The organism is Acinetobacter silvestris, assembly GCF_002135235.1.
In the GTDB taxonomy this organism is placed as follows: Bacteria; Pseudomonadota; Gammaproteobacteria; order Pseudomonadales; family Moraxellaceae; genus Acinetobacter; species Acinetobacter silvestris.
Genome location: NZ_NEGB01000003.1, coordinates 113,242 through 170,912 on the forward strand (window position 1 = coordinate 113,242; position 57,671 = coordinate 170,912).

At 37.5% G+C, this 57,671-nt stretch carries 62 protein-coding genes, 1 tRNA gene and 1 pseudogene (1 of these 64 running past the window's edge); 23 read left to right on the forward strand and 41 right to left on the reverse strand.

Annotation, left to right across the window (positions count from 1 at the left end):
- Positions 1–11 precede the first annotated feature (11 nt).
- The 4 genes from B9T28_RS06675 to B9T28_RS06690 all read right to left on the reverse strand — a co-directional run bounded on the left by B9T28_RS06675 (position 12) and on the right by B9T28_RS06690 (position 2,893).
- The gene (locus B9T28_RS06675; protein ID WP_086203220.1) at positions 12–554 is read right to left on the reverse strand and encodes a gamma carbonic anhydrase family protein; all 543 of its coding nucleotides are present in this window, start codon (positions 552–554) and stop codon (positions 12–14) included.
- A 104-nt stretch (positions 555–658) separates the two neighbouring features.
- On the reverse strand, positions 659–1,807 hold the full coding sequence (gene dacC, locus B9T28_RS06680; protein WP_086203221.1) for a D-alanyl-D-alanine carboxypeptidase PBP5/6: 1,149 nt from the start codon (positions 1,805–1,807) through the stop codon (positions 659–661).
- Positions 1,808–1,923: 116 nt separating this feature from the next.
- Positions 1,924–2,286: an MCR_0457 family protein gene (locus B9T28_RS06685; RefSeq protein WP_252053535.1), complete on the reverse strand. Its 363-nt coding sequence runs from the start codon at positions 2,284–2,286 to the stop codon at positions 1,924–1,926.
- 238 nt (positions 2,287–2,524) lie between these two features.
- Positions 2,525–2,893, reverse strand: a complete 369-nt coding sequence (locus B9T28_RS06690) for an MCR_0457 family protein (RefSeq protein WP_086203223.1) — start codon at positions 2,891–2,893, stop codon at positions 2,525–2,527.
- A 109-nt stretch (positions 2,894–3,002) separates the two neighbouring features.
- Between B9T28_RS06690 and surE the strand changes: the two genes are divergently transcribed.
- From surE to B9T28_RS06705, 3 genes are all read left to right on the forward strand, one after another.
- Positions 3,003–3,782 (forward strand): 5'/3'-nucleotidase SurE, encoded by a 780-nt coding sequence (gene surE / locus B9T28_RS06695; RefSeq protein WP_086203224.1) that lies wholly within the window; start codon positions 3,003–3,005, stop codon positions 3,780–3,782.
- Positions 3,783–3,897: 115 nt separating this feature from the next.
- A complete protein-coding gene (locus tag B9T28_RS06700) occupies positions 3,898–4,716 on the forward strand; it encodes a peptidoglycan DD-metalloendopeptidase family protein (protein WP_086203225.1) in 819 nt (272 codons plus the stop codon).
- 96 nt (positions 4,717–4,812) lie between these two features.
- Positions 4,813–5,745, forward strand: coding sequence for a LysR family transcriptional regulator (locus tag B9T28_RS06705; RefSeq protein ID WP_086203226.1), 933 nt, complete (start codon positions 4,813–4,815; stop codon positions 5,743–5,745).
- Positions 5,746–5,817: 72 nt separating this feature from the next.
- On the opposite strand, the gene B9T28_RS06710 is transcribed toward B9T28_RS06705, so the two are convergent.
- Positions 5,818–7,032, reverse strand: a complete 1,215-nt coding sequence (locus B9T28_RS06710) for an aspartate aminotransferase family protein (protein ID WP_086203227.1) — start codon at positions 7,030–7,032, stop codon at positions 5,818–5,820.
- Positions 7,033–7,192: 160 nt separating this feature from the next.
- Here B9T28_RS06710 and grxD point away from each other — a divergent pair, with 160 nt between their 5' ends.
- Positions 7,193–7,534, forward strand: a complete 342-nt coding sequence (gene grxD, locus B9T28_RS06715) for a Grx4 family monothiol glutaredoxin (protein ID WP_086203228.1) — start codon at positions 7,193–7,195, stop codon at positions 7,532–7,534.
- Between the two features lie 67 nt (positions 7,535–7,601).
- Here the strand turns inward: grxD and B9T28_RS06720 are convergent, their stop codons facing one another.
- On the reverse strand, positions 7,602–10,247 hold the full coding sequence (locus B9T28_RS06720) for an ATP-binding protein (protein WP_086203229.1): 2,646 nt from the start codon (positions 10,245–10,247) through the stop codon (positions 7,602–7,604).
- A gap of 182 nt (positions 10,248–10,429) precedes the next feature.
- Here B9T28_RS06720 and B9T28_RS06725 point away from each other — a divergent pair, with 182 nt between their 5' ends.
- The 5 genes from B9T28_RS06725 (at position 10,430) to rpmE (ending at position 15,034) form a co-directional block, all read left to right on the forward strand.
- The gene (locus tag B9T28_RS06725; RefSeq protein WP_086203230.1) at positions 10,430–12,601 is read left to right on the forward strand and encodes an AmpG family muropeptide MFS transporter; all 2,172 of its coding nucleotides are present in this window, start codon (positions 10,430–10,432) and stop codon (positions 12,599–12,601) included.
- Position 12,602: 1 nt separating this feature from the next.
- On the forward strand, positions 12,603–13,004 hold the full coding sequence (gene gloA, locus B9T28_RS06730) for a lactoylglutathione lyase (RefSeq protein ID WP_086203231.1): 402 nt from the start codon (positions 12,603–12,605) through the stop codon (positions 13,002–13,004).
- 186 nt (positions 13,005–13,190) lie between these two features.
- On the forward strand, positions 13,191–14,168 hold the full coding sequence (locus B9T28_RS06735; protein WP_086203232.1) for a bile acid:sodium symporter family protein: 978 nt from the start codon (positions 13,191–13,193) through the stop codon (positions 14,166–14,168).
- Between the two features lie 117 nt (positions 14,169–14,285).
- The gene (locus tag B9T28_RS06740) at positions 14,286–14,513 is read left to right on the forward strand and encodes a hypothetical protein (RefSeq protein ID WP_086203233.1); all 228 of its coding nucleotides are present in this window, start codon (positions 14,286–14,288) and stop codon (positions 14,511–14,513) included.
- A gap of 293 nt (positions 14,514–14,806) precedes the next feature.
- Positions 14,807–15,034 (forward strand): 50S ribosomal protein L31, encoded by a 228-nt coding sequence (gene rpmE / locus B9T28_RS06745; protein ID WP_086203234.1) that lies wholly within the window; start codon positions 14,807–14,809, stop codon positions 15,032–15,034.
- A gap of 75 nt (positions 15,035–15,109) precedes the next feature.
- Here rpmE and B9T28_RS06750 read toward each other — a convergent pair whose 3' ends face one another.
- From B9T28_RS06750 to epmB, 3 genes are read right to left on the reverse strand one after another with little or no spacing between them, the layout of a single operon-like run.
- Positions 15,110–17,356 (reverse strand): EAL domain-containing protein, encoded by a 2,247-nt coding sequence (locus B9T28_RS06750; RefSeq protein ID WP_086203235.1) that lies wholly within the window; start codon positions 17,354–17,356, stop codon positions 15,110–15,112.
- A complete protein-coding gene (locus B9T28_RS06755; RefSeq protein WP_086203236.1) occupies positions 17,338–19,089 on the reverse strand; it encodes a cyclic-di-GMP receptor FimW-related protein in 1,752 nt (583 codons plus the stop codon). The genes B9T28_RS06750 and B9T28_RS06755 overlap by 19 nt, the downstream gene beginning before the upstream one ends.
- A gap of 9 nt (positions 19,090–19,098) precedes the next feature.
- A complete protein-coding gene (gene epmB / locus B9T28_RS06760; RefSeq protein ID WP_086203237.1) occupies positions 19,099–20,115 on the reverse strand; it encodes an EF-P beta-lysylation protein EpmB in 1,017 nt (338 codons plus the stop codon).
- A gap of 377 nt (positions 20,116–20,492) precedes the next feature.
- On the opposite strand from epmB, the gene efp reads away from it, so the two are divergent.
- From efp to B9T28_RS06800, 8 genes are all read left to right on the forward strand, one after another.
- Positions 20,493–21,062, forward strand: a complete 570-nt coding sequence (efp, locus tag B9T28_RS06765) for an elongation factor P (protein WP_086203238.1) — start codon at positions 20,493–20,495, stop codon at positions 21,060–21,062.
- Positions 21,063–21,377: 315 nt separating this feature from the next.
- Complete coding sequence (locus B9T28_RS06770; RefSeq protein ID WP_086203239.1) at positions 21,378–23,477, forward strand: carbon starvation CstA family protein; 2,100 nt, start codon at positions 21,378–21,380, stop codon at positions 23,475–23,477.
- A 16-nt stretch (positions 23,478–23,493) separates the two neighbouring features.
- Complete coding sequence (locus B9T28_RS06775; RefSeq protein WP_086203240.1) at positions 23,494–23,796, forward strand: YbdD/YjiX family protein; 303 nt, start codon at positions 23,494–23,496, stop codon at positions 23,794–23,796.
- Between the two features lie 218 nt (positions 23,797–24,014).
- Positions 24,015–24,974 carry an AAA family ATPase gene (locus B9T28_RS06780; RefSeq protein WP_252053537.1) on the forward strand — a complete coding sequence of 320 codons (960 nt, stop codon included), beginning with the start codon at positions 24,015–24,017 and terminating at the stop codon, positions 24,972–24,974.
- 14 nt (positions 24,975–24,988) lie between these two features.
- Positions 24,989–25,900, forward strand: a complete 912-nt coding sequence (locus tag B9T28_RS06785; protein WP_086203242.1) for a DUF58 domain-containing protein — start codon at positions 24,989–24,991, stop codon at positions 25,898–25,900.
- Positions 25,901–25,904: 4 nt separating this feature from the next.
- Entirely contained in the window at positions 25,905–27,929 is a 2,025-nt protein-coding gene (locus B9T28_RS06790; protein WP_086203243.1) for a transglutaminase TgpA family protein, read from the forward strand.
- 21 nt (positions 27,930–27,950) lie between these two features.
- A tRNA-Val gene (locus B9T28_RS06795) sits at positions 27,951–28,027 on the forward strand.
- 146 nt (positions 28,028–28,173) lie between these two features.
- A complete protein-coding gene (locus B9T28_RS06800) occupies positions 28,174–29,193 on the forward strand; it encodes a tyrosine-type recombinase/integrase (RefSeq protein ID WP_086203244.1) in 1,020 nt (339 codons plus the stop codon).
- 28 nt (positions 29,194–29,221) lie between these two features.
- Here B9T28_RS06800 and B9T28_RS06805 read toward each other — a convergent pair whose 3' ends face one another.
- The 3 genes from B9T28_RS06805 to B9T28_RS06815 form a co-directional block, all read right to left on the reverse strand.
- Positions 29,222–29,503, reverse strand: a complete 282-nt coding sequence (locus tag B9T28_RS06805) for a DNA-binding protein (protein ID WP_086203245.1) — start codon at positions 29,501–29,503, stop codon at positions 29,222–29,224.
- Positions 29,504–29,566: 63 nt separating this feature from the next.
- On the reverse strand, positions 29,567–32,326 hold the full coding sequence (locus B9T28_RS06810) for a toprim domain-containing protein (RefSeq protein WP_086203246.1): 2,760 nt from the start codon (positions 32,324–32,326) through the stop codon (positions 29,567–29,569).
- Positions 32,327–32,405: 79 nt separating this feature from the next.
- Positions 32,406–32,597, reverse strand: a complete 192-nt coding sequence (locus B9T28_RS06815; protein WP_086203247.1) for a hypothetical protein — start codon at positions 32,595–32,597, stop codon at positions 32,406–32,408.
- Between the two features lie 92 nt (positions 32,598–32,689).
- Between B9T28_RS06815 and B9T28_RS06820 the strand changes: the two genes are divergently transcribed.
- Together B9T28_RS06820 and B9T28_RS06825 are read left to right on the forward strand one after the other, a co-directional pair.
- Complete coding sequence (locus B9T28_RS06820; RefSeq protein WP_086203248.1) at positions 32,690–33,031, forward strand: helix-turn-helix domain-containing protein; 342 nt, start codon at positions 32,690–32,692, stop codon at positions 33,029–33,031.
- Between the two features lie 24 nt (positions 33,032–33,055).
- Entirely contained in the window at positions 33,056–33,907 is an 852-nt protein-coding gene (locus tag B9T28_RS06825; protein ID WP_086203249.1) for a hypothetical protein, read from the forward strand.
- A 15-nt stretch (positions 33,908–33,922) separates the two neighbouring features.
- Here B9T28_RS06825 and B9T28_RS06830 read toward each other — a convergent pair whose 3' ends face one another.
- The 3 genes from B9T28_RS06830 to B9T28_RS06840 form a co-directional block, all read right to left on the reverse strand.
- Complete coding sequence (locus B9T28_RS06830; RefSeq protein WP_086203250.1) at positions 33,923–34,138, reverse strand: hypothetical protein; 216 nt, start codon at positions 34,136–34,138, stop codon at positions 33,923–33,925.
- Between the two features lie 146 nt (positions 34,139–34,284).
- Positions 34,285–35,109: a Rha family transcriptional regulator gene (locus B9T28_RS06835; protein WP_086203251.1), complete on the reverse strand. Its 825-nt coding sequence runs from the start codon at positions 35,107–35,109 to the stop codon at positions 34,285–34,287.
- A 2-nt stretch (positions 35,110–35,111) separates the two neighbouring features.
- The gene (locus B9T28_RS06840) at positions 35,112–35,312 is read right to left on the reverse strand and encodes a hypothetical protein (RefSeq protein ID WP_086203252.1); all 201 of its coding nucleotides are present in this window, start codon (positions 35,310–35,312) and stop codon (positions 35,112–35,114) included.
- 312 nt (positions 35,313–35,624) lie between these two features.
- Here B9T28_RS06840 and B9T28_RS06845 point away from each other — a divergent pair, with 312 nt between their 5' ends.
- The 3 genes from B9T28_RS06845 (at position 35,625) to B9T28_RS06855 (ending at position 37,919) form a co-directional block, all read left to right on the forward strand.
- A complete protein-coding gene (locus B9T28_RS06845) occupies positions 35,625–36,647 on the forward strand; it encodes a hypothetical protein (RefSeq protein WP_143222601.1) in 1,023 nt (340 codons plus the stop codon).
- Positions 36,648–36,711: 64 nt separating this feature from the next.
- A complete protein-coding gene (locus B9T28_RS06850; RefSeq protein WP_086203254.1) occupies positions 36,712–37,176 on the forward strand; it encodes a hypothetical protein in 465 nt (154 codons plus the stop codon).
- A 68-nt stretch (positions 37,177–37,244) separates the two neighbouring features.
- On the forward strand, positions 37,245–37,919 hold the full coding sequence (locus B9T28_RS06855; RefSeq protein ID WP_143222602.1) for a hypothetical protein: 675 nt from the start codon (positions 37,245–37,247) through the stop codon (positions 37,917–37,919).
- A gap of 13 nt (positions 37,920–37,932) precedes the next feature.
- On the opposite strand, the pseudogene B9T28_RS15005 reads toward B9T28_RS06855, so the two are convergent.
- The 26 genes and pseudogenes from B9T28_RS15005 to B9T28_RS06985 all read right to left on the reverse strand — a co-directional run bounded on the left by B9T28_RS15005 (position 37,933) and on the right by B9T28_RS06985 (position 56,349).
- A pseudogene (locus B9T28_RS15005) lies at positions 37,933–38,176 on the reverse strand (hypothetical protein).
- Positions 38,177–38,377, reverse strand: coding sequence for a TraR/DksA C4-type zinc finger protein (locus tag B9T28_RS06865; RefSeq protein WP_086203256.1), 201 nt, complete (start codon positions 38,375–38,377; stop codon positions 38,177–38,179).
- Positions 38,370–38,615, reverse strand: a complete 246-nt coding sequence (locus B9T28_RS06870) for an ogr/Delta-like zinc finger family protein (RefSeq protein ID WP_086203257.1) — start codon at positions 38,613–38,615, stop codon at positions 38,370–38,372. The genes B9T28_RS06865 and B9T28_RS06870 overlap by 8 nt, the downstream gene beginning before the upstream one ends.
- Positions 38,616–38,762: 147 nt before the next feature.
- The gene (locus tag B9T28_RS06875; protein WP_086203258.1) at positions 38,763–40,076 is read right to left on the reverse strand and encodes a contractile injection system protein, VgrG/Pvc8 family; all 1,314 of its coding nucleotides are present in this window, start codon (positions 40,074–40,076) and stop codon (positions 38,763–38,765) included.
- Entirely contained in the window at positions 40,076–40,516 is a 441-nt protein-coding gene (locus B9T28_RS06880; RefSeq protein WP_086203259.1) for a phage tail protein, read from the reverse strand. The genes B9T28_RS06875 and B9T28_RS06880 overlap by 1 nt, the downstream gene beginning before the upstream one ends.
- A gap of 6 nt (positions 40,517–40,522) precedes the next feature.
- Positions 40,523–43,111, reverse strand: coding sequence for a phage tail tape measure protein (locus B9T28_RS06885; protein ID WP_086203260.1), 2,589 nt, complete (start codon positions 43,109–43,111; stop codon positions 40,523–40,525).
- A gap of 13 nt (positions 43,112–43,124) precedes the next feature.
- The gene (locus B9T28_RS15135) at positions 43,125–43,361 is read right to left on the reverse strand and encodes a GpE family phage tail protein (RefSeq protein WP_171263479.1); all 237 of its coding nucleotides are present in this window, start codon (positions 43,359–43,361) and stop codon (positions 43,125–43,127) included.
- The gene (locus B9T28_RS06895; RefSeq protein WP_086203261.1) at positions 43,265–43,606 is read right to left on the reverse strand and encodes a phage tail assembly protein; all 342 of its coding nucleotides are present in this window, start codon (positions 43,604–43,606) and stop codon (positions 43,265–43,267) included. The genes B9T28_RS15135 and B9T28_RS06895 overlap by 97 nt, the downstream gene beginning before the upstream one ends.
- 73 nt (positions 43,607–43,679) lie before the next feature.
- Complete coding sequence (locus B9T28_RS06900; protein ID WP_086203262.1) at positions 43,680–44,195, reverse strand: phage major tail tube protein; 516 nt, start codon at positions 44,193–44,195, stop codon at positions 43,680–43,682.
- An 11-nt stretch (positions 44,196–44,206) separates the two neighbouring features.
- Complete coding sequence (locus B9T28_RS06905; protein WP_086203263.1) at positions 44,207–45,379, reverse strand: phage tail sheath protein; 1,173 nt, start codon at positions 45,377–45,379, stop codon at positions 44,207–44,209.
- A gap of 92 nt (positions 45,380–45,471) precedes the next feature.
- Positions 45,472–46,095, reverse strand: coding sequence for a hypothetical protein (locus B9T28_RS06910; protein ID WP_086203264.1), 624 nt, complete (start codon positions 46,093–46,095; stop codon positions 45,472–45,474).
- 3 nt (positions 46,096–46,098) lie between these two features.
- Positions 46,099–48,048 carry a phage tail-collar fiber domain-containing protein gene (locus tag B9T28_RS06915; protein ID WP_086203265.1) on the reverse strand — a complete coding sequence of 650 codons (1,950 nt, stop codon included), beginning with the start codon at positions 48,046–48,048 and terminating at the stop codon, positions 46,099–46,101.
- 2 nt (positions 48,049–48,050) lie between these two features.
- Positions 48,051–48,581 carry a phage tail protein I gene (locus tag B9T28_RS06920; protein WP_086203266.1) on the reverse strand — a complete coding sequence of 177 codons (531 nt, stop codon included), beginning with the start codon at positions 48,579–48,581 and terminating at the stop codon, positions 48,051–48,053.
- Positions 48,578–49,495, reverse strand: coding sequence for a baseplate assembly protein (locus tag B9T28_RS06925; RefSeq protein ID WP_086203267.1), 918 nt, complete (start codon positions 49,493–49,495; stop codon positions 48,578–48,580). The genes B9T28_RS06920 and B9T28_RS06925 overlap by 4 nt, the downstream gene beginning before the upstream one ends.
- A complete protein-coding gene (locus B9T28_RS06930) occupies positions 49,492–49,842 on the reverse strand; it encodes a GPW/gp25 family protein (protein WP_086203268.1) in 351 nt (116 codons plus the stop codon). Before B9T28_RS06930 ends, B9T28_RS06925 begins: the two co-directional genes overlap by 4 nt.
- Positions 49,839–50,393, reverse strand: coding sequence for a phage baseplate assembly protein V (locus tag B9T28_RS06935; protein WP_086203269.1), 555 nt, complete (start codon positions 50,391–50,393; stop codon positions 49,839–49,841). The genes B9T28_RS06930 and B9T28_RS06935 overlap by 4 nt, the downstream gene beginning before the upstream one ends.
- Positions 50,394–50,470: 77 nt before the next feature.
- A complete protein-coding gene (locus B9T28_RS06940) occupies positions 50,471–50,920 on the reverse strand; it encodes a phage virion morphogenesis protein (RefSeq protein ID WP_086203270.1) in 450 nt (149 codons plus the stop codon).
- The gene (locus B9T28_RS06945) at positions 50,917–51,444 is read right to left on the reverse strand and encodes a phage tail protein (protein ID WP_086203271.1); all 528 of its coding nucleotides are present in this window, start codon (positions 51,442–51,444) and stop codon (positions 50,917–50,919) included. Before B9T28_RS06945 ends, B9T28_RS06940 begins: the two co-directional genes overlap by 4 nt.
- A complete protein-coding gene (locus B9T28_RS06950; RefSeq protein ID WP_086203272.1) occupies positions 51,441–52,298 on the reverse strand; it encodes an N-acetylmuramidase domain-containing protein in 858 nt (285 codons plus the stop codon). The genes B9T28_RS06945 and B9T28_RS06950 overlap by 4 nt, the downstream gene beginning before the upstream one ends.
- Complete coding sequence (locus B9T28_RS06955) at positions 52,295–52,588, reverse strand: phage holin family protein (protein ID WP_086203273.1); 294 nt, start codon at positions 52,586–52,588, stop codon at positions 52,295–52,297. Before B9T28_RS06955 ends, B9T28_RS06950 begins: the two co-directional genes overlap by 4 nt.
- Complete coding sequence (locus B9T28_RS06960; protein ID WP_086203274.1) at positions 52,585–52,980, reverse strand: putative holin; 396 nt, start codon at positions 52,978–52,980, stop codon at positions 52,585–52,587. Before B9T28_RS06960 ends, B9T28_RS06955 begins: the two co-directional genes overlap by 4 nt.
- 11 nt (positions 52,981–52,991) lie before the next feature.
- Complete coding sequence (locus B9T28_RS06965; RefSeq protein ID WP_086203275.1) at positions 52,992–53,201, reverse strand: tail protein X; 210 nt, start codon at positions 53,199–53,201, stop codon at positions 52,992–52,994.
- Complete coding sequence (locus B9T28_RS06970; RefSeq protein WP_086203434.1) at positions 53,202–53,666, reverse strand: head completion/stabilization protein; 465 nt, start codon at positions 53,664–53,666, stop codon at positions 53,202–53,204.
- 102 nt (positions 53,667–53,768) lie between these two features.
- Entirely contained in the window at positions 53,769–54,515 is a 747-nt protein-coding gene (gene gpM, locus B9T28_RS06975; protein WP_086203276.1) for a phage terminase small subunit, read from the reverse strand.
- A gap of 11 nt (positions 54,516–54,526) precedes the next feature.
- Positions 54,527–55,516 carry a phage major capsid protein, P2 family gene (locus B9T28_RS06980; RefSeq protein ID WP_086203277.1) on the reverse strand — a complete coding sequence of 330 codons (990 nt, stop codon included), beginning with the start codon at positions 55,514–55,516 and terminating at the stop codon, positions 54,527–54,529.
- A 14-nt stretch (positions 55,517–55,530) separates the two neighbouring features.
- The gene (locus B9T28_RS06985; protein WP_086203278.1) at positions 55,531–56,349 is read right to left on the reverse strand and encodes a GPO family capsid scaffolding protein; all 819 of its coding nucleotides are present in this window, start codon (positions 56,347–56,349) and stop codon (positions 55,531–55,533) included.
- Positions 56,350–56,504: 155 nt separating this feature from the next.
- On the opposite strand from B9T28_RS06985, the gene B9T28_RS06990 reads away from it, so the two are divergent.
- On the forward strand, positions 56,505–57,671 hold the 5' portion of the coding sequence (locus tag B9T28_RS06990; protein WP_086203279.1) for a terminase large subunit domain-containing protein. 621 nt of this gene lie beyond the right edge of the window; only the first 1,167 of its 1,788 coding nucleotides appear in the window; the start codon lies at positions 56,505–56,507; its stop codon lies off the right edge, out of view.

Here is a 57,671-nt window from a genome sequence, read left to right on the forward strand (position 1 = left end):
ATTCATAATGATCAGTTAGTAGAATTGATATAATTATTTGCCACTTTTACATAATGTCTTGCCGAATAAGGCAAAAATTCTTTTTCTTTATCTGTTAAAGGGCGGATTTTCTGTACAGGACTACCGACATATAAATATCCACTTTCTAAACGCTTACGCGGTGGAACTAAACTGCCAGCACCAATCATCACATCATCTTCAATAATTACATCATCCAAAACAATCGTATTGATGCCAATTAAAACGCGATTGCCAATGGTACAACCATGTAAGGTTACATGATGACCGATGGTAACATCTTCACCAATAATTAATGGCGACCCATTTGGTTTAGCATCATTTTTATGACTCACATGTAGCATACAGTGATCTTGAACATTTGAATTTTGCCCAATTCGAATATGATTAACATCGCCACGAATCACAGCAAATGGCCAGACTGAAACATTTTCAGCCAAAGAAACTTCACCAATAAGGACTGAGAGATCATCAATATAACAAGTGGAGTCAATTTTAGGATGATGGTCTAAATAAGGACGAATATTCTTTTTCATTGACGTATTCCATGTCTAAATATCTACAGTTGAAACGATTATAAAAGAAAAAGCACCCAAATCTAAGAGATGGATGCTTTCGTCTAATGTTTAGAACGTATTAATTAAAATAAGTTGCTAAAAAACATTTTAATATGGTCAATCATACGAGAGAGGAAACCAGCTTCTTCAACTGCTTTTAATGCTACAAGTGGTTTTTCAGCAATCACTTTACCATCTAAAGTTGCAGTTAATTTACCAACCACTTGACCTTGTTGAAGAGGGGCATTTAAGTTGGGTTGAACTGTGATTTGCGTTTTAATAGCATCTGCCTGACCTTTAGGCATAGTCACATTGAAGTTCTCAGCTAAGCCAATTTGTACTTCATTGGTTTTACCAAAATATACTTTGGCTTTGGCAAGCGCTTGATTTGCAGGTTTTACGCTTACGGTTTCAAAGTTTGAATAGCCCCAAGCCAATAAAGAACGTGTTTGATTGGCACGTTCGTTCATTGATGGTGCCCCAAAAATCACAGAAATTAAACGTAATGGACCACGTTTAGCCGATGTTGTTAAACAGTAGCCAGCTTCATCCGTATGACCTGTTTTTAAACCATCGACACTTGGATCTGTATATAAAAGTGCGTTGCGATTACCTTGCTTAATACCATTAAAGCTAAATTCTTTTTCAGAATAAATTGGATAATATTTTGAACTGTCATGAATAATGTGTTTTGCAAGTGTTGCCATATCTTTTGCAGTTGAATAATGGCCTTCTGCTGGCATACCTGTCGCATTAATAAAATGCGTATTGGACATTCCAATTTTTTTAGCTTCTTGGTTCATCTCATAAGCGAATGAACCTTCATTTCCAGAAATATGCTCAGCCATCGCTTTAGAGGCATCATTTCCAGATTGAATAATAATTCCGCGTAGCATTTCAAGAACAGTTGCAGTGCCATTCAAAGGGACGTACATACATGATTCAGTACTGCTGCCTCTACACCATGCTGACTCATTCATGCGAACTTTTTCATTCTCGGTGAGTTCGCCTTTTAATAGTTTTTGTTCAATGATGAAGCTAGTCATCATTTTAGTCATAGACGCAGGGGCTAATTTTTCATTTTCATTTTTTGCTGCGAGGACTTGCCCTGTTTCATAATCCATCAAAACGTAAGATTTATTATTTAGTTCTGGTGGAGTAGATAAGACAGTTGCTGCATAGGAAAATGAAGGTAGGACTAATAATGCAGCAATGGCGCTTTTTCGGGTCATTCTAGGTAGTTCCAATCTTATGTAAGCACTAAAATAGCTTTGCATTTTAGGGTAAAGCCAAGCCGACTTCTATACATGAAACCGGCTTATTGCTGACTTATTGTAACTAATTCATTTTAAGCGTTGTAATTTAAGACATCTTTACAAACTTCAGTATTTTCAGCATTGCCTGCTTTTTTCGCATCTTCACGTGCTTCGGTTAATGCTTTTTGAAAATTGGCCTGTTTGCTTAGGTTGGTTATTGCGGCGGCTGGGTTTTTTTCTTGAGGTAGATACTCTTTGAGTAAATTAGCATAACCCTCATCAAATTCTTGATTTTTTTCAATTAAAGCTGGGCAAATTTCAGAGAGAACAAAGATTGCGGCAAGTTCTTCTGCACTGACTTGTTGTTGTGTTACTTCAATATTTTCCGCATGTTCTTCAGTTTTTTGTTCTGTTGCATAAGCGTGCGGTAATAGAGTGAATGAAGCCGCTATCATTCCTAAAGCACACAATTTTGATGATATCTTGAATAGTTTGGAAAACATGAAAAACCTAAAAGAAGTAACTTTATGATTTGTGTAGATTAAACAATTTTGATGCAAAAAAAATAGCAAAAATGTATTGAAGATGTTGGTTTGTTACGATGCTATGGATATTTGCCCTATACAATTTATTTTAAATTGTTAAATTTAAGCATAGGGCAATGTCTTGAAAATAAATAAAATACTTGGAAAATTAGTCGTTAATTTCTAAGATTTCACCACATACAGATTTTTGTTCATCTTGATCTACTTCAGCAGCATCGGCAAATGCTGCTGCTAAAATAGCTTGATATTCAGAATCTTGAGCTAATTGAGCAAGGGTCGTGCTTTTGACTGACATATTTTTCAAATAAGACTCACTTAATTGCTGCATTTTTTTTTCTAAAATAGCATTTTTTCCCAAAATTTTTGGGCAAACTGTGGCTAAAACTTGTGCTGATGCAATATCTTCTTTAACCAGTGAGTCAGATTCTGCTGTCGTTAAGCTTTCTGCAAAAGCAGAATGAGCGGATAAAATAAAGAGACTTAAACATAAAATGCGATTAAGTGAACGAGTAGACATGATTTCCCCACAAATTTGGTATAAATTTAGCGAGCTAACTATATATAATTATTCAATAACTTAAAATAAAATAACTCACTAGTCATTTTATTGCTTATCGAGAATTAATGTGAATATTTTAATTGCCAATGATGATGGTGTATTTGCACCAGGTCTCCAAGCACTCGCCAAGGCATTGCGTCCTTTGGGTCGTGTTGTCATTGTTGCGCCCGAAAGTGAACGGAGTGGTTTTTCGAGTGCTTTAACTTTAGACCGACCACTTCGCCCGATTCAAGTCGCACCTGATATGTGGGCTGTAAATGGAACACCTGCGGATTGTGTTTATTTGTCGATGAATGGGCTATTTGATATTGAATTTGATTTGGTCGTTAGCGGGATTAATAATGGTGCAAATTTAGGCGATGATGTGCTGTATTCAGGTACAGTTGGGGCTGCATTTGAGGGGCGTTTGATGAAACAAGCGGCTATCGCTGTATCCTTAGCAGGAACGAATGTGCGCTCTTATGAACGCCCTGAAGAATATGCACAAGCGGCCCAATGGGTGCATGATTTTATTGCGAAGGGTATTCCGCAATTACCGCCTCGTCATATTTTAAATATTAATATTCCTGATGTGGCTGAAATTCAAGGTGCACAAATTACCTATCAAGGACGAAGAGTTCAATCTAAACCGATCAGTAGCCATGTTGATCCGCGTGGTCGTCAAGTATATTGGATTGGTCTTGCTGGAGAGGCAATCACCGATCCGAAAAAGAACTTAATGCCTGTTCAGTCCGATTTTTTTGCTATCGCAAATGGTTTTGTAAGTATCACACCAATTCAAATGGATGCCACTAATTATGGAATATTGGCAAGTTTGCAAACGCAAATGCTGCAAAATACGAAATAATTGCGACAAAATGTTATAAGTTTGTGAAAAAGTAGAATTTCACAGGGAATCTCCATACTTTTTTGATAGTCTTGAGTTAATTTGAAGATTAATTTTAAATGTGAGAGGGAAATCAATGCTTTTGGCTCAACCACAGTACGTTAAAAAAATGTCTAAAGTATGGGTAAACATTGCTTTAATGGCTGTCGCAATGACTTCAACTTTGGTATTCACAGGCTGTGCATCGAAACCACAAATTCATAATACTGTGCGTTATGCCAATGCACCAGAGTATTATACGGTTCGTTCTGGTGATACTTTAAGTGGAATTGCGACTCGATATGGTTTGAGCTACACCAGTGTTGCTGAAATGAATGACATTGCTGAACCCTATCGGATTTATGTTAATCAGTCACTTCGATTAAAAAAATCTGGAAGTATGCAAAATAATCGTTCGACGACACAAGCATTGAGTAATAATGAACCGAAGATTCAAAAACAAAGTATTAATCTTCCAACCAGTCAAACGAATGCTATAGCTCCTGTCGTTAAACCTACTATTCCAGTAACAGCGGTACAATCGACAAAATTACGCTGGGTTAAGCCGTCGAATGGTGCTGTGATTGATAATTATAATTTAGCAAATAATATCAAAGGGATACATTTTGGTGGGAATCAAGGCGATCCGATTTTTGCCGCTGCTGATGGTCAAGTGGTTTATGCAGCAGATGGTTTGAAAGAATATGGAAACTTGGTTTTAGTCAAACATATTGGTGGTTACATTACCGCGTATGCACATAACAGCAAGATGTTGGTTAAAAGTGGTGAAAATGTCAGTGCAGGGCAGAAGATTGCAGAGATGGGATCATCAGGTGCAAACCGTGTGATGCTTGAATTTCAAGTACGCTTAGAGGGTAAACCGATTAATCCAGCCAGTATTTTACCAACTAATTAAATATTTTTAATGCAAAATGTAAATTTCTTCGTATAATACAAAGAGTTGCTTTTATTAAAAAACAGAGAAGTAGCTCATAATTTCAGAGGGAAATTTATGTTAGATCAACTTCGAGCAATGGGTGTTTTTGCTTGTGTTGTTGAAAAAAGCTCGTTTAGTGGTGCCGCACGGGATTTGGGCATCACTACCAGTGCAGTAAGTCAACAAGTTCGTTCATTAGAAAACGAAATGGAAGTTACGCTTCTGCATCGTTCAACACGAAAATTGAGTTTGACTGAAGCTGGACAAGCTTTTTTCCACAGCTGTCAAGAAATGCTTGCCGCGGCAGAGCGTGGCAAAATCCGTATTAATGAGTTGAGAGATGATTTAGTCGGTGAATTACGTATTGCAACCACCCCAGAGTTAGGTGCAACACATGTTGTTCCTGCTTTATCACATTGGATGTCTGCGCATCGAGGTTTGACAGTACATTTTGAAGCAGATAATCAGTTTATTGATTTAATTCAAGAACGTATTGATATTGCAATTCGAATGTGCGCAAAAATTGAAGATTCAAATCACTTAAGCTCAATGCCACTTGCTCGTGTCGAGCAAGTTTTAGTGGCTTCGCCAAGTTATTTAAATCAGACTTCACCCATTTCACGTCCTGAAGACTTAATGCATCATGATTTAGTCCCAGTGAATATCATGAAAAATTATCAACACTTCAGTTTTCAGCATGGTGCGACGGGCGAAATTGTTCATTTAGAAATGAAAAATCGTTTGCAAACCAATAATGTATTTGTTGCAAAATCACTCTGCCAAAATGGACATGGTATCGCACGTATTCTTTACTTAGATGTACAAAAAGAATTGATGAATGGTTCTTTAGTTGAAGTATTACCTGAGTGGAAATTACCGGCCTTTACTTTGAACGCAATGACATTAAAACGTGAACAACAACCGATGAAAATTCATCGTTGTTTAGATGCTTTGAAACTGTATTTTAGTCAGTTACCTGGTGGACGAGTTTATCAAGAAGCTTCTTAAGCTCTCTTTCATTAGCCAATTAAAATGCAATTAAAAAAGCCGCTGAATCAGCGGCTTTTTTATGGTTTTTATTTATACAGCAAGAAAGTTTTTAATGGCTGGTACTAAACGTTTGAGTAAATCATCTGCTTGTTCATGGGTCATATTTAAAGTAGGCAATAAACGTACGACATTGCCTGCAGTTACATTAATAATGAGATGATATTCATCACGTGCGATCTCAACCAATTCGGAACATGCTTTGGGTAATTCAATCCCAATCATCATTCCAAAACCACGAACAATGACATTTTGATCAGCAAGTTGAGTACGGAGTTGATCGACTAAATAACTGCCAATCTCAGCTGCATTGGCTACAATATTTTCTTTTTGCATTAAATCAATAACGGTATAAACCACACGAGAACCTAAAGCAGTTCCACTATAAGTAGAACCATGGTTGCCTGCGGTTAACACGCCTACGCCACGCCCTTGAGTCATAACTGCACCAATGGGGAAGCCATTGCCTAGGCCTTTGGCTGTGGTTAATACATCGGGAATAATGTTGGTATGTTGATACGCAAAGTATTTACCAGTACGACCATTACCGGTTTGGACTTCATCTAACATCATTAACCAATTGTGTTGATTGCAAATCTGACGAATTTCTTCTAGGTAGCTAAAGCCTTGAGGTGCTGTATTGACACCACCTTCACCTTGAATGGGTTCAACTAAAATAGCGACGATGTCTGGATGATGAATAGCTGCTTCTTCAATTGCTTCAATATCACCAAAAGGAACACGAATAAATCCTTCAACTAAAGGACCAAAACCTTCTTGAATTTTTTTATTACCAGTCGCTGCAAGTGTTGCCATGGTGCGGCCGTGGAAAGAACGATCTGCGACAATAATTTTCGGATGAGCAATGCCTTGTAAGAAACCAAATTTACGTGCAATTTTAATGGCACCTTCATTTGACTCTGCACCACTATTGGAGAAGAAAATTTCTTCCATGCCTGAAACTTCAGCAAGTTTTTGTGCAGCAGCAGTTTGCCAAGGAACTTCATAAATATTACTAGTATGAATAAGTGTTGCAGCTTGTTCTGCAATCGCTTCTGCAATGACAGGATGTGCATGACCTAAACCACAAACAGCAATACCTGTGAGTGCATCTAAATATTCAGTACCATCTTCAGTATAAAGATAAGAGCCTCGACCACGAACAAAGCTGATCGGTTGACGACCAAATACAGGCATCAAATGAGAGGGTTGATCAGGTTGTACCGGAGCGAGGGTGATGTTATTCATAACTAACTCTTATCTGCTAGGTGGAAAATAAAAGTTTATATAAGCAAAATCTATCAGATATTTAAAGCCTTAATACAAATTAAATTGGAAATAATTTTCAACAAGTATTCTTTATTGTGGTTTTAGGTATAATGCAGGCAGATGAGTTGAGGATTTATCAATGACTGAACAAGTGCGCGATACAGAAGCGTTAATTCGCGATCAAATTGCTAAACATGCTGTACTTCTTTACATGAAGGGTACTCCACAATTTCCACAATGTGGTTTTTCTGCTCGTGCAGTTGAAGCACTTAGCCAAATTGGTCGTCCATTTGCTTATGTCAATATTTTGGAAAACCAAGATATTCGTGCTACTTTGCCACAAATTGCAAATTGGCCGACATTTCCGCAATTGTGGATCAATGGTGAATTGATCGGTGGTAGCGACATTATGTCTGAAATGTTCCAAAATGGTGAGTTAAAACCATTAGTAGAACAATATAGTCCTGCACCAGAAGCTTAATTTAAAGCTGAAGATATTAAAAAAGCACCTAATTAGGTGCTTTTTTATGTTTAAGGATCAGCTACGATTATTTAGTTGAGGATTTTAGATGAACTGGAGCATCTTGTAATAGTGCATCTTCAATTTTTTCCTCAGCAAGTGGTACAGCTAATTTTTCAGCTTTTTTAGATTTTTTCTTCTTTTTTTTCTTTTTCTTTGGTTTTTCCGTTAGGTCAGCACCATCTTCAATCGCTTGCCAATATTCAAGTTGTTCCATCACCGCTTCATAAATGGAGCCTTTGCTATAGCGACCTTTTTTATTCAAGGTGCCTACAGGGCGAGCCATGAGAATTTCTAATGCTTGGTCAATAGTATCAATAGCATGAATATGGAATTGGCCATTTGCAACGGCATCCATCACATCCTGTCGAATCATTAAGTGCTGCATATTTTGACGTGGAATGATTGCCCCTTGTTTACCAGTTAAACCTTGTAATTTACAGGCATCGAAGAAACCTTCAATTTTCGCATTCACGCCACCAATCGGCTGTACTTGACCAAGTTGGTTCATCGAACCGGTAATGGCCCAAGACTGATCAATTGGAATCTGACAAATGGCTGAAATTAATGCGGATAGCTCGGCAACCGTAGCACTGTCACCATCTACTTGACCATAGCTTTGTTCAAAAGCTAGCGCCGCAGAAAAATGTAGAATCTGTTCACGGCCAAAATGTGCTTTTAAGAAGCTGGACATCAATAGCACACCTTTGGCATGTAAAGATCCACCCAATTCAACACTGCGTTCAATATCGAGAATATCGCCGCCACCTTGATAGACAGATGCAGTTAAGCGAGAAGGTAAACCAAATTCCACGTCAGCGTATTGAATGACTGAAAGTGCATTGATTTGTCCTAAGCGATGGCCGCGAGTTTCAATTAATTGAGTGCCACGAGACAGATCTTGCCAGTATAACTCGCGTAAATAGCCTAGGCGATATTGGCGATGTTTAAGTGCAGTATTGATATGGAATGCAGTCACCATTTTTTCGCCTGACTGAGCAGCGTGATGATGTGATTCACGAATTAAATCGCCGAGGGTGAGTGCATGGAGTGACAATGAACTTTGATCTTCAGCTTGACGACTAGAGTCGGTGAGTAGCGCAGACAGAGCAGAGCGATCAAAAGGCAGTAATTTGTCTTGTTGCACATAATCGGCAATCAACTGCATGTACGCTTGTTCATTTTCGTCATTACGTTGTAATGTGTCGGTAAAATCGGCACGAATTTTAAAAACACTGCCCAACTCAGGTTCAACTTCTAAAATTTGATAATAAATTTCAGGTTCAGCCAATAACACGACTTTCAAATTCAATGGAATAGAGGCCGGTTCAATGGAGATACTACCCGTCAAGGTTAACATGTGCTCTAAAGAAGAGAGTTTTAATTGACCTGATTTCAATGCACGTTTTAAACCTTGCCAAGCATAAGGTTGCTCAAGCAATTGTTCTGCTTCTAAGATTAAGAAACCACCATTGGCTTGATGCAAAGAACCCGGACGAATTAAGGTAAAATCCGTGGTAATGGTACCATTCTGTGTCAGCTGTTCGACATGCCCCAACAAGTTATAATGGGTAGGAAAATCTTCAAAAATAACCGGTGCACCCGTATTCGGCTTATTATGAATCACTACATTGGCTTGATAACGTGAGGGTATACGATCAAAAAAGGCAGGAGAGAACTCATCTCCTTCCTGGTCAAGAATCGTTTCTACATTATTAATGATGTCCTCAGCATACAACTTTAGATAGTGCTCAAGTCCTCGTACAGTTTCAAATTTATTTAAAATAATTTCAAAACGTGGAAGTACCACTTGTTTAGCAATATCACGATTTAACTCAGAGACTTGATCTCGAGCTTCATCTTCTAAGTCTCCCAATTGTAAGCCTAGGCGCTGGAGCTTTTTATCCATATAGCGAATATTGGCTGTAATTTCAGCACGCTCTTTGCTGCTGAGCGCGTTTATTTGCTGCTGAGTCAGTTCCTGAATTTTATCATCTTTGAAATAAACGGGAATAAAGCAATGTTCGTCATCACGATTAATCAGTTTAAGATCAAGTTCAGCGCCTTCTTTGGTCAGTTCAACTAAGACGTGTTGCTGTTCATCCCCAGTTGCTTGACGGATTCGCTCAATCCGATTGTGGTAGGTTTCAGCACTAAAACGTCGTTCAAGCTGTTTTAAAATGGTTTGCCAAGTTTGATGGAGGAGTGTTTCAAATTTACTACCTTGCCCAGCAGGAAACTCTAGCGCGATCGGCTGACGTGCATGCTGAAAATTATTGACATAGACCCAATCATTCGGGGTAGGTATATTTTTGGCATGTTGCATTAGCAAACGTTTAATCATCGTACGTTTGCCTAAGCCAGCAGTACCAACAGCAAAGATGTTGTAGCCAGAATAAGGTAAAGCAATTCCTGCTTCAACTGAAGCTTTGGCACGATCTTGGCCCAAAAAATTATTTAATGGTTTAATTTTTTTGGTTGAAATGGGCATAGATGCCGTGTCAGGGACATGTGAGAGCTGCTCAGGTTTAAGTGCAGTCTGAACCAAGGTCTCTTGGATATCAGGTTGTTCAAATACCGATGGGAATGGTTTTCTAATTTTTTCAAAATTCGTTGTTGTCGTCGTTGTATCCGATAATGTGTTTGGTGCAGTTTGATCGTGTTTTTGGGTCACAGGTGAAATCCGAAACTAAAGTGCGGTAGAAAGTTTAAAGGTATACAGGTTTACATGAAAATATCAAGCTGACTTGGATGAAATATCTGCAAATTGCGATAATGATTTCATAATAAACATTGAATCCTCTTGCATTAAGCGGTTGAATAGCACTATTTAATTTTGCAGAAAATAATAACGCAATGACAACGCAAACATCTGGTTGGAAATCAGCCTTTCAGGCATTTCTAGACCGTCGTGCCTTAATTATGCTGTTTTTGGGTTTTTCCGCAGGCATTCCAATCCTTTTAATCTTTTCGAGCTTGTCTTTATGGCTTGGTGAAGCTGGAATTGACAAAAGTGCTGTGACTTTTTTTAGTTGGGCAGCCTTAGGATATTCATTTAAATTTGTATGGGCACCGCTCATAGATGAATTACCTGTCCCATTTTTGACCAAAACTTTAGGTCGACGTCGTGCATGGCTACTCATTGCACAAATGCTGATCATTTGTGCCATCTGTATTATGGCATTTTCAGATCCTGCTTTAGGTCAAAGTTATCTGTATCAAATGGCAGGTGGAGCCGTATTACTTGGTTTTTCAGCCGCCACACAAGATATTGTGATTGATGCTTATCGTATTGAGCTAGCAGAAACTGAAATGCAAACAGTTTTGGCATCGACCTATAATGCAGGTTATCGTATTGGGATGATCATTGCTGGAGCAGGTGCGTTATTTCTTGCAGCATCTTTAGGTACGGCGAAAGGCAATTATATTTATGAAGCCTGGAAATATACCTATTTAGCCATGGCTGCAGTCATGCTCGTCGGAATTATTACAACTTTAAGTATTCGCGAACCATTTGTTAATCGTATAGATAAACATTATAAAAAGACCGATTATTATCGTTTAGTCTTTGTGTTTCTTATCGTGGTAGTTAGCTTTGTATGTTTCTATATTTATTCAGATTATCTTGTTCAGTATATTCAAACACAATGGAAAATTGAGGACAGTTTCCTTAAATTTTTAACTGAAACAGCACGGTTTTTAGCTTCGGGTGCAGGCGCAATTTTTATTGCAACACTTCTGATTAAAGTCGGTGTCGTCAATAAGCAGATGGCATATGAAACTTGGGTTAATCCGATTGCAGATTTCTTTAAACGCTATGGGGTGAAACTTGCTTTGGTGCTGTTGTTACTCATTGGTTTTTATCGAATTTCCGATATCATTGCTGGCGTAATTTCTAACGTTTTTTATCAAGATCTTAATTTTACTAAGCAGCAGATAGCAGAAGCAGTAAAGATTTACGGGGTTATTTTTAGTTTGGTCGGTGGTTTTTTAGGTGGCTTATTGGCACAACGTATGAACATTATGAAATTGATGTTTGTGGGTGCGATTCTGGCCAGTTCAACCAATTTGATTTTTATTGGACTGGTCAAGTCGGGTCAGCAAATTGCTGATGTGAATGTACAAGTGGGGACAAAAAACTATATTGTACAAGCCGATGAAGTTGGTTATTGGAAACTTAAAGTTCCTAGCGCTGAGTTGGCTCAAACGGACCATATTCAAGTGCAAACGCAATTTGAGCATCAACAATCTAAAGCGGTCGCTCAATTACCCTATTTAAAGCAATCTGATCAGCCTCAATTATTGGTTTTTCCTATTTCTCAGGATAATCAACTTTCTATGGATGAGTTAAAACAAAGTGTCGTGCTGAAAGGGCAATTAAATGGTGTTGATCTGAATAAACTAGATCAAGCTAACAGTATTATCTTTGTATTGGGTGGTAAACCTTATCCTGCAAAAATTGATGATCACGGTTTATTTAGTGGGGCAGTGGATGGTCAAGCACTTGCATCTGCTTCAGATAAAACTATTTCTATTCAAGTCATCGATCCACAATTAGCAGCAATCACACCGCTGAATTTAACTTATCAAGTTCAGACGAAGACACCGTCTAAAGCGGATAGTTTGAGTATTGATATTGAGCCGCTTGCTGTGGTGAATACTCAATCACAAGATATGGTCGAAATTAAAGGTAAGGTGGTCAAAGAATATAGCTCAAATTGGCTCTATTTCGCGATTATTGTGGATAATTTGGCTTCAGGTTTAGCTGGTGCGGCATTTATTGCATTCTTATCGAGTTTGACCAGTGTTTCATTTACAGCAGTACAGTATGCCATTTTTAGTTCATTGATGACTTTGACTCCTAAAATATTGGGTGGTTATTCGGGTACAATTGTGACTAATATTGGTTATCCAAAATTCTTTTTGATGACCACATTGATCGGTATTCCAATTTTAATACTTGTGGTTTGGGTGGCGAAATTACTCAAAGTACATCAAAATTCGGTTCAAATTGAAAAAGGTGAATAATATGCGCATGTTACATACCATGTTACGGGTAGGCAATTTAGAACACTCTTTAGCGTTCTATACTGAAGTGCTCGGTATGACATTACTTCGCAAACGTGATTATACAGAAGGTCGTTTCACATTAGCATTTGTGGGTTATGGTGATGAAGCTAATAATACGGTTTTAGAGTTGACTCATAACTGGGATACGTCTAGTTATGAATTAGGCAACGCTTATGGTCATATTGCGATTGGGGTCGATGATGCCTATAAAGCTTGCGCAGAAATTAAAGAGCGTGGTGGAAATGTTGTTCGTGAAGCTGGCCCAATGAAAGGTGGTGTCACGGTGATTGCTTTTGTTGAAGATCCTGATGGTTATAAAATTGAATTAATACAGCAAGATCAAGATGCACGTAATAATTAAGGTTGAATGAAATACATTCAATTGAACAATTAAGTAAATGTTTAAGTGTTTTAAATAAATAGCGAACATTTTGTTTAAACACTAGCTTAATTAATCAAGCCCAGTAAGATAAAGTTTACCTTTAGGTAAAATGATCTTATTGGGTTTTTTTATAAATTTTTATAGCAATAAAACAGGATGTTGTTAATGAAAATGTTGAAGTTATTGGCTTTAGATCGGTTTACGATTTTATTGATTGTAATGGTGATGTTAGCAATTTTTATCCCTGTACATGGCCAAGCTGCGAATGGCTTTGGTGTTGTAACCAATATAGCCATTGCGATATTGTTTTTTTTACATGGTGCTAAATTATCCCGTGAAGCGATTATTCAAGGCATATTACACTGGAAATTGCACGCTGTAGTATTCGCATTTACTTTTGCTTTGTTCCCTATATTAGGCTTACTGGCGAAACCTCTTTTGTTGCCATTATTGGGACAGCAATTGTATTGGGGTTTTCTATTTATGTGCTTCTTACCCTCTACAGTTCAGTCTTCAATTGCATTTACTTCTGTGGCAAAAGGGAGTGTTGCCGCTGCGGTATGTAGTGCGTCATTTTCAAATTTAATCGGTATGTTTATTACACCTATTTTAGTGAGTGTATTTATATTTGGGCAATCTCAACATGGCTATGATCCGACATCTTCCATTATAGAAATTACTTTATTACTGCTTGTTCCTTTTATCGCTGGGCAGTTATTACGACCGATTATATTTTCATATATGCAGAAAGCACCGAGTATTGTGAAAGCATTTGACCAAGGGACTATTCTAATGGTGGTCTATGGTGCATTTAGTGCGGCTGTAGTTGCGGGCCTATGGCATCAAGTCAGTTGGACAATATTATGCTACTTAACTATAGCGTGTTCGCTTTTATTGACCATCATTATGCTGCTAGCTTTATATATTCCACGTTGGTTTGGTTTTAATCGTGCAGATCAAATTGCAATATTCTTTTGTGGTTCGAAAAAAACCTTGGCCAGTGGTGTGCCAATGGCACAAATTCTATTTATTGGGCAGCCGATTGGAATGATTGTTCTGCCGATTATGATCTTCCATCAAATTCAGCTCATGGTCTGCGGAATTATTGCGAATTATTGGTCGAAACAGCATACAGATGAATAATTTAAAGTAAAAGACTCAAGTCTTTATGCTTGAGTTTTTTATATATCTGTATTTTGAAAAAGTGCGGCTGTTGTTGCTAAAACCAATATTAAGTTTTTGTAGGGAGGATCAGTGACAATGCGAGAGGGAATTGGGAGAGGCTTATTCAAAATTGAGAAAGTAAAGTTGGTCAATGTTGCAAAAAATGTAAAATATAATGGGATTAATCTTTTTAAAAAAACAGAGATTAATCAACAAGTTGATAGTGTTTTCAAACAAGAACTGCTGGATATCATGTCGACATCAATCCAAGAAGTTGATACTGAAAATATTATCCTGCACTTATTGATCGATTCAATAATGTAGATCAAATTGAATGTCAAGGTGCTGTAGGAATGCAATACAGTCACTCTATAGAAAATGCGATGCAGAAGAAGAACGCTTTAAGCTTAGGATGATCTATTTATTAATAAACCTATTTCAGTTATAATTACGCCCACTTGTTGTGCTTAGCTCTGACGGTATCCGTCTCGGTGGGCCAAAAGAATGGTCTGTTATGGTGTTGATCTCGCTTTTCTTTGGATAAGCTGTTCCTCTAATAATGAGAGTGATCAATTGCGATGACAGCATAAGCCTTTCTTAACTTAGGAGAATCGACCATGCGCGCCGATATTCACCCAAAATACGAAAAACTAGTTGCTACTTGTTCATGTGGTAATGTAATCGAAACTCGTTCAGCACTTGGTAAAGAAACTATTTACCTAGATGTATGTTCAGCTTGCCACCCATTCTATACTGGTAAACAAAAGAATGTGGACACTGGCGGTCGTATCGACAAGTTCAAACAACGTTTTGCTGGTATGTCACGTTCTATCAAACGCGACTAATCTTGCAAAAGAAAAAAACGGGCATTTGCCCGTTTTTTTATATCTAAAATTAATACTATTGAAAATAGTACAAGATCATTGATCTTGTACATCGGTTAAATGATCGAGTTTTTTCTGGAAATATTCACCTTGTAAGTAGCGAACATCCACATTCCATGCATTCGCAAATGCATTCATGTCATTCAGATTCTGTAATAATAATTCAACCGGTTTAATCACAAGATAGCTTTCTATCAATTCTTGTAATTTTTGCATTGTAGAATCGTTATTTAACATCTGCGTATATTTTTCATCTAAAGTCAGTAGTGAAACATCAATTTGTTTCAAGATGGCTTCACTAGAAATAGATGTGCCAAAATTACGGATTGAAATTTCTGCACCATGATCACGTAATACAGCAATTTGTTTTTGAGACTCAACAATATTTTTTGCAATATCTTCTTCATCAAATTGTAGAATTAATGGATGTGATAATTTGCTACCCACAATCGTAATCAGTTTTGCCACTAGTTCAGGGAACTGTTTATCATTAAATAAAATATGGCGATTTAAGTTTACAATCAATTTGGCTTCAGGATATTGGGTGATAAAGTTATGCAATTGTTTGCATGCTTCGACCAAGATCCAACGATCTAATTTAATTGAAAGTTCAACATCTTCATCTAATTCAATCAGGCTACTTAGCTTTTTCCATTGATTTTCATAGATCAATCCACTGGTGACTTCATAGGTGTATAAACTGCTATCTTGCTTATCATACAGCTGTTGATATTTAAGGTGAATATCGCCTTTTTCTAGATTTTTTTGGATCGTGGCTAAGAGTGGAGAGCGCTGCTGTGTAGGCTCCATTTCTAAAATAGTATGTGGGGTAGTCGGCTCAGAAAGAGGTGTCTGGGCGGTAGCTTGAACTATATCGACTGCTGTTACCGTTGGATTTGGTGTGGAAACTTCAGGATCAATCAATTCAAGGTGAGGAGTAGATATCTCATTTGGAACTAAATCGATCTTGGTATCTTGCAATGTTGCTGCAAGCTGTAAATCAGATTCAGATTCACGTTTTGGTAATGCGGTGTTATAAGCGGTTGCGAGTACTTTTTCAAAACCAGATTCATTGAAGGTGCTTAAAGTAATCGGACTAAATCCCAGCTTTAATTGCAATGGGTAGGTTAAATCGCCGATTGAAATCAGTTGTGGTTTTTCAAGTGCCAGTAAACCAGAAAGTCTAGATTCTAAAATATGTGCAGATTCAGCTTGTACTAATATTGCAAAGAGAGCGGTATCTACTTTGAACACAGTGCTGTTGGTTTGTTCTTTAATAAACCCAGCAATTTGATTAAAGTAGTCTTTTGATGTATTCCAGCTGGCATTTAAAACTGGATCAGGAATTGAAGCTAAGCGGAATAAAATCAGTGCATTTGCTTTCGCTGGTTGATTGAGTAGGGTACGACTAATTTGCTGAAAAATTGAATTTTTATTGTTCGAATTATTTGATTCAGCTTGAGATGTATTGGCAGGTACTGCAGATTGAGTTTCAATGGTAATTTGGATCGCATCATCTTCAGACGCGGGTAGGAATTCAATCTTTAAAGGATTCTCGCTTTGTGCATGGTGATTAAACGTATCGATTTCAAAGCGTGCGAGTTCAAATTGTCCTTGAGATACTTTTTTAAAACGATTTTTAAAATCAGGTAAGTTTTTAGGTTGAAGAATATCTAAAATAGGTAAACCGATTAATTCGTCTTGAGATGTTAAGCCAAAAAGTTTTAAATATTCATCATTCGCTTCTATGTGGATGCCTTCTTGAAGTAGAGCAACCGCTTTATGTCGCTCTTGTACCAAGGCTTGTGCTTGGTTTTTGGCATTTTCTAGTTCATTGAGTAAATGACGTTGGCCTTGTAAGGTTCGGCTATAAGAAAGTGCGCGTATAAGACCAATGTAAAACCGTTCTGGGTAATCTAAATTGACAACATCGTAGATGCCTTTATGGATATAGCTTGGATATTGTTCTGTTTGATAATCATCGGGTTTGAGTAATAGTACAGGGATATTAATTTGAGAAGAAGCTTGGATTAAGGTAATCGTTTGTTCGATTTTTAGATCATAAGCTCGACCAAAAATCACAATATCCCAACTGATATTTAATTGTTTTTCAAAACTATGTAGATCGTCTAATAGTGTTGCATGCACGAGATGATCTTTATTTTGAAATAATTCTAAAATTTCATTATAGCGAATCTGGTTATCATCTATGATGAGCAAACGAGTTTCTGAACGTTTTAATTTTTTAGATAATAATAAATTTCTCACTTTAATGCGTCCCATACATCTTGATTATTTAAATCAGAAGATTGTTGATGAATATATTGATCAATTAAAATTTGTTGCTCATCATTGAGTAACTCAAAATCAAACTGAATAAAGCTTTGTGTGATTAAAAGCGTTTTATTTAAGTATATTTTGATCTCTTGATCGGCTAAACGGAGATAAACAGCTTGCTGTTCTTTAAAAAATGGAATATTGGGTAAAATTATCGAATTTTTAATCTCATCTAAATGCTGATTTTTTAATAATAAGCAAGGATGATAGTTCATGGTAGAACGATCAGCTGGAACCTTGACAGAACAAGGAAAAATATCTTGTGCTAAAACTTCAATACCAACTTCATAGGTTTTATTGACTGATTGTTTGATCCAACGAATAATGGCGCCTTTCCATTTGTTCTGAGGGTTTTCATTGACAAGAATAAACTCACCTGTACGTAAGCTTTTAGGTGCTTCATTGGCCCAACGAATTCGGTAACCATTAATACTAATATCTAAAACTTGGGTCTGATAAATGTGCTTTGCTTCTCGATCCAGAACCTTAATACTTTTAAATGTAGAGGTATCTGTAGAGCGGGTCATGTTGGACTGAACATTGGATTCAGATTGCATGCCATAGTGATTATTTAATAATAAAGTTTCATGGAAATTTTTGGCTTTCGATAAGTGAAAATGCGCACTTAATAAACCAAAACAAATTTGCAATTGTGCTGAATGTTCATAACGTTCATGTTGACGTTCACTGGTGGTGCCTAAGACATTTTGTGCATAAAACTTTAATGCGGTAGAAAGATGAATTTTTTCATTCTTAGATAAGTATTCAGTGTCTTTATGTGTCGTTGAATTAATATGTTCCAATAAGTTTTGTGTAGAAATATATAAATTGGCCTGAAAGCTATCATGCTGTTTACGATTATAGACGGGAGGATGATCTTTACTGTTATCGACAATATAACGAGATAAGGTGTTTTCTTGAGGTAAGACTTGAATGAGTTTTGACCAGTCGAAGCTACATTGATACAGGGCTTGAATTTCTGAAGGTCGAATCTGATGGGTATTAAAAATTTCTAATAGTAAAACTTGTGCATAACCTTGTTGTATCGTATTGATATTTTGATGAATACCTTGCAACTGATTAATGTTAATTAAGTGTTCTTGATTTTTTTCGGCAAGATCATATAAGTAATGTGTTGTTAACCATTGATTGGAAAGTGGGATGCTATAGAGCATTTGCTGTTGTACGAGTAAGAGCCCTAATTGTTCGAGCGCATAATGTGTTGCGAGCGTACGTGCAGTTTTTAAATTTCGTTTTTGAGTGAACTTTAACAAAGAAAATTTTTGCGTCAGCAGTTGTTGATTACTACGACGTACAATATCAATATAGATGTTGCTAAAATAGGTGCGTAAGCGAGTAGTTAGTTCAATAATTTGCTCATGTCGATCTGAATGGAAAAGACCTTGATTTAAAAAATGTTTTTCTAAACTCATGAGTACATTTTCAATAATCGGGTGTAGAACTTGAATTAAATCAAAACGCAAAGTTTCGCTACATTGTAATTCAGCCAATTCATAAACTGCTTTAAGCACAGATTCTGAAGTGTCACCTAGCTGCATGATAGACAGATTGGAAGCCCATTCCGTCATCGCCGGGACAGTTGTATCAGTGAAACTGAGTTGATCTCGTTTCAGAACCGTAGAAGAATTAAAAATTTCCGAAATCTCTTTATTTATCATTGTTAATACCTAAAAAGTTGAAACTCCATAAAGCGGTGTTTTATTTTTTTCTCCCGCAATTTCTCTGACCAGTTTAGGAACTAAATAGCCTGGTAAGCTGGCCAACACCTCATTGTATAGCTGATTAATTTGATCAGATTCTAAATCAAAATGCTGAGCACCTTTAACTTTATCTAAAACATGAAGGTAATACGGCATAATCTGAGCATCAAACAGTCGATGGCTTAAATCAATCAGAGTTTGAGCAGAATCATTGACACCTTTTAATAAAACAGCCTGATTCAAAATTAAAATATTTTGCTGAGCTAAGTGAGTTAATTGAGCACAAGTAACGTCATCCAGTTCGTCAGGATGGTTTGAGTGTATCACTAGAATTACACGTAGCCTACTGTTTTTCAATAAAGAAACTAGTTCTTCATCGATTCGATTTGGTATTACCACAGGAACACGTGAATGAATTCTCAAGATTTTGATTTGTTTGAGAGATGCTAGACGTTCTAACCAAAGTGCAAGTTTTCGATTCGATAAAGTAAGAGGATCTCCGCCGCTTAAAATCACTTCATTAATATCTGGATTATTTTCTAAATAATTTTTGATGTTTAGCCAATCTTCATTTTTAGGTAAATTTTCTTGATACGGAAAGTGACGCCTGAAACAATAACGGCAGTGAACTGCACAAGCACCCGTTAAAGTGAGTAGAAAACGTGATTTATATTTATGTAAAACACCAGGAAGTTGATTGGCTGCTTCTTCACCTAGCGGATCTGTGACAAAACCTGCATGTTCTTCCAGTTCTAAATGATGGGGTAAAACTTGTAATAAAAGTGGATCGAAAGGATTGGATTTTTGCATTCTGGCAACAAAAGCCCGTGGTACTCGTAATTTAAATTGTTCTGAAGCTAGAATTGCTCCGGATAAGAGTTGCTCTGGGGAGAGTTGTAGTATTTCAAGCAGCTCTAATGGGTCAGTAATTAGGTCACTGAGTTGAGATTGCCAGTTTTTCTCTTGATATAAATAGTTTATCATGACACGTGTTAAAATAAGGTAGTTAAAGGTCTATAGATAATTCATCTATTTTCAGTATTGCGGCGTAAACTTGTGTTACCAGTATGAAGATCTTCGATCGATAAAAGATATGAAGAACTTTTTATATTGATATATAAATTTGACAATGATACATCTAGATCAATTTTATATATTAACCAATCGTGGATTTTACCCGCAATCTGATAGGACAGGGATATTTTTTCGTTGCTTCGGTATGTATTGCTCATTTAGAATACTAAAAATGTAAAATACGTGCCTTGAATCGTCAAGAAGGGTCACTGTCGAAAAATTGAATGAATTGCCGATAGTCCTACTGCATGAATAGATGAAGTTAGTAAGTTTTGGAGCGAGCCTGCATGGCCAATTATTCTACAAATGACTTTAAGCAAGGCCTTAAAGTAATGCTTGATGGCAACCCATGTTCAATTATGGAAAATGAATATGTAAAACCAGGTAAAGGTCAGGCATTTAACCGCGTAAAACTACGTAATCTGAAAACTGGTAAAGTTTTAGAAAAAACCTTCAAATCGAATGAATCACTTGAAGGTGCGGATATTGTTGAAGTAGAGATGGAATATCTTTATAACGATGGCGAACTATGGAACTTTATGGATCCAGTAAGCTTCGAGCAAATCGCTGCTGATAAAACAGCAATGGGCGATGCTGCAAAATGGTTAAAAGATGATTCAAATGAAAAATGTACAGTAATGCTGTTTAATGGTGTTCCATTAACTGTAAATCCACCAAATTTCGTGGTATTGAAAATTGTTGAAACTGATCCAGGTGTTCGTGGTGATACTTCAGGTGGTGGTGGTAAACCCGCTAAACTTGAAACAGGCGCTGTAGTACGTGTTCCTTTATTTGTTCAACAAGAAGAAAGTGTTCGTGTAGATACACGTACAGGTGATTATTTAGAGCGTGCATAATAGTTTTAAAATAGACTATTATCGAGGGGGTGATGAAAAATCACCCCTTTTTTATATCTCAAATTTAGTCAAAAATTAGAATAGCAAGGGAGAATAAATAAGGATATTTAAAATAGATAAAATGAATGTGGTTTTATAACAAAGTATGTCATTACATCGTCGTATTAATTGCACATATTTAGCTCAAATTTTATGCCAAAGTCTTAGATTAAAACAAAAAAATCAGGAGTAAAGTCATTAGTGAAAAATATACACAAACATATGAAATGAACGCGTCACAAGGAACGACTTTTATAATCAAAATGTGAGGTATTAATGGAAAGTATTCAGAGTAAGCCTACAGCCATGTCCAAACTGATGTGGGCTATCGTGGCTGTGATTGGTGCAGTGTCATTTGGGATACTTGCGGTCAGCAGAGGTGAGCACGTTAATGCGGTATGGTTAGTTTTGGCCGCAATTTGTGTATATAGCATTGCTTATCGATTTTATAGTTTATTTATCGCTAATAAAGTTTTTGAACTCAATTCCCGTCGGTTAACACCTGCACATCGTTTGGCAGATGGTTTGGATTATGTACCGACCAATAAATATGTATTGTTTGGGCATCACTTTGCCGCCATTGCTGGTGCTGGGCCATTAGTTGGACCTATTCTAGCTGCGCAGATGGGGTATTTACCCGGAACTTTGTGGTTGTTAATCGGTGTGGTATTTGCCGGCGCAGTACAAGATTTTCTGGTTTTATTTATTTCAACCCGGCGTGATGGGCGTTCCTTAGGTGAAATGGCCAAGCAAGAATTGGGTTCATTCGCAGGTATAATTGTGATGCTTGGTGCTTTGGGCGTCATGATTATTATTCTTGCCGTTTTAGCATTGGTGGTTGTGAAGGCCTTAACCAACAGCCCATGGGGTGTATTTAGTATTGCAGCAACAATACCGATTGCATTGTTTATGGGCATCTATATGCGTTATATCAGACCGGGAAAAATTGCTGAGGTTTCAATCATCGGATTTGTTTTGATGATGGCCGCGATTATCTACGGTGGTGATGTTGCACAACATGCATATTGGGGACCTTTCTTTACTTTAACCGGGACACAATTAACGTGGTGTCTCATCATTTATGGTTTTGTTGCTTCAGTTTTACCGGTTTGGTTGCTTTTAGCACCGCGTGATTACCTATCGACCTTTTTAAAGATTGGTGTGATTGCAGGGCTTGCGGTTGGTATTATGATTGCAATGCCAATGCTTAAAATGCCAGCGGTTACGCATTTTGTGGATGGTACTGGTCCTGTATTCGCCGGTTCGATGTTCCCATTCCTATTCATTACCATTGCCTGTGGTGCAATTTCAGGTTTCCATGCTTTAGTGGCTTCTGGAACAACACCTAAACTGATTGATAACGAAGCGAATATTCGTGTGATTGGTTATGGTGGTATGTTGATGGAGTCTTTCGTTGCAATTATGGCAATGATTTGTGCAACAGTACTGGAACCAGGGGTGTATTTTGCAATTAATGCACCGGCAGCGGTGTTAGGGACAACTGTTGAAAGTGCAGCAGAAGCTGTCCGTAATTTAGGTTTTGTGGTTACACCAGAAACGTTAGCTTTATTGGCAAAAGAAGTCGGTGAAAATACGATTTTATCACGTACAGGTGGTGCACCTACTTTTGCTATTGGTATGGCACACATTATTACTGATATTTTTAATAATCGTTCGATGATGGCATTTTGGTATCACTTTGCGATTCTATTTGAAGCCTTATTTATTTTAACGGCTGTCGATGCGGGTACACGTGCATGTCGTTTTATGGTGCAAGATACAGTGGGTATTGTCATTCCTGCATTGAAAAACTCACATAATTTTATCGGAAATATGGTTGGTACAGCAGTTGCTGTGGCTGGATGGGGTTTCTTTGTTTACCAAGGCGTGGTTGATCCATTGGGTGGTATCAACAGCTTATGGCCACTCTTTGGTATTGGTAACCAAATGCTAGCTGCAATGGCATTGATATTGGGTACAGTCATTTTATTTAAAATGAAGAAAGAAAAATATGTTTGGGTGACCATTATTCCTACCATTTTCTTATTTATTACGTGTATGACGGCGGGTTGGCAAAAAATATTTCATGCAAATCCAAAAATTGGATTCTTGGCACAAGCCAATAAATTCTCTGATGCGATTGCAAGAGGTGAGATTTTAAAACCTGCTAAAACACTTGAAGAAATGCAGACGATTGTATTTTCTAATCAAATTAATGCTGCGTTATGCGCATTTTTTATGATTGTTGCTATCATAATGCTAATTGCTGCAATTGGTGTGATTCGTCGTGCGTTAGCAAGTCCAGTGCCTACAGTGAATGAATCACCTGCGGTATATGCTGACCCTGACCAAATTGCAGTTACAAAATCACACTGAATATGAGGTGGTGAAGATGAATCTTAAATTTGCAAAAGATGGTAAAACGGTGATTTTTAAAATCATCAAAATGACTATTATGTCGCAGAAAGAGTTAATTTTTTCTCCGAAGAATTGGTCACGTATTGCAACTTTATGGCAGCGTTTGCAACAGAGTTTTCGTTTAATGGTGGGTGTTCCTGATTATGCCACCTATGTGGAGCATATGAAAAAGAATCATCCTGATTTAGAAGCAATGGATGAAAAAACTTTCCATCGTTATTGTGTAGATGCGCGTTATCCTTCTGCTAGTGGTGGTTTAAAAAAATGTCCTTGTTAAGGTCATAAATTCATAAAAAACGGTATTTATATACCGTTTTTTATTTTATTGATTTTAGGGTAGATGGTTTACAAGTATGTTTGAGTTGCTCAATTAAAATTACCGTTCATCTTATGCATCCTATTTGTGAATTTTAGAATTATAGATTTGATCTTTTGGGGAAAAATAAAAAACAGTGTATGTTAATCATCTATTTGATTTTGATTGAGGACAAAAAGGTGATTTGGGGTTCAACAAAAATAAAAAAATTGGAATCAATTGAATTCATTGCTGAAAATGAGCTGATGCCTTTTTATCCTAAAATTGATGAATTTCTCAATCAAATCAATCAAATTATCTTAGATAAAAATCAGCAAACCAAGCTTGCCTTATGTGGTCTTTTAGCAGGTGGGCATGTTCTTTTTGAAGATTTACCGGGACTCGGCAAAACGACTTTAGCAAGTAGTTTATCGCATTTAACTGGTTTAGATTTTCAACGTATTCAATTCACCAATGATATGTTGGCCAGTGATGTGATTGGCATCAATATGTTTAATCAGAAAGAGCATCAATTTGAATTTAAGCATGGGCCGATTTTCACCCAAATTTTGCTTGCTGATGAAATTAATCGTTGTAGTCCAAAAACTCAAAGTGCTTTATTAGAAGCAATGGAAGAGGGTTTTGTGACGGTAGATGGTACTCGTTATGAATTGCCTAAGCCTTTTTGGGTAGTTGCAACACAAAATCCACTCTTTCAAAGTGGAACGTATGCTTTACCTGAGTCTCAATTGGATCGCTTTTTAATGCGTCTATCTTTAGGTTATCCCTCTCGTTCTGCTGAAAAAATATTATTACAACAAAGTTCGCGCCATACACTTATTCAGTCATTGAGCGCCGTATTTTCCCAGATGGAAATTTTAAAACTTCAAGAAAGGGTTAAGCATATTTCAGTCAATGATGTTGCTTTAGATTATATTCTCGATTTAACAGAAGAAACGCGTAAAGAGCGGCACGGTTTATCTACACGTGGTGTTTTAGCATTAAAACAAGCGGCGCAAGCTCATGCATTGGTTGAAAAGCGGAATTATGTCATTGCTGATGATATTCAGGCTGTCTTCGTTGCGGTGACTGCACATCGCCTTGGTTTAGGTGAAACAGAAGCATGTAATTTGATGCAAAGAGTTTCAGTCAGAGGCTAAGGGGTGTTTGTAATATGGCGGTACAGGGTAAAGTTCAACAGTGGCTAAATCAGCGTTTTCAATATCAAACACCTAAACAACTTAAACAAAATGATGTGTTGGTTTTTATCTATCAACAAGGTTTTTTATATGTGGTTCTGATTTTGATCACCTTTATTGCAGGTGTGAATTATGCTAACAATCTGATTTTAGGATTTTGCTTTCTCATTAGTGCCATATTGTGTATTAGCTTTTATCTGACGTTTAAGCAATTACATGCCTTAAATATTGAAATTCTGAGCCCAGAAGTTGGACAGGTCAATGAGGCTCTGAGTATTAAATTTATTCTAAAACAAAGTACGAAAACACCTAAATATATATATATTAAATATGCAGATCAATTACAACAAGTACTTTTAAATGAAAGGCAACAAAGTATCCAGTTGCATTTTGTTGTGGAACAGCGTGGTTTGTATCGGCTTCCACGAATTCAAATGTATTCGACTTATCCACTTGGCTTAGTTCGTGCGTGGACTTATTTTTATATTCAAAAAGAGATCTGGATAGCTCCACAGCCAAAAATATTGGATCGCGAATTTCATATTAGCGCAAGTTCGGGGATACCTGATTTAGATGAATTTCGTGAATTACGTAATTTTAGGGCAGGTGATTCTCTGCAAGCAGTATCCTGGAAGCAAGTTGCACGAGGTCAGGGCATGTATGTTAAACAATTTGAAGATCAAGTAGATACAGAAACCTTGAATATTGACTATATACAGATGCCGAGTAATGAACATGAGGAAAAACTCAGTTTAATGATGGGCTTAGTCGATCAATGTGAGCAACAGCAAATACCATACTGTGTACGATTACCACAGATTGAACTTGCACAAGGCTCTGGTGAACAACAATATTTACAAGCTCAGCTACTGCTTGCACGGGCTTAAAGACATGAATCGATCTATTCAAATTGTGATGATTGTAACGCTGAGCCTTATACTTGTTGCACAATTAGCATTCATTCCTATTACATTAAGTCTGATGTTTTTAGGCATGCTTTTGAGTTTGATTGTAAAAGATCGATATCCGATTGCGACCATTCAAATTAAAACGCTTATTTTAAAGTTGTTTAAAGTATTCTTTGTAATTTTTGCATTAGGGATCATATATTTAAATTATAAAACCTTCCTTGGCGTTGATGCTGGGATGGCTGTACTGGCGACTTTTTTATATGCCAAAGCGTTAGAAACCAAAAATAAGCGTGATTTAATTATTTTGTTCAATTTTGCATTATTTGTGAGTGCAGGTTTATTTTTATATAGTCAATCGATTTGGATGGCATTGCTGGTTTTTTGTTGTTTAATGAGTTGCTTGATGGGCTTATATCGAATTCAGACAGCACAATTTGAACAAAACCTAAGCGGTTTTCAATTATTGAAAACTGATATGCAACATATATGCAAAGTGATTACTTTAGCACTCCCTTTTTTCGTCCTTTTATTCGTATTTTTTCCCAGAATACCACCGCTTTGGCAACTCCCAATTGCGAACTCACAAGGTGTTACGGGAATGAGTGATCGAATGTCACCAGGCGAAATTGCTGAGCTTTCACAGTCTACAGCTTTGGCCTTTCGCATTTTGGGGGATATGCAACAATTACCTCCACGACAAGAATTATATTGGCGGGCAATGGTGTTAGATCAATATGATGGTACGACATGGACCAGTCGTGTAGATAATCAACGCGTTCAAGAAATTGAGAATATTGTAAAACCTAAGTGGGTTTGGGATTATCAATATCTTGCTGCTGATGACCGTATACAATGGATCATGGCTTTGGAACGTTCGATCCCTACTCAAGAAAATTTTCAATTACATCAAGATGGAGCAATTACACCAACTCAAATGATGCAACGAACGCAACCGATTAAATTACAGTGGTTAGGTTCTCGAATTGATGATTTGGAACATTTATCTGAATTAGAGCAAGATAATAATTTAAATTTTATTCAGTCCAGTGATCCGCAAGCGCAGCAATTTGCATTAGATATATTTAAGCGCAGTCATCAAAATCCTGCTGTATATATACAGAACATTATGCAGTGGTATCGGCAGAATCATTTTAGTTATACCTTGGCTCCGGGAAAATTAGGTCAAAATCGCATTGATACATTTTTATTTCAATCGAAACAGGGGTTTTGTGAACATTATGCATCTAGTTTTACCATGCTGATGCGTTATGTTGGGATTCCAGCTAGAGTTGTGGTGGGGTATCAAGGTGGGCAACTTGCTCCAGATGGAAAAAGCTGGGAAGTCCGTCAGTTAGATGCGCATGCGTGGACTGAAGTTTATCTACAAGGCAAATGGCAACGTTATGATCCAACTTTTATAATTGCACCGCAACGTATTGATCGAGGTATGCAAGACTATATATCGGAGCAACGATTGGTCTTAGCTGGTGAAGGGAGTACATGGCGTTATCCACAATATTCAATATTGAAAAGTTTTAATATTTGGAGTGATTACGCGAGTTATCAATGGCAAAGTAAAGTTGTGGGATATGATGCAACAAAGCAAGATAGATGGTTGGAAAAATTAGGCTTAAATTCAAGCTATCGTTATGCATTCATACTCATATTTTGCATGGTCGTTCTTGGCACGATTTACTTTGTGGTAAATCACTGGAGCAGTTCTCGAAATAGATCGGCACTAGATAAAGTGATTGATGCTTTTTCTAAGTCATTAAATACAGAACACAGAAAACTGCAAAGTGAGACTTTTCAACAATGGATGCTACGTTTATCTGCCTTTTCGGATCACACGGATGTGTTTGAACAAGCCAATGCGGTATTTCAAAAAATTCTGTATTTAGAACAGAAAAATAGCAATTTGATATCTTTTTTAGATCGGTTGCTTAAAGAGTGTTCGACTGAGTTAAAAGTGCTTAAAAAAACTTGTCAGAATAATAAAAAATGAATATCATCCGTTCTAGATTATAGGTGTATAGCTCAGTTGGTTAGAGCGCTACGTTGACATCGTAGAGGTCAGCAGTTCGAGTCTGCTTATACCTACCAGATATAAATCAAAGACTTATAAGCTTATCAGATGCTTATAGGTCTTTTTTTTGCTTGTTTGTCGCATTTTATTTTTTGTCAGACTTGGTTAAATTGGTGAAAAATGGCAATATTTCTCAGTTATCTGCGTCAAGAATGCGTCAAAAATGAAACTACCAATAGCAAGAAAAAGAGGTAATAGCTATGCGATTGCTCTTTCATATCAGAATAAACGTTACTACTGCACACGTGATACTGCAAAAGAATGTGAACAATGGGCTGCACTTAAATTACTAGAATTGAAAGCTCAAACAAAAATTGAAGATGGTGATTTAAAACCCAAGTTTTCATTTAGAGATTTGAATAATAAATACTACACAGATGTTGGCCAGTTTAATAAATCTAAATCGTCTCGTTCTTGGATTAAAGGGCAATACAATAACTTTGAAAATAAGTTTGGTGCTTTGGCTCAAAAATCTATTTATGACATTACTCCCAAGGATTTAACACATTGGCGTAATAAACGATTAAATGAAGTGGGTGAAAATACTGTACTCAAAGAAATATCACATTACAGTGCTATGTTCACTTATGCTCAAAAAGAGCTTTTTCTTTTAAATGAAAATGTATGGATGCAAATGACAAAGCCCAAAAAGCCTAAGGCTCGTGCGCGTCGTATTCATGCATCTGAAATTGAATTAATGCTGAATGTATTAAATTATGAAATGGGAAGTGAACCAGTATTATCGCAGCACTATGTCGCTTGGGGATTTTTGTTTGCAATTGAAACTGCAATGAGACGTGGTGAAATATTAGCAATGGAAAAGAAAGACATTTTTGATGGGTATGTGCATTTACCCAAAACTAAAAATGGAGATCCGCGGAACGTACCGCTTTCTGCAGAAGCCAAAGAGCTTTTAAAATTGATAAAACATAGTGGTCGTAAAGTCATACCGCAATCTGAAAATGCTTTTAGGTTGATGTGGGAAAAACGCAAAGCTTCGGTTGGGCTACTAAATTTACATTTTCATGATACTCGGCATGAAGCAATTACCAGAATGGTACGTGTACGTAAACTGCCAGTTGAAGTCCTGGCTAAAATTACTGGCCATAAGAAAATAGATGTCTTGGTGAATACTTATTACAACCCGAATGCAGATGATTTAGTGGAAGCCTTTAATAGATAAAAATATGCCCGCATAGCGCGGGCTTTTATTAGTTTTTACGTTTTGCACCTCTCCGGACTTTCGAGTTTTTGAGTAATGCATCGGCAGCATCAGGATCATAGAGATGTTTGCCATTACTACCTTGATTGATAGAGATACATTTGGTTCTGATGGTTTCATCTGACAAGCTGTACTTTGCGACTAATTCCGCAACGGATACTAATTTACGCTTTTCCAGTTTTAGCGCAGTCACAGTACCGCCAAAGACAATTTGACCCAATACAATTTGTGGAGCAGAGTCTGCTTCAATGGTCACAATAAATTCAGGCATGTGTTTTCACCTCGATTTTTAAAAAATATTCAGTCATTTGTGCTTTGCTGTTTAGTATTTTCATTATTTTTTTGCCCCTAAATTTGGATTGGTAAAAAGCCAGCACTTTACATTTCGGCTTGGTTTTCCTGTGGTTTCACGACTTTTGGTAATGCCTGCAACGTCATCGGCAGGGAAGCGGTCGCTATAAACCTGTTTATTACTTTCGATGAATTTGTATTTGCGGCTGGTACGCAGTAGTTTTTTCATGTCATTGATTTCGGGTAATTGTTGGTAGTTACGTGCTGCAACTTTGTAGACTTCGTTTAAGTTAATTGCCACGGTTTGTGCATCTTCTTTGTGGTGATTTAGCCCAAAGTCTGGTGAACGGTTGCCTTGAAGGTATTCGTAAACGTCCCAGAATTTTTCTACGTCTGGATGGTCGCCATTGAGTTGGTCGACTCGGTCACGTGCCATGACTTGAAGCATTGTTTCTGCTTCGCATACATCTTCTAAGTCGATAGGTAAGACATGCTTTGCCAGTGCATGTACCAATGACGCTACTTGTGCATGACAAAGTGCAATACGGGTATGGGTGATGCCAATATGGTGATATTCAGCTTCTATGGTTTGTAAGTTTTGGCTGTATGTTTCTAGAATCTCTTTTTCATGGCGTAGACAATGCGCCATGAACGTACAAGCATCTTCTAATTCCATACGATCTAGGTTATCGACAATACGTTTTGTTTCTAATGTCTGTCCTTTACGGTCGAAATATAGATGCAATGTACGGGTTAAAATGGCTTCTGAGGCTTGAATTGCAGTGTTCTGTGAAATTAGGATGGCACCTCGGAAAGGTGGTTCATAGGTTTCATTTCCCGCAGTTTTTAGACCTTTTGAGCGAATAGCACGACCGTTGAAAGCGTCCTTGAGTTCATCCCAAGAGAATTTAGACTTTTGAACAGTATTACCGTTTACATCGTTACGGTCACCTTCGATAAGAACGACTGGTAAATTGGCAATTTGGGCAAAGTTACGATACACAGCAACATTGGTGGATTTGTTTGCATCAAAGCCTTCGTAGTCTTTACGACCTGAAAGTTTCCACATGAGTTCAATTAAGCGTGATTTACCCGCACCAGCTTCACCAACGATTTCCATAAAAGGGTATGAGCTGTGCATCGCACGGATTTGTTCTGCGAAATATGAACCCATCCACCATGCCAATGCGATTATGCCTTTAGCACCACGTACACGGTAAAAGTCTTTCCACCAGTTTGGATTAAACTCTTGCTTTGGGTTGATGGTAATTGCAGGGGAGTTTGCTAAAGTTTTGATCTCCTTACGTTTTACTTTAAAAAAGTCATGTTCATTAATGGGGATAATTTGCCCTTTATGCACAGCATATTTTTCAAAGATATAGGTTTCATATTCACGGCTATAGCCGATAAAGTCGATGGTTTTGACTTCACGTAATCTTTCGGTCGATCTTTTTATAAAAGTTTCGAGTTGATTGTCTGTACCCGTCCACATTGCGCCTGACATGACGCCCATAACACGTGGTTTAAATTTGGAACGGCTCGACATTTGTTCGGCAGTAAAAGTGGTTTTTGCTTCTGACCATGGGCTTTGCAGTTTGAAGTAGTACCAAGATTCATCTGTAATTTCATTGCGTTGGAAATATAGCGGTTCAATTTGTGCATTACAGATTTCTTTGGCTGCGGAACAGTTTTTAAGGGCACTTTCCCGAATTTCTTTATCGGTCAGTATGGTTCCACCATTTTCAGAGGCTTCAATATTACGGTCTTCAAGATGTTGAACTGCCTTGTTAAATTTGTCGTAGTCTAATTCCCACCAGTACAAGCGGAACTTGTGGTTGTAATAGAAGGTATGACGACGGCTTTCATAAAAGTTGTAGATGAGTAAACCTGCTTCTTCTGCCGTTTCTGCAATGAGTAGTTCACCGTAATGTTTATATTTTGGGAATTGGTCAGGATTGAGTTTGTCCCACTGAAATAGGTCGTTCCAATCGAGTTTCTTTCCGTTGTTTGCAGGTGGCTGTGCTGCGGTAGATGACCAACCTTCTGCACGTGAGCGTTCATGCCATTTAACGGTGTAGCCTTTACCTGCTGAGTCATTGTCAAAAGCCCAACGTAAACGTGGTTTGTCTATTTTGAGTTCATGGCAACGGTCTGCAATGGCTTTGAGCATTTGGGCAGGGTAGTTGACACATGACAGGCAAGACATGGCTTTTTGACCTGATTCTGTGAGTGCAATGGCATCGAATATGCCTTCTGTGATCCAAATAGAAAGACCTTTTTCACCGAGTTTGCAGAGTTCGTCTAAGTCATGAATAGACCATGCTTGCCCTGCATTTTTAAAACCAAAATTGAAGCGTGCTTTTTTATTGCCAAAGCGATCTGGGCGATCAATTAGACGTTCCCAATAGTTTTCGTTGTCTAATTTGAAACGGACCGTGGCACTAGAAGCGCCTGTGGCTTTGTCTGTATAGCTCTGTTGGGTGTACTGACCAATGAGATTGGAAAGGTTGAAACCACGACCTTCAGATAAATAGGCATCTGCTGCTGCATTTGGGTTTTCATGTGTTTGTGGGTGGTATTCAGACCAGTCTTTGAATAAGTCTTCACAAATGTCTTTGACGTGTTCTTCATAACCGCATTTGGTTAAACGTCCACATTTCACGATTCGTGGATTGGTGGCATGGGTATAAAGTTCTTTTTTACTGCACTGTGGGCATACGCCTTCACGGAACCAGTCACCACAAACTTTGAACTGGAACATTTGTTCAAGACGTTGGGTGATGCGGTGTTTTAACTCTGACATTTAGAACCACACGATAAATTATAACTGTTTGAGATTGTGAGAAATTTGTAGCTTTTCATGCATGTAAAAAAGTCTTTGATTACAATCGCTCATCTGTTGGTTGGGCTGATAGTTCGGGAAGGTTTTCAAGCATGAATTCACGAATAAAAACAGCAGGTTTTTTCTTATGATTGAAGGCAATTTTTCTTAAGGCTTCTGATTGTTGTTTAGTCCAACGTACTGGTGTGAGTTCGGTGTGGTGCTGTTTTGTTTGATCATTTAACTTGTTCATGCGAAAATCACCATAAATAGGTATTTAGTATCTGAGTAACCGTAATTTAGTACTATTTATAGTGATAATCAAGTGTTTTATTCGGAAAAAGTATGAAAAATGATGATTTATGTAATCGTGGTGAGCGTTTAAAGGAAGAACGTCGACGTTTGGGCATAAATACACAAGATGAAATGGCCGAAATATTGAATGTTAAAAAGAATTCGGTTGTGCGTTATGAAAAGCATAATGCTGCTTTGGATACTGACCAGTTAGACTTGCTTGAAGACCATGGCTTTAATATTGCTTACATTCTTTGGGGAACTAAGGAAGTGAAGAACAGTGAGCTTTCTGATGATGAAGTAAAGCTGATACAGCTATACCGTCAGACACGTACAGAAATGCGTGAAGGTTTAATATCGTTAGTTGAAACTTATGCGAATCAATTTAAATAAAATTAATAAATATTAGAGGAAATAATGGAGTTTTCATTTGAAAACAAGCGTCAAGTCAGTCTACTTATAGTTTTAGTCGCTTTAGTTTGGTTATTTTTTCCTTTTTTATTTAAAGCATTTATGTTTTGGATGGACTGGATTGGTGTTGATTTAAAAACTTTTGCTGCATATGGTCCGATAAGTGATATTTATGGAAGCTTAAATACTTTATTTACATCTGCAACTTTAATTCTTGTTATTTATTCAACAATACTTCAGCGTAAAGCTAATGCTGAAATGAGACAGTTTTCAGTTGATCAGATTAATGCATCGCGCCATGCTACTTTTACAAATATGTTCCACTCATTACTGAACTATAAAAGTGAGAGATTTAATCAAATCTCAATGTCTACGAAAGATAAAACTTTGGATGCTTGTGAAATAAGTAACCTTATAGCAGAGGAATTTCAAAGATTAGTACAAAATAAATGGAAGAATATAGATAAAATTGAAAAGGAGGAGTTAAAGAATAGTTTTGAATATTGCATTGCTAAAATTACGAAAGGTAAAGGATATTACAAGATTCACAATTATTTTTTTATTTATGAGTCGATATTTAATTTAATAGAAAATGAAAAATTGAGTTTAAAAGATCAAGACTATTTTAAAGATCTAGTGCGAAACTCAATGGAAGTGGGCGAACAGATAACCATTCTTTGGATAGCATCATTTTCTGATTACTCTCAGAAATTTTTAATGAATAGTGGTATTTTTTCATTCGAATTAGCTGATGATCACATACCATTTATTAATAAATTTCTCTCTACTACTTTGTTTTTTAATAAGGATTTTGTAAATAAAATTAATGATTATTCTAAAAACCAAAACCCGACCTAAGTCGGGTTTTTTTAACTATTTGACGTTTACCGCCTTAGAAATCTGAAGTACCTGATAGTGAATGGTATTGATGAGCGAGGTGAATTCTTTTTCTTCTACTTTCCCATCTAATCGCATTTTGGTCATTAAGTGTAAGAAGCGTTCCAAACTTTCTAGTGGATATTCGATTTCTTCCAATATTTGTTCTGCAGTCATTTTCTTATGGCTGTTAATTTCGAGTGTTGAGTACATTGTTCCCCCTGCATTAATCTTGGGTGTATTTTGCTGAATATCTGTTTAAAAATATAGTCGGGAACGACATTCAATGTCGTTCGACTTATTTAAAAAACTCAATTTATCCAAAATTTAGTTTGACCATTTGGCTCGTATTTACTGAATTATGCGTGTTCAATATTGCGTATGGATATACTTTTAAAGAGCCAACATTTCACATTTTTGGCATGTAGCAGGCTGTAAACTTGTCGGTTATTTTGCATAAATACAGGGTGTGGGCTTTGGCTTTGCATGAGGTCTGCAAAGAGTAGAGGTTTAGGGGGAAGCCCTTGAATAATGGTGTAAATTTGGGTCATGTTTAGGGCGATGATGTCGCTCTGCCGACTATGATTGAGTTTTTCTAGTCCGTAGTTGTGTACGCTTAACCAAAAGTCATTTAAACCTTTGTGATGAAGAATGCTTTTGCTTTCCAGTGATAGGCAGGCAATGGGAAGAATGTCCCGATTTAATTTAGATTTGTCGTGCCACATGACTTCGGCATCTTGCATATAGCCGTTTTGGTCATAGATGATTTTAGAAACGGTATAGATTGGCCCGCCAGATTTGAGTTGTACTGTTGCGCCTAGATGGATGTGTTGATGGTTGCCTTCTGCGTTGTAGAGCATGGCTGCCATTTGGTTAAACGTGTTGATGTATGATTCTTTGATTTTGGCTGCTGTTGCACCCGTAAAGCCCATGACCAAAAACATAAAACCGTCTTTGGTCATTTCATAATATTTTGATTCTCGCTGAACTGCACCTGCCTGAATAGTTTGTGCGTGGGCGCAAAAATGCGCTGACGTAAATTCAGGTGAACAATCAAGGCTTTCTATTTTACGTAAAACATCTTTATGTTGTTTATTAAAAATTTCGGCAACTTTTAGGCTGTCGGTTTTGACTTGTTGATTTTGAATAAAAACAGCATGGTCGATATGTGCAGGTGTCGTCATGATTATTCCCCTAAAAATAATATAGAGAAGGTCATGCAAAATATGCACAAGGTAGAAAGAGCTTTTAGGGTTTGAAAGCGGATTTGTGTGTGCTTACGTTGTTTTTGACGCTGTTCGTAGGCTGCCAAATTATAGATCGGGGTGTGTTCAATGACTTGAACATTTTTTTGAGTGCGTGAATGCTTTAAAGCAGATGTAGTCATGGCTTTTCCTATATATCAAGTTGCAAACCTGACACCATTACTTCTCACGATAATGGTGACAGACTGAACAGGGGTGAGAATACCGCTATATAGGAAACGGCCAGCGCGAAGCTGCCCTATCCAGCCTGCCATAAAAGGCATAGCCGAATTTTACGTAAAAAAATAGCCGCAGGGGCGACTTGTTTACGCCTATATAATATTTCAGGTTCTCACGCCTGACCATAGATTTTGCTATGGTGAAATTAGAGTATCTTAGTTACTATGTGCGCGTCAATACTTTATAAAAATTATGTGGTGGGGGAAATTAATCAAATGGAAGTTAATCTAATAATAGAGCACTTAAAAGAACTTAAAGTTTCATTTATTAGATATTATGATTTAAACCCTAGTGATGATAGGAATTTTCAGAATGTAATAAACGTCTGCGTAAATTATTTTAATGATATTATTAATGACATACATGAAATATCTCTTAATAAGAATGATTGTAATGATTTTTTTTCAGGTGTGTATCCGAGAATATTAGAATTAGATAATCTTATAAATAATTCGGGGTCTAGTGATAAAAAAATTATTCCTCTACTTAATGTTTTTGATGTTCTTCATAAAATTAGTAATGTATTGAATGAAGAGATGGATAGTGTTACAAGAAAAAAGGTAACTGAAGAAAGTAATAAGGAATTTTTAAAACTTAAGGAAAATACTAAAAAAGTTGAAGATCAATATAAAGAACTTGCATTATTGAGTGCGGATTATAAGCATAAAGATGTACACAAAATTTATGAAAATGATGCTATTGGGTTTAAATCTCTAGCACGTCGTTACGAAATAACTTTTTATACTTTAATTGTAATCTTGTTTTTATATTTTTTAGGTTTAACAATATATCTCCCTGAGATCAATATATTTTCAATTAAAATAAGTTTTCCTAATAAAATTCATGGAAACTTATCGACAGAATTTTATATTCAAAAATTTTCTTTACTTATTCTGTCTACAACACTGCTAGCATTTTTATTAAAGCGTTCATTTATGAACCGTCGTTTGGCTGATGATGCTTACCGAACTTCAAAAGAATTAATTGCATTACCACGGTATATGAAAGATTTACCTCAGGAAATGCAGGATAAGATTCATTTTGACCTTGCATATAAGTACTTTGGTAATGGTATTCATCATGAAAGTTATACAGGTGGTGAGAACTTAATGCATGAAAATATTAAAGCGAATACAGACTTTATAAAGGCTGTGAAAGATTTATCGCCTAAGGCAGAGACGCCGAAAGTTGAAGTTTCTAAGGTAGAAACACCTAAGGCAGATAAGGAAGCAGCTTAAAAACTTAAGCGTTATTTTATTTTTGGTTAGGTAGTTTTTTATAAAATTTTTGAGAGGGTATTTCGTGAAATATTTATTATTAGTCTTGAGTCTAGGGCTTAGTAGCTCTGTTTTTTCTAAGTCATCAGAAGATATTTTTTTAGATATGGCTGTTGCAGATAATGTTGGTGCAATATATGTATTTGATGAGGGCGATGACCCCAATAAACAGCTCGGTAGACCTAACCAATATACATCTAAGATCAGTTGGGCTGATAAACGTATAGATCCACATGATTTCTCAGATAAGAATGAAGATGAAATTAATGATTTAGATCCAACTGAATATAAAGGGGGAACAATTGAAGGTTTTAGAAATATTGCTGATTTAAATCGACGTTATAACTATATTAAAAATATTACTTTAAATGTACCTATGCTCAATCAGTATATGTATAAAAAAGGATTATTTATAATGAGATTGGATAAGAATTTCACTCCATCTCAGGCTAAGGAATATGAGCGTGAGTTTAATAAAACTGTAAAATAGATTTATAAAAATATATAAGTATGATGAATTTAATTACTAAGATGCTTAGTAATGAGTTAGAGGAAATAATGAAAGAACATTTTATTACTTATTTAGGTTTTATTGGCATAACTATAACTATTATTACAGGTTGGTACAAAGAGATTGCTAGTAGTGGTTTATTACAGCATTTGTCTTTTATACTTAGTTTTAAAAGACTAAGAATCCGACATAAAATACAAGACATAGATCTTATTTGTGATAAATCGGATCTTTCAGAAGCAGTAAAAAGTAATTTAAAATATGAGCAAAGGCAATTGTACTTACAATATTATTATGGATTGAATATACAAGATAATGAATTTTATGAATATATGACAGGTTACAAGGATAAAAAAAGAGCTTTTGGTTTGTATAAGAATGGTGGTAAATATCTAAAATATAATAAAAATTTAAAAACAATTGACTTTGAAAGTGTAAAGCAAAAAGAGCGTATTAATATATATAGGAATATTGGATTAGTAATTTATATTTTTATATCTTTTTTATCATTGCTATATGTGTTTTGGGCACGTAATTTTATTATTTTGAATAAATCAGATTACTCACCTATAGAGAAAATTTCGATAGTTTTAGTTGTTAATGTTATTGTACCTATCGTAATTGTTGTTATCGGAGCTTGGATACTTAATAAGTTTTTAAAACGACTACATGCACAAAAACTGATTGAACTGGAACGTATATCGCAACCTATTAGTACCTAATCTAAAATTAAAATTATAAAAACAAATAAAGGAATAATGACATACAAATTATTATTCCGAGTAGCATGCCCACCAGTATTGGGTAGATCCACATGTAATCACCGTTTACATTTATGTTCTACTATTTCTGCTGCCAAACTATTTAGCGTCTGCGATGGTAGAAGCCTTAAACGAGTGAATTGATAGTCTAAAATCATCCATAAAATGATGAGTGATAGCACTAAAAGCACAATGAAAAACGTTAAGAAAATTGTCATTTAAAAGTACCTTTTTGCAAGTTGTTCTTGTTTATTTTTACACTCGATACAAAGCGTGATAGCACCATAACGTTGGCGCTCTATAGGAATATCATTCCCACAATCTTCACATTCACTTAAAGAAGGAATGCTGAAATCTCGCAATGTAACTGTGACCTGATCAAGTTGGTTTTGTTGGGCTATATCGAACTTCTTAGACACATTTCACCTGTGCGCTTTTTATTCTGTGTGGCGAAGGAGGAAGACTGAATTCAGGATTGGGCAACCCAGAAGGAGAAAGCTCAAACTCCCATTGAAAAAATCCCTGTGCTGTAAAGCCACATTCGGTGTTTGTACATTGGGCATGAACACGTCTGAGAACTGGGTTTAATTCAAGACTATTTCTTATTGGAAAGCTTCCTCCACAATGAGGACATTTACTACGGGAAGGTCTATTCATAATGAGCCTTTCTAAATATATTATTTATACAAATATACAACATTATCACCATAAATGATTATAATATTTAAAATATCACTAAATATAATTATATTGGTGGTGTTCTTTTTAATCCTTGTTTCTCCCCCAAACAAGGATTTTTTTATGCTATTTTTTTACTTTATTGATTCTTTCTTGCTCACGCTTAATCGCATTGTTTGCTGTTTTTTTTGATTTATACACGTGGGTTAATTTCAAAGCTTTGCTTTGATCACCTGATGTAATTTTGATGGATTTACCTCCTTCACTGTAATAAGCAATAACACCTGTATATTCAGCATAGTTTTTACCAATACGTTTTGATTTTTTAGCTTTATCTTTTTCATCTTCAGTTTTTTCTTCTTTACCTTCAAACAAAGTTGAAACGTCATCGGCATCTGGAAGCTGCACTTCTAGTTCTACGGAAGTGATAAAGCCACTGTCGTTTAAAGTATGGGTGATATTTGTACCTAGCCAGATAATGTCATCTATTTCGGGCTTTAATCCTAAAAATTCAAACTCTAATTCAGGGATCAGCTTTGGATAGCCTTTTGCAAAAGTGTATGTGAGTTTTTGAGCAGTACGTTTACAGCGATTGTATTCCGCATTGGCTGACAATTCTGCTGTGGTTTTATCACGGTGAACGTAGCGAATTTCTTTTAAGTTATCTTCACTGTCACCCACCACGACATGCAGTTTTTTGGCTTTGTTATCTGCATAGTAATAGGCTTTAACACCACTGATATTATCGGTACCGGTTCCGTTGGTGTAGTTATGTTGGTCGCCATCTTTTCTAGTGATTTGGACGCGTGGCAAAGCTAAGCCTGATACAGTTTGACTAGCACCACGTGGTAATAAAATTAAGTGACCATTTTTAACTGTTGCGATTGCATCATTTTCATCGGCAATACGGGTAATAAGATTGGCATCAGATTCATTTTGAGCAATGTATTTTATTTTTTTTGACGCAAATTTTTCATGAACAATAACTTGAAGGTCATATTCAGTACCTACTTTTTCAAATATTTCTTGAATGCTATTGTTACTCCAGCTGCGTTCCCGTTTCTGTTTTAAGCCTTCAGAAACGTCATTGGCCATTGCTGAAATAGATAAGACATCTGGAGCACCACGGTGTGACGTGGATTCAACTTTATATTTACCTTTATCGACTAAACCAGTATTAGACCAACCCAACCAAACTTGAATAATGGCACCTTTGGGGGGAATGTTGAGCTTCCCATCTGCATCATCCAGTTCAATGTCTACTGAGTCGACCACAAGACCACGATTGTCTTTAATACTGAGCGATATTAAACGTGAAGCCATAACTGGTGAAATATCAATACCATCTACTTCTACACGAAAAATAGGATGAGAATATTCAGTCATTTGATCGAATGAGTTTAAAGTAGCACCAATGCCATTTACAATTTTATTGAGCATCATAGCATCCTATTTGCTGTGCCAAAGCCCATACCAATTAGTGTTCCTAATGCTCCCGGTTTCAATTCTTTGACAATTTTCAAGGTAATAGTGAAATCTGTTTTACGAGCTGCACCATCTTTAAAAAAATAAGTTTTGGTGTCATCCAAGTTTTCAATAATGACAAGCCCGTAAATTTTTCCTGTACCTTCAATGAGTGTATAAGCTTTGCCGGTATCACCCATATTTCGTACGGTTTCAAGAGTATTTCGTGTAGCAGTTAATTCGTGCATGATCGTCCCCTTTAAAGTAATGCTATCTTCACCTTTACCTATAAATTGATAAGCAGGGGAATCACCAACACGGCTGTTAGAGGGGTGCCGCCAGTTGGTGACACGTTGTAATTCTTGATAGGAAGCTGTTTGTAATGAAAATACGAACAGACCAAGTGCCATCATCATGGGGATTTACTCCGTGTCTGTAAGAAATTTACGTCGAGCATTTTGTTCTTCTTGTGCAACTCGTTTGAGTTCCTGACGTAATGCTTCAGCAGTACCTTTGACGACCGATCCATCTTTAACTTGAATCGTAATCGTGATGTTATCTTTGCTGATAAATGATTTTGCACCACTGCCTATATTTGAAATAGGTTTTACAGCTTGTGTTTTGACCGTAGCGTTATTTATACCTGGTACTGTATTTTGAGCTGTGGTTGAAGGACGGAAATTGTTTTGTGAAAAAGTATTTGCTATTCCCTGAGCATCAAACTTACCCATGTTTATCATAGCTATTGGATTTACTGGCTTGGTGCTTAATGCTGAATTAATCACGCCTTGTGTTGCATCTTGAGTTGCACTTATGGGTAAGCGATTATTTTGTGAAATACCATTTGCCATGCCTTGCATGGTGTAGTCACCAATGCCCATAAATATACGTGAAGGAGAGTGAATGCCGAGAATGTCACGTGCTTTATCTATGACATTGGTCATTCCTGATGAAATTTCAGCTTTAACTTCACTCCATTTTGATTTGATGCCATTGATAAAACCGCTGATCATCATGGCACCAAAGTCGGTAAATTTGGAGGGTAAATCTATACCGAACCATGATAATACTTTTGCAAAGGCTGAGTAGAATAAGCCGATTGGACTCCAGTTAGTAATGAGTGCAGAAATACCTGTAATACCACCATTAAATGCCGTCTTTATTGTGCTCCATATACCTAGAAAAAAGCCTTTAATGGGTGTCCAATTTTTATAAATGAGGAAGGCGGCTCCAGCAATTGCGAGTACGATCCATGTAATTGGGTTAGTCATGAGCGCCATGCTCATAGCACGTGCTGCTATGGAAACAATACCAAAGCCTTTGGCCACCATCATCATTGGTCCAAAGATGGTGATGAGTCCGATAGCGAGAGCGGATAGTCCAGCAACAATTCCAATAGCGCCCACAGTGACTTTTACCAAAGTAGATGAAAGAGCAGGGTTCGCTTGAGCCCAAGCCTGTACTGAATTGATGACTGTTGTGAATTTTCCAGTAATGCTATTGATACCAGGTAATAATTGATTACCAATGGTGATACCAAGTGCTGCTACAGAATTTTTTGCTAATAAAATATTATTGGCTGTGGTTGCTGCACGTGCTGCATATTCTTTTTCCATGCTTCCTGCATATTTAGATTTATCTGCAACTTTGCCTAGGTTTTCCTCTAAGGCTTTCATATTGGTTAGTAATGGTGCAATAGAGCCTAACGATTCAGATCCAAATAATTCTTTTAATGTAGCGGCTTGTTTATATTTATCTAATTTAGAAACTTGTTTTAGAACATTTAAAGTGGTTGCTTCTGCATTGGTTTGCATATCTTTGGCTACTTTAGATGAATCTAGCCCAAGTTCTTTGTATGCAGCTTTTTGGCTTTTAGTTGCAGATTCACCAGCAACTAAAGCGAGCATCATGTTTTTAATACCAGTTGCAGCAATTTCTTCAGCAACACCCATTCCACGTATGGTTGCACCTAATGCGGCAATGGATCCAGCTGCAAAACCACCGACTTCACCCAATGGCCCAATACGCTGAACAATTTCCATAATGCCTTTGGCTGCTGCTGGAGTATTGTTGCCTAGATAGTTGATTTTATCTGCTAAGGTCGTCACTTCATTTTGTGACATTTTAAAGGCTGTTCGCATTTCTGCCATTGCTTGCCCAGATTCAGCGGCACTAATATCAAATGCAACGCCCATTTTTACTGCTGTTTCAGCAAATTGAGTTAGTTCATTTTTAGCAATACCAGACTGTCCACCTGCCGCATAAATGGCGGCAATATCCTTGGCAGCCATCGGAAGCCTTTTACTCATATTAAGAATATCATTTTCCATCTGTTTAAATTGTTGTGGGGTATCGAAATCCACAACTTTTTTGACATCTGCCATGGCTGATTCAAAATCGATAGATAGTTTTACTGGAACGACTAAAGCAACTGCAGCAGCACCAGCAATCATGAGCCCTTTTTGGGCTAGATCATTGGCTTTAGCCATACGTGATTGCATCTGTTCATATTTTTCTTGTGCAACTTGGTGTTTTCCCAAAGCTTCTTTTTGCTTGTTTAGCGCCATGGTTGTTAGGTGGATTTTGCCTTTTAACTCAGATTCGCTCTCTCCAAGTTGACTCATTTGAATACCGGCTGCATTCAGATCACGAGTAACACCTGTTATCTCTGTGGATGAACTTTTAAGTGCTGCTTTAGTACGTCGAATGCCTTGTTCTAGATTATTTAATTTTTTGGTTTGTTCCTCACTTAATGACCCTAATTTAGCTTGATCTTTTAAGCGTTTATGTTCTTCACGATATTCAGCTAAAGCATTTTTTGTTTTATCAATTGTTGCTTGTAAGCCTCGAAAACTATCTACTTTACGTTGTGTAGCTTGAAGCCCTTTTAACTCTGAGTCTGTTTTCTTTAAAGCTGCAGCCATAGACTGTGAGCCACCAATAATTGTTTTGATGGGCCCTGATACTTTATCTACAGCATTAAAAAGGACTTCTAATTTTAATTTTGACATTGGTGGACTCGTTTTACACGGTTTGGTTTCGATTGAGTGCAAGTTGATGCCATTTACTTAATTCAGTCATGTCCATGTCATCGTATGCACTCGGTGGCCAGTGGAAGATGCAAGCGATATTAGCTATTGCTTCATCTACATCATCGACTAATTTTATTGCTGTTCCTCTTTGATCGCTTTCTGCAGATCCTTTGGGTACAAAAAAGTAACTAAATGACCTCCGAGCTGAGCAAAATCTACTGGATCTAATTCAAGTACTTGCTGAGGTGTTAAAGCAGGAGTGGTAACACGTGGTAAAACTTTGATTAAGGCATTTACGTCATGCTGATAAATTGCCTGTAAGCTGACACCACTGAGTGCTTTTACAGTGGGTTTACGGATTTTAATTTCCGTAATAGTTGAGTCGCCAAATTGAATAAACTGTTCAAGCTGAACTGTTTCTTCATTTGGGTTTTTAATAATGTCTTGATTCATTTTTTGGTTTTCATTGGTCATGATTAGAGTCCTAAAATATCTTTAAAATTAAAAAAACCTTGCACAGATCTGTGTCCATGCAAGGGAAGGGAACTTACATACCAATTGCTTTACGTTGAGCTGCTAAACGGTCTTTACCATCGATGATTTCTTTAAAGCCAAGCACATCGATTTCTATTTCTATTTTTCCATTGACTGTAAGTTTGTAATAAGCACAGTTGGTTACAACTTTATGTTCTGTGTCTTCACCCGGTTCAGAGTCACCACCGTCAATTTCTTCATGGCGACCTTTGACGACGACTTCGACAGCATCGACTTCGCCAGTGTCATCACGTTGATAAGCTCCGGCAAAACGTAAGTAAACACTGTCTACTTTTTCAAGACCAAATTGGCGTAAGGTCAAAAGGTCTAAACCACCGAATGTGGATTCAAGTACCAGACCATCGTCACCCATCCCCATGTCTATTTTTAATGGTGCATTCATACCACCACCGCGATAGTCCTCCATCTTTCGAGTGAGTTTAGGTAAAACAACAGTTTTTACTTCACCTAAATAACTTGTCCCTTCATTAAAAAGGTTCATGTTTTTGAGTTTACGAGGTAAGCCCATGCGTTAGCTCCTTATGCTGTAATCGTTGAAGGGAAATCAACTAAATAGTCGTCTGTAATGCGTTGACGGAAGGTGAGGTCTTCAAGCGGTGGCACTGGCGTATAGTCAAAATCGATATATAATTTGCCGACTTTGAGCGTGTTTTTTGAGTTTAACTCTGGGTCATACCAAGCATCACCACCCATGAGGTAGCCTAAACGAGTCCATTCGCGTTGTTTGGCTTTGATGCCTTCTAGCATGTCGTTGACCAATGAACCATGCATAGGCTTATCGATTGCCCACATATGAGATTCAGCAATCGTGTCTGCCATAATCTGAGCTGTACGTGTATAGTTTTCAAAGGGAAATAGTGGGTCGTCAGAACAGGTCCGTGAACCCCAAAAACGAAAGCCATTATGCTGAATGAGCGTGGTAATTTGATTGCTGTTTAGATAGCCTGCATCGGTTGCTGGATCTTGTAGATCCCAAGTGACATCGGCATCAATACCGGTTACACCATTTACTGCCATGTTTGATAATGTTTTGTGCCAGCCAACATCATTGTCGATCTTTGCACGTAAACCCATAGCAACTGCAACAGCCGGTACAGTTTCTGCCTTGGCTGTATCGGTATTGAATGCTATAAAGTTTGGCCAGATAACCATAATTTCACGTGCAGCAAAGGCATCACGATATGCCACAACTTCTTCTTTGGTTTTGCAGCCCCAAGCATAGACGTAAGTAAAGGCACGAAGTTTTTGTGCAATAACGCCAAGTTCAGTTGCGACCGCTTGAGTGTCAAGACCGGGGGCACCAATAATACGTGGTTGAACCCCAAGTTTTGATTTAGCCAAAAGCAATGCTTTCGCACCGGTGTATTTACCTGTGGCATCTACTGAACCAATAACATTGGCTGTTTGAGCAGCTTCATCTATGGCAGTGGCTACACGTACAACAACACAAATGGAATTTGCTTGGTTGGCCATAGCTTGTAATGCTATTTTTAATGTGCCTTGAGTACCTGCTTTCGCAACTGCAGCTTGAGTATTTGTGATAAGCACTGGTGTATTCAATGGAAACGTTTTTTCGTCTGCATCTTCTGCAGTCGCAATCAGTCCTTGAACAGCAGTGGCAATAGTTCGGATTGGACGTGAACCCCCATTAAATTCAAGTACACGTAATCCGTGGTGATAAGTATCCGACATAAAAAAGCCTGTTTATTGAGGTTTTATTTCAATAGACAGGCTTACATTAGTTTAAGAAAGAGTTAAGTTTTAAGTGTTGTGAAAATTGGTTTCTACAATGTCAAAGCTTGCTCCCATAGCATATCAATTTGCTCACTGCTCATCCCGATAGTTTCAGCCATATATTTGACGGACTCATTATCTCGTTCAAAATTCGCAGATTCTGCATATTCAATTTGAATCCGCATTCGCATTTTTTCATCTTCAATGACATTGATTGAATTTTCAATATGGGTGAGTAAATCATTCTGTAGCAATACCAGCTTAAATTGTCGACGTGTTAATGGTTGGAACTGTTTGAAATACTCAACTTCTTTTTCTTCTTCTGTACGTTGATCTTCCCATGCAGTACCATTCCAAGTATCAAAAATTGAAGTTGGTTTTAATTCGGTAAAATCATCTTTGATCGCCCCGATGTAATCAATTTTTGATTCGCTTTGATTTGTAGTGGAATAGACAGTTTTTCCACGGTTATCTTCAACAAGTGTCCACTTATCAGTCTCGACATTAAAAACTGCAGTTTTACCGGCTGTGATTTTTGGCGGCTGAATATTTGTCGCTTGAGAAGGTAAACCCGTATCAATTACCCAGCGATATTCAAATGAACCAACGTATCTTTGATCAACTGCATCAAAGCTATACACCATAATAATTTGATCTTTTTCTGAAACTTTCATGTTTTATCCTGCTTTGACGATGTATAAGAATGCAATATTTTTGACTCGGTTTTCCGATGCTGTCGGCACTTGATTTGCTGCATTGAATGAAATGGATGCGGCAGCACGTTGTGAGCCTGCACCACCTGAAACAGTTACACCTTGGGTAAATGACAATGCACCATCAGATCCTGAACCACCATCATTTCGAAACGACCCTACTGTTCCACTAATATTTCGAATTGCATCCCCTTGCTCACTTAATATTGTTCGCCCATAGTCAATTCCACGACCATTGTCTAAACCACGAACCGACTGCGCTCGCATGTCAGGCAGCACTGAACCATAAAGCGCAAATAGTTTGGGATATGTCCATTGTGAGATTGATTGTCCCATCATGACTAAAAAACCATTGGGTGCAACAGTTGAGGGATATGGAATAGGTGAATAGAGTAGAACGTCTAAATCACCACCTGACAATACGCATGAAGCATTGGCAGAACCATCAAAGTTAAATGCGCCCGTGACTGCACCCGAAAAGCTGATTGTACGAGCTGTTTGAAGTTTGGTTGCTGATGGTGCTATACCTTGAACATTACCTGTACCGCCATTCGAAGTTGGTAGTGGAATATAACCAGATGTGCCATCATAACAACCCCAATTTGTTGCATTCACATACAAATATTTGCCAGATGCATTGCGCAGTACTGCTTCTGCGGATGAAGTAACAAAAGCTCCTGTTGTGTTTATATTTCCTGTAAAAAATTCATTATCTGTATAAGCTAATCGCCTTCCAACACCCCAATTTTCTGCACCATACTCAGGTTGATAATGCCAAACACCTTGCCCATTTTTACCTAAGAATAATCCGTTTTTATTGCCACCTGATGCATCTGAATACCCATTGAATGCTAAGAAATCGCCATAAGAAGCTCCACCTTGACCCGTTTCAAGCCCCGACTTACTGACAAAATAACTGGTTACACCTCGGAGTATATTTTTTGCTGATGGATTTCTGCTATCTGTGGTTTGTAAGGTGATTGCTTTGTCAGCCGTACCACCAGCCTTATCAAGCTTGGTATCTTGTAATACTTTACCTTGAGCTGCTGTGAGTGCCTTGGTTGAATCGTTTGTAAGTAAATCATTAACCAATTGCACTACACCTGTTTGAGTGGTGGATGCTGAACGAATGGCTTGTTGTGAAATAGCGGTAATTTGGCCTTTGGCATTGACTGAAATAGTGGGGATTTGAATAGTTGAACTATATGTTCCCTCAACAACACCTGAATTGGCCAGTGTAATTAGACATGAAGTATTTGCAGAGCCGTCAAAATTAAATGAACCAGTCGCAGCCCCCGAAAAACTAATGATACGTACGATTTCTAATTTCGATGCTGAAACGGCATTCGCATTTTTATCAAGCTTAGAGTCTTGTAATGCTTTACCTTGAGCTGCAGATAACGGTTTTTTAGCATCATTGGTGGTTAAGTTATCAATGATTTCATTTCGTGGAATATAGTTTTCATTTACCCATTTTTGTGAAGCATAAATCAGGGATTCATCTAGAGTAATAGCGACAACATTGCCGTCCCTAACATCTTGAGTGAACTTGAGACGATATTCACTGACCCCAGTGGGATCTGCTACTTTTTCAAAAGGGGCATGTGAACCATGCGAAATCAGTTTACCACCTGCAATGATCCCCATTTCGCGTACCCAAAACCCACCGATGTTGGATGGGATAATGGTTTCTATAATGATCCAATTTGCAATGGTCGGATGTCGCTCATATTTTGTAACTGGCTGGCGATGCACTTCACGAACCAATGTTGAGCGTGTTTTTGTTGGTGTTGGTACAGCACCATTACCATCACCAAAAGCAATATGAGTAATATCTAACTTGGTATTTGTTGCAATCGCATTGGCGATTTCTGCATCACCCACATTGGTGGTGACATTATAATAATCTGGCATTGTTAATTTCTCGGCAGACTTGAAAATGTGAGTGCACACTGATGTACCAGCGTGTTTTGAATAGGCAGAATTGGATTTGAAGTAATGGAAAGCTGCGCTAAATGCCGAGATGCTGATTTTGCATCTGTGACCAAGCGACGAACTTCATAATAAATTTCAGCCGTGAGACTTTTCCCCACGAGATCCAATTCAAGGTTGAAGGTTCCGGGTGTTAAATTGGGTGTAGCTTTGAACCATTCGATTAGTTTTACCTCATAGCCAAAGGGTTCTAATGCCCGTTTGATGGCAGCAGCCGTTCCTTTAATTTTGTGCTGTTCTTTTGATGCCTTAATCACTTGTCGTTTAAGTGGCTCTTGCCAAGCATCATCCCAATAATCGACTGACCGCTGCCATGCGATGAAGGGTAAAAATTGTGCTGGAACATGATCGATATCACGGACAATTCGAATGGACTGAAGATCAAATGCAGCTTGATTAGTTTCGACAAGATTACGTTCAAGTTGGGTTGAATTTGGTGGCAATAATGATTTCATTCTGTGCCCCCAATACTGATGTTCTTTGCGGTACAAAAGGCATGGTGATAATCATCAATTTCGATGTCTGCCATAGGTGAGTCAATCACAACACGGCTGATCCCATCGACATGCAAGGCTGCATAAAGTGCAGATAAGCGAACACTTGAACCATTTTTGATGGTTTTTTGGATATAGCTATCTATTCGAATATTGGCTGCATCGAGAAGTAATGAATCTTCAGCATTTTTACCGACAAACAGTCGCGCACGGATTTGATAGTTTTGGGCAATGCTGGAACGAACCGTAGGACGATCACAGACTGGACGTACTTCTTCTGGATCTAGAGCTTTCTGAACAATGGCCACCAATTCTTCGGTTGCTTCTGCATTGGCACTATCGATCTGTGAAATTAAAATATCGAGTAAAAAAGGTTGAGCTGGATCTGACCTAACTTTGATGCCATGTACCCGACCATCGGCACTTAAAGTGAAAAATTTATAGGCATTGATTGAACCGGCTGTATTTAAACTATCCCAACTGAGTAAGCATCGCTCTTTGAGTCTTTCATCTGATTCATAAATTGCTGGAAGGGGTGGAACTACAGAATTATCTGCAGGTGCAATAATTAGTCTGATAAGTCCATATTCAGTTAAAGCTAGATGATCAAGGTCAGATCCACTTGCATAGGCGAGCAATAATGAACGTACATCGGCATTGCATTTATTGATATAGAGCAATTCTAAGTAGGCATTTTCTTGAAGAATCTTTACAACTGGATCTGATTCACGATTAAGAATATTTCGCACTGATTCTTGTTCACTTGCTTCATGTAAAGCAATAAATTTTTCTTTTCGAATTTTATAAATAGTATCAAAATCAATCTCTTGAATAAGATCTGGAATGGGTAATTGAGAAAAGTCGACTGTACTCATGAGATGGCACCGAAATTAAGTGGAGTGCTTAAAGAGTCTTTTTGATTGCTATCAATCCAGATGTATTCAAGATCCAGAATAAAAGATCCTAGTTTTTCAGAATTACTAATAAATATATATTCAATATAAATTCGGTCTTCAAACTGAATTAAAGCCAGTGCAGAAGCAGCAATGAGCTGCATACGATTAATTTCATTGAAAGGCGAATCAATCAAAGAAAACAAATGAGATCCATAGTGTCGTCGCATGACTCTTGAACCAATCGGTGTTGTTAAAATGTCATTGATGCTTTGTTTAACATGTTCTTTTTCATCAGAAAGACTTAAACCAGTTTTGGAAGACATCATGGAATTGGGACTCCTGAATTTTCACTACCACCTTTTACACCTGATGTTTTGTGTTTTTTCAATGAGATTTCCCCGGCTTTTACATCTGCCCCTGTGGAAATATCTTGATCTGCAGTAATGGTTTTTGTGACATGCAATGTCCCTTCAATGGTGACATTTGCAACAATATTGGCTGTCCCACCAGAAGGAAGTACAGCTGATAATTGATGGGATGAAACATCGTATGCAATGACACAGCCATCAGCAAACATGCGGATTTTTTGATTTAAATCATCGGATGGGGCAGGGTGTTCATCGTTATAAAATCCGAACATGACAAAGCTGGCTTGACCAATATCACCACATGGAGAAATGACAACACATTCTTCATTTATCGATGGCATATCCCAAGTTGAATCTTTTCCAGAACGAATATTGAGACAACGGATTTCTGGCGTATCAATATCGCCTAAATTAACGATGACACGTGGAATGGGTTTGGTTGGATTAATACTCTTGATTGTTCCAAACCGAACTATATTTTCAAGACGTCGATTATTGTCAGCACTCATGCCAACACTGTGCGTCAAAGTTTTTTTGTTTTCAGCTTTTTAGGATTGTATAAAGCTATTTTCACAATCTATGACGATTAAATATTGATATGTTTTAAGAAAGAGTCTTCTATTAATTTTATATCTTGATCGGTAAAACCTAAAAGTTCACGTTTTGGATAAATGACATTTGGTGCGTTACGTTCAGCACGATCTTTTAGACCACGTTGATGTACATCTGCAATTCGAGCGATACGACCAACAAATCCAATAGCAATGGTGTCAGGATTACTTAAAATTTTTAAATTTGTATTTGATTTTAATTTAGTGAACATTTTCTTTTTGATTTTACCTTTTTGTTCACGCAATCGTTTACGCCTAGGAACATAAGAAGAACCATCAGGATTTTGCTGTGATGTAATCCTTTTTTTCTGATTTTCTCTTAAATCACGACCAATTTTTTTTGCAAGTTTTGAGCGTTCACCGATCGACAGCCGCTGCAATAACGGCTGCAAATAGTTAGCAAGATGTTCAATGTTTTGACTCATGGATTTTTACCTGTTGGTGGCATATCCAATGACCAACCTAATTTATCAGCAGTAGTCCATGACGTTAGTTCATTACCTGATGAATCCAAAATGGTGAATTCTGTTGGTGGATCAAATGGTGTGTACTGTGGTTCAGAAGGATAAGACAGTTCTAGTTTTCCTTCATCATTCTTTTTCACAATGACTCGTTCAGTCAATGGAATTTGAAAGTTGATATCGTATTTGCTGTTATCAATTAACTCTGCTTCAAATGTAATTGCCTTTTTACTTTTTTCAACATTGGCCATGAGCTCAGATTGATGTTCAGCAATCCATGTAAACAGTACGACCCCTATGACATCAACATCACCAGAATAATCAGTAATGGTTAAGTCTAAGATATAGGACATTTCAAAACTATAACCACTGGCCATAGTGCTGCGTAAATTTCCATTATTCGTAAATATGAGTAAACGATCCTGATCTGGACTCAGATCAGGAATTGCAGTCAGTAAATATTCTCTTAGATGATTTGGTTTCTTCATGCTGCTTTAGAACTCTGATAACTTGGATCAAGCCGGTTCATTACACGTAAAAACTTGGTGTCATAACCCAATTTTTTGTAGTTTTTGCCGTTATATAGGCTGAAAACCACATGCCAATTCTCTTGGCGTAGTGCATCGATGAGCTTCCAATGCTTATCATCAATTTCACCTGACTTGGTTTCACAGTAGCGAAGGAAGGCTTCAAATTGCAGACTTTCATTTTGTTCATGTTGAGCTACAAATTCTTGAACAGATGGATAACCTAATGCTTTCCAGTTTTCACCCATGAGCTGAAAACGTCCCCAACTTGCTGATTGTAAAGCACACTCAATATCAAGCTGTTTAGCTTGACTTAAACGTGTATATTCAGCACTACCTCCGTGATAGCCACCAGTTTTTGTATTGACAATATTGGGGTGATTGGCCATGAGCTGATTTGCTTTAACTTTTCCAAATTTTTGTACTAAATAAAAATACATGCGATGGCGTTCAAACAAAATTTTAGGTTTACCAATGTCTAGAAAGCCGGTACCCATAGTTTCAACTTCAGCAATCGCTTTAATTACAGTGACTGGTACACCGATTCGTTTAGCTCCTGCGACCAAATCACTTTCTTTTAAAAGCTTATTGGTATTTTCACCACGTAATGCTTTTAACGTAGCATCACCAACAAGACCATCAACTTTTAAGTTTTGTTTTTTCTGAAATTGAATAACGGCATATTCGGTATTTTCACCAAAATCACCATCAATACTGATGGGCTTTTTGTTGCGTCCAGTGATGCCATGTTTAGTTAGCAATTTTTGCAACTCAATGACAGCAGATCCTTTTGATCCTTCTTTTAAAATATTCATGGGGTACTCCTTAACATTGAAACAACATTGCCTTTACTGCGAAAAATAAACATGGCCAAGAACATGGCAAGCACGGCATCCCAGATCGTGACTGGATCTTTGATGAAAATAATATGCAGACTTTGGGCAAGAAATGCCCCGATTAGAATTGCTGCAAATAATCGAAATAGGCAAGACTGTTTGTACAAATGGTCAAAACACAAAATACGAAAGGCACATGCCACATAACAAAGTACAGCAATAGCTGAAAAGATTATTTGTGCCAAAGGTGAAAGCAAAAGTGGCATCATTTTTTATTTGACTCCTTGCCAAAGGTATTGGAGAGAGCATTGAAAAATTTCGATGTGGTTTGGAAAATTTCATTCAATGTTGATTTGTTTACCCACTGCATAATTTTGACCAAAAGTGGCAGGGCAAACATACTTGTGAAACAAGCAATTACGGTATGGCTATTAATACCGGTTCGATTCGAAACTTCAGGTGCAAGTGCATAACCCAATGCGATAGATAACATCAGTGAACAAATACGTTTTCCATAATTTAATGACACTTGGGTATACGCTAAAAATGCTGCACCAATTACGGCACCAAACAATGCATCACCATTCACAAATGGAAGGAGTGATACCAAGCCTGCAGAAGCGGTAATTGCGACAGTGGTTGATGTGGTTGGTTCAGCCATATTTTTTGTTCTCAATCCCAAAGCTGAATGCTTTGCGTTTTATTTTGTTGTGTAGGAATTTCAGGTAATTGGACTTTTGTACCCATTGGGAGAAATGGACCAAACTCAGATAGATGTTGATTTGCTTCAAGCACGTTTTCAACAACACCAGAACTGCGTCCATAATTACGCCAGCAAATGGCATCTACTGTGTCGTGTTGAAGGGCATAAATAGTTTTCACTTAAACTAATTCCACATTTAAACGACGTACTTTTTTTAGATCACGAATCGCAAATCGTAGATCACGTTTGTAATCATCAATTGTTGGTATAAGTTCATCGGCTTTTTGGCCACCGTTATTTGTGGTGTCATAGGCCCGATATTTTTCATTGAGTTCTGCACCGACAGAAGCTGCTACTGCTCGAAAATACAAAACTTCGGTAATTGGCTTTTCAATGCCACCAGTGGTGATTTTCTTTGGACTAATTTCAGCAAGTGATGCTGCTTTTAAAGTGAGTGATTCAAGCTGATCATTGACTTCAATGATTGCAGACTCAATTGCAGGAACTAAACGTTGATTGGTGATGCTGCTGTCAAAGCGCAATGCTTCACGAATTGCTTTTGATGATATGCCAGGGAAAAATTCGTCACTGGTGATGACAACGTCTTCATTGTTACGGTTGCCGTTTGCAATTAATCCAGTCATTGTCATTCTCGAATAGTTGAGGGGTGGAGAGCTGATTCAGTGATTGCACATAAAATGGCATTACATCATCAGTTCTGCCCCTCGGTTGGCGCGGGGCACTCTTTAAGTTGATTTCAAAAGCAGGTTGCCCTGATCATCAACAATTTGGGAACCATCTGTAGTTGATACAGTTGTGTCATGTTCTTCTGACTGTTTTTTAAATAATTTTTCAGCTTTCTGAAAGTCTTGTTTACCACCACAATTTTCATGCTTTTCAATGGCAGCTTTTAAGGCAGCAACTGCAAGTGAACTTTGTTCAAGATGTAAATAAGTACGACCCATTGCCAGTAATAATTTGGCACGTACTTCATCAGGCATGTCCGATTTGGCAGTTATTTTTTGGGCTTTTTCTAAAATATCTAATGGAAAAACTTCACTTGCTTTGTAGGCAATACGTGCTGCATTGCCAATTTCTTCAGCAATAATGGTTGCCGTATTTCTGCTAAATGAATCTGGCATTTTAAGTTCATGCTGAAGTGCATATTCAGCAAGGTTCAAACCTTCAGAAAACTCGGCACAGTCAAAACACCAAAGCATGATGGTAGTAATCACTTCATCCTGTTCGACTTTAAACCCTGATTCAATAACACCTCTTACATAAGGCATATGCTTCGGAATAAGCAGGGCTTTGGCCTTGGCACGTTCAGTTTGTGACTGAATTGAACGTAAGACATGGATGTCATTTTTTAGTTCAGTAAGTTGTAATAAGTAGACGCTCGCGTCTGGACGCACACCACCAAATTCATCAGCTTTAGCAGCTTCTTTTGCTGCTAAAGCATTCAGGCGGTGTCGTCGAGCTGGACTCAACATAAATCACCTGATTATTGGATGGTAATACCTTCAACTAAAGCCACTTTTTCATAGGCTTCAATCACGTATGCTTCATTTGAAGATTGATAATCTTCAATTCGATTTTTATTTGGTTTTTCTTGAATATGACGACGTTTTGCATCTTTCTGATAGTAGATTGAAAGATTGTCAAAAGAGGTGATTAACATTGCATTGTCGGGAAAGTGTGGAACACGTGCTGCAGGTAAACCACCAATTTGCTTCTGACTTAACAGAATCTGACCCGCCAAAGTATTTTGGTTATCAGCAGCATCATTCACGATTGGAAAGTTTTTGTCTGCCAACAATGAACGACCACAAATAACCACCAAATCAGTATCGTCTTGATGCACTTCATCAATCAATTCATTGACCGCATCAACTACAAGCGCATCTAAGTTTTTGTATGTTCCCGTTGTACCGACGGTTACAGGTTTCATCACACGTTCCGCAGCATTGACACGAATTTTTTGCAGCCAACCAATATTCACGTCTTGAAGTTTTGGATTGGCTGTACGATCAGTCGTCTCTGCCACAGAAGTACCATTAAAACCAATCATAATACGGTCTAATGCAATGGCTTTGGCTACAGCTGCAGTCCAACGGGTATGGAAGTCGGCAAATACAGCCCAAGCATCTAATTTCACATACGTAATTGCGACATCAAAGTTGGTTTGCTTACATTCGTATTTATCTGCACTAAAACCTGTTGGATCTGTTGGTGAACGTTCACCTGATCCGGATGTATCAGTACGTCCAGCAATGGTTGAATTTACCGATAGACCAATCGCTTCACCAGTTTGATTAATCACACCAATAATATTAATTTTTCCAAGAAATTCGCTTGAGGCTTGGACTTTTTCTTCCATTTTTTGTGATGGAACCGGTGCAATCGTAAATTGTACATTTACTGCTTCTACACCATTAATTTCAGCCAGTTTGTTTAGGCTGTGATTAAACTTTTTACGGGTATCGTTACGCATTTTTTTCTCGCTTATTAGCAATCAATTTGTTCAGAGAAGTTGCCAGTATTTTCAGGAGCAGGTGGCGTACCTGAATTTGGTTCTCCACCTAATTTGGTCACTAATTCATTGAAGGACTTTTCTAAATTAGAGTGTTTGGTTTGAAGGTCGGAATAACTGGTTTTTAGGTTTTTCAGTTCTGTTGTGTTTTCACCAAAAGTTTTTGCAATCGCTTCAAGTGAGTCAGCCACATCTTTGAACTGGCCATTGTTTTTGTGTTTCTGTTGTTCTTGTTGGGGTTTCAGCCAGTCCAAAACTTGAGAAAATAGGCTTGTAGTGTCTTCTTCAAACTCAAGTTCAGCTTCAGAAGCAGCAGTGAATAAATTATCTTTGTGCAGTTTTTTTGAAGTGAATGGATTGGCATCTGGGTTCTTTGATGCAAATTCCATAATCTGGGTACCCAATGAAGCAGGGGTGTCGGTAAATGCGATACCAATTAAATAGGCTTCATTGCTGTCTGCAAAACTTGGATTAACTTCAATGGAGTTAAAGAGTTTTTGCTTTTTGCTATGCAGTTCAATCAGATTATCGAACGCTTCAAGTTGTGCGTATAAACACCATTTTTTTTGACCTGCAACTTCATCTTCTTGCGCTTTTAGTGCAATGACTTTTGCATAATTGCCAAACTCTGAACTTGGTGTAAAACCGCGAATATGCTCAATATTGCCTAATGCTGTATAGGTATTCTGATTATAGTTTTTAGCCATTTGCTGAATCCAAGATGCTTCAATGATGCGACCATCAGTGGTTGCACCTGCAACAGCGACTCGGAAGAATTTGGATTTCTTACTCATGAGGTGGGAATCCTGCTATGTATATTTAAATCTAATTAAAGTAGTTAGCAGAATCGGAATATCGGGCAAAACATTCAATCAAATAGGATTGTGTAAAGGGCGTTTCACAATATGGGTTCAATGAATAAATGTTGTGACATTGGCTTAATGAGCCAATGGATAATGCACTTAACACCCCGACCAATTTAACGTTTGACAACCGTCTCTTAGCCAAATTTTTATATTGGATGGGATGGCGAATCAGCTCGATTGCAGAATTCTTAAAAGAAAACGATAAAAATGTTCATGCTTGGAAAGCACGTGATGAATGGGACAAAGATGTACCAGCAGGAAGAGTGGCACAGGCACTAGAAGCCCAACTGGTCAAACTGATTATTCTTGAGAAAAAAACACCAGGTGATTTTAAAGAAATTGATCTACTTATGCGTCAACTTGAACGCATAGCGAGAATTGATAAATTTTCAGATGGTGGTAATGAAGCTGATCTAAATCCGAAACTTAAAAATAGAAATACCGGTACTCGAAAACCAACAGCAAAAAATGTGCTGACTGAAGAACAGATTGAAAAACTGCTCGAGGACTTTGATCATGATTTATTTGATTATCAAAAAGTATGGTACCGCGCACGTGAACAACGTAACCGCGCATTATTGAAATCTCGGCAGATTGGTGCGACCTTCTATTTTGCCCGTGAAGCACTCATTAAAGCGGTGACAACAGGTCGTAATCAGATTTTCTTATCTGCTTCAAAAGCGCAGGCGCACGGTTTTAAAACCTACATTAAAAACTTTGTAATGCAGTCAATTGAGGTCGATTTACAAGGCGATCCAATTACCATCACCTTGCCAGATAATCAGATAGTACAATTGATATTCTTAGGTACCAATGCCAAAACAGCACAGTCCTATCATGGCGATTTATACTTTGATGAATTTTTTTGGGTACATGGTTTTGCAACATTAAAGAAAGTCGCATCTGCCATGGCTGCACAAAAACAATATAAGAAAACCTACTTTTCCACGCCATCCAGTAAAACTCATGAAGCCTATAAATTTTGGACAGGTGAGGCTTTTAATAAAGGGCGTTCCAAAGAGAATCGAATTGAAGTTGATACTACGCATGACACCCTAAAAAATGGGGCATTGTGTGGTGACAAGATGTGGCGGCATATCGTCAATATTTATGATGCGGAACGACAGGGTTGTGACTTATTTGATGTTGAAGAACTGATTGCTGAAAACAGTGGTGATGAATTCGCAAATTTATATATGTGTGAGTTTGTAGATGATGGTCACAGTGTTTTTCCGCTCAGCATTATTCAG

Bases quoted from the DNA above. Each gene is read 5' to 3' on its own strand.
- B9T28_RS06675 (WP_086203220.1), bottom strand. From the start codon at position 554: ATGAAAAAGAATATTCGTCCTTATTTAGACCATCATCCTAAAATTGAC.
- dacC (WP_086203221.1), bottom strand. From the start codon at position 1,807: ATGACCCGAAAAAGCGCCATTGCTGCATTATTAGTCCTACCTTCATTT.
- B9T28_RS06685 (WP_252053535.1), bottom strand. From the start codon at position 2,286: ATGATAGCGGCTTCATTCACTCTATTACCGCACGCTTATGCAACAGAA.
- B9T28_RS06690 (WP_086203223.1), bottom strand. From the start codon at position 2,893: ATGTCTACTCGTTCACTTAATCGCATTTTATGTTTAAGTCTCTTTATT.
- B9T28_RS06700 (WP_086203225.1), top strand. From the start codon at position 3,898: ATGCTTTTGGCTCAACCACAGTACGTTAAAAAAATGTCTAAAGTATGG.
- B9T28_RS06705 (WP_086203226.1), top strand. From the start codon at position 4,813: ATGTTAGATCAACTTCGAGCAATGGGTGTTTTTGCTTGTGTTGTTGAA.
- B9T28_RS06710 (WP_086203227.1), bottom strand. From the start codon at position 7,032: ATGAATAACATCACCCTCGCTCCGGTACAACCTGATCAACCCTCTCAT.
- grxD (WP_086203228.1), top strand. From the start codon at position 7,193: ATGACTGAACAAGTGCGCGATACAGAAGCGTTAATTCGCGATCAAATT.
- B9T28_RS06725 (WP_086203230.1), top strand. From the start codon at position 10,430: ATGACAACGCAAACATCTGGTTGGAAATCAGCCTTTCAGGCATTTCTA.
- gloA (WP_086203231.1), top strand. From the start codon at position 12,603: ATGCGCATGTTACATACCATGTTACGGGTAGGCAATTTAGAACACTCT.
- B9T28_RS06735 (WP_086203232.1), top strand. From the start codon at position 13,191: ATGAAAATGTTGAAGTTATTGGCTTTAGATCGGTTTACGATTTTATTG.
- B9T28_RS06740 (WP_086203233.1), top strand. From the start codon at position 14,286: ATGCGAGAGGGAATTGGGAGAGGCTTATTCAAAATTGAGAAAGTAAAG.
- rpmE (WP_086203234.1), top strand. From the start codon at position 14,807: ATGCGCGCCGATATTCACCCAAAATACGAAAAACTAGTTGCTACTTGT.
- B9T28_RS06750 (WP_086203235.1), bottom strand. From the start codon at position 17,356: ATGGGACGCATTAAAGTGAGAAATTTATTATTATCTAAAAAATTAAAA.
- B9T28_RS06755 (WP_086203236.1), bottom strand. From the start codon at position 19,089: ATGATAAATAAAGAGATTTCGGAAATTTTTAATTCTTCTACGGTTCTG.
- epmB (WP_086203237.1), bottom strand. From the start codon at position 20,115: ATGATAAACTATTTATATCAAGAGAAAAACTGGCAATCTCAACTCAGT.
- efp (WP_086203238.1), top strand. From the start codon at position 20,493: ATGGCCAATTATTCTACAAATGACTTTAAGCAAGGCCTTAAAGTAATG.
- B9T28_RS06770 (WP_086203239.1), top strand. From the start codon at position 21,378: ATGGAAAGTATTCAGAGTAAGCCTACAGCCATGTCCAAACTGATGTGG.
- B9T28_RS06775 (WP_086203240.1), top strand. From the start codon at position 23,494: ATGAATCTTAAATTTGCAAAAGATGGTAAAACGGTGATTTTTAAAATC.
- B9T28_RS06785 (WP_086203242.1), top strand. From the start codon at position 24,989: ATGGCGGTACAGGGTAAAGTTCAACAGTGGCTAAATCAGCGTTTTCAA.
- B9T28_RS06790 (WP_086203243.1), top strand. From the start codon at position 25,905: ATGAATCGATCTATTCAAATTGTGATGATTGTAACGCTGAGCCTTATA.
- B9T28_RS06800 (WP_086203244.1), top strand. From the start codon at position 28,174: ATGAAACTACCAATAGCAAGAAAAAGAGGTAATAGCTATGCGATTGCT.
- B9T28_RS06805 (WP_086203245.1), bottom strand. From the start codon at position 29,503: ATGCCTGAATTTATTGTGACCATTGAAGCAGACTCTGCTCCACAAATT.
- B9T28_RS06810 (WP_086203246.1), bottom strand. From the start codon at position 32,326: ATGTCAGAGTTAAAACACCGCATCACCCAACGTCTTGAACAAATGTTC.
- B9T28_RS06815 (WP_086203247.1), bottom strand. From the start codon at position 32,597: ATGAACAAGTTAAATGATCAAACAAAACAGCACCACACCGAACTCACA.
- B9T28_RS06820 (WP_086203248.1), top strand. From the start codon at position 32,690: ATGAAAAATGATGATTTATGTAATCGTGGTGAGCGTTTAAAGGAAGAA.
- B9T28_RS06825 (WP_086203249.1), top strand. From the start codon at position 33,056: ATGGAGTTTTCATTTGAAAACAAGCGTCAAGTCAGTCTACTTATAGTT.
- B9T28_RS06830 (WP_086203250.1), bottom strand. From the start codon at position 34,138: ATGTACTCAACACTCGAAATTAACAGCCATAAGAAAATGACTGCAGAA.
- B9T28_RS06835 (WP_086203251.1), bottom strand. From the start codon at position 35,109: ATGACGACACCTGCACATATCGACCATGCTGTTTTTATTCAAAATCAA.
- B9T28_RS06840 (WP_086203252.1), bottom strand. From the start codon at position 35,312: ATGACTACATCTGCTTTAAAGCATTCACGCACTCAAAAAAATGTTCAA.
- B9T28_RS06845 (WP_143222601.1), top strand. From the start codon at position 35,625: ATGGAAGTTAATCTAATAATAGAGCACTTAAAAGAACTTAAAGTTTCA.
- B9T28_RS06855 (WP_143222602.1), top strand. From the start codon at position 37,245: ATGAAAGAACATTTTATTACTTATTTAGGTTTTATTGGCATAACTATA.
- B9T28_RS06870 (WP_086203257.1), bottom strand. From the start codon at position 38,615: ATGAATAGACCTTCCCGTAGTAAATGTCCTCATTGTGGAGGAAGCTTT.
- B9T28_RS06875 (WP_086203258.1), bottom strand. From the start codon at position 40,076: ATGCTCAATAAAATTGTAAATGGCATTGGTGCTACTTTAAACTCATTC.
- B9T28_RS06880 (WP_086203259.1), bottom strand. From the start codon at position 40,516: ATGATGATGGCACTTGGTCTGTTCGTATTTTCATTACAAACAGCTTCC.
- B9T28_RS06885 (WP_086203260.1), bottom strand. From the start codon at position 43,111: ATGTCAAAATTAAAATTAGAAGTCCTTTTTAATGCTGTAGATAAAGTA.
- B9T28_RS06895 (WP_086203261.1), bottom strand. From the start codon at position 43,606: ATGACCAATGAAAACCAAAAAATGAATCAAGACATTATTAAAAACCCA.
- B9T28_RS06900 (WP_086203262.1), bottom strand. From the start codon at position 44,195: ATGGGCTTACCTCGTAAACTCAAAAACATGAACCTTTTTAATGAAGGG.
- B9T28_RS06905 (WP_086203263.1), bottom strand. From the start codon at position 45,379: ATGTCGGATACTTATCACCACGGATTACGTGTACTTGAATTTAATGGG.
- B9T28_RS06910 (WP_086203264.1), bottom strand. From the start codon at position 46,095: ATGAAAGTTTCAGAAAAAGATCAAATTATTATGGTGTATAGCTTTGAT.
- B9T28_RS06915 (WP_086203265.1), bottom strand. From the start codon at position 48,048: ATGCCAGATTATTATAATGTCACCACCAATGTGGGTGATGCAGAAATC.
- B9T28_RS06920 (WP_086203266.1), bottom strand. From the start codon at position 48,581: ATGAAATCATTATTGCCACCAAATTCAACCCAACTTGAACGTAATCTT.
- B9T28_RS06925 (WP_086203267.1), bottom strand. From the start codon at position 49,495: ATGAGTACAGTCGACTTTTCTCAATTACCCATTCCAGATCTTATTCAA.
- B9T28_RS06930 (WP_086203268.1), bottom strand. From the start codon at position 49,842: ATGATGTCTTCCAAAACTGGTTTAAGTCTTTCTGATGAAAAAGAACAT.
- B9T28_RS06935 (WP_086203269.1), bottom strand. From the start codon at position 50,393: ATGAGTGCTGACAATAATCGACGTCTTGAAAATATAGTTCGGTTTGGA.
- B9T28_RS06940 (WP_086203270.1), bottom strand. From the start codon at position 50,920: ATGAGTCAAAACATTGAACATCTTGCTAACTATTTGCAGCCGTTATTG.
- B9T28_RS06945 (WP_086203271.1), bottom strand. From the start codon at position 51,444: ATGAAGAAACCAAATCATCTAAGAGAATATTTACTGACTGCAATTCCT.
- B9T28_RS06950 (WP_086203272.1), bottom strand. From the start codon at position 52,298: ATGAATATTTTAAAAGAAGGATCAAAAGGATCTGCTGTCATTGAGTTG.
- B9T28_RS06955 (WP_086203273.1), bottom strand. From the start codon at position 52,588: ATGATGCCACTTTTGCTTTCACCTTTGGCACAAATAATCTTTTCAGCT.
- B9T28_RS06960 (WP_086203274.1), bottom strand. From the start codon at position 52,980: ATGGCTGAACCAACCACATCAACCACTGTCGCAATTACCGCTTCTGCA.
- B9T28_RS06970 (WP_086203434.1), bottom strand. From the start codon at position 53,666: ATGACTGGATTAATTGCAAACGGCAACCGTAACAATGAAGACGTTGTC.
- gpM (WP_086203276.1), bottom strand. From the start codon at position 54,515: ATGTTGAGTCCAGCTCGACGACACCGCCTGAATGCTTTAGCAGCAAAA.
- B9T28_RS06980 (WP_086203277.1), bottom strand. From the start codon at position 55,516: ATGCGTAACGATACCCGTAAAAAGTTTAATCACAGCCTAAACAAACTG.
- B9T28_RS06985 (WP_086203278.1), bottom strand. From the start codon at position 56,349: ATGAGTAAGAAATCCAAATTCTTCCGAGTCGCTGTTGCAGGTGCAACC.